Source organism: Halomonas sp. DQ26W (genome assembly GCF_003339685.1).
Classification (GTDB): Bacteria; Pseudomonadota; Gammaproteobacteria; order Pseudomonadales; family Halomonadaceae; genus Halomonas.
The window spans coordinates 1-57,671 of sequence record NZ_QPKI01000008.1 but is presented as its reverse complement, the minus strand read 5'-3'; the positions used below and the strand labels follow the sequence as shown (position 1 = coordinate 57,671).

At 62.3% G+C, this 57,671-nt stretch carries 50 protein-coding genes and 1 other RNA gene (1 of these 51 running past the window's edge); 29 read left to right on the top strand and 22 right to left on the bottom strand.

Translation table 11 applies throughout. From position 1 onward, the window contains the following. On the top strand, nt 1–491 hold the end of the coding sequence (locus DU490_RS06100) for an MFS transporter (RefSeq protein ID WP_114573445.1). The gene continues 748 nt to the left of window position 1, outside the view; only the last 491 of its 1,239 coding nucleotides appear in the window; the start codon falls outside the window, past its left edge; its stop codon occupies nt 489–491. A gap of 93 nt (nt 492–584) precedes the next feature. Beyond that, entirely contained in the window at nt 585–1,769 is a 1,185-nt protein-coding gene (locus tag DU490_RS06095; RefSeq protein WP_114573444.1) for an acetyl-CoA C-acetyltransferase, read from the top strand. A gap of 36 nt (nt 1,770–1,805) precedes the next feature. Here DU490_RS06095 and DU490_RS06090 read toward each other — a convergent pair whose 3' ends face one another. Beyond that, on the bottom strand, nt 1,806–2,249 hold the full coding sequence (locus DU490_RS06090; RefSeq protein ID WP_114573443.1) for a hypothetical protein: 444 nt from the start codon (nt 2,247–2,249) through the stop codon (nt 1,806–1,808). Nucleotides 2,250–2,420: 171 nt separating this feature from the next. Between DU490_RS06090 and DU490_RS06085 the strand changes: the two genes are divergently transcribed. From DU490_RS06085 to DU490_RS06060, 6 genes are all read left to right on the top strand, one after another. Then, nucleotides 2,421–3,470, top strand: coding sequence for a 4Fe-4S dicluster domain-containing protein (locus tag DU490_RS06085; protein ID WP_114573442.1), 1,050 nt, complete (start codon nt 2,421–2,423; stop codon nt 3,468–3,470). A gap of 87 nt (nt 3,471–3,557) precedes the next feature. Beyond that, nucleotides 3,558–6,038: a molybdopterin-dependent oxidoreductase gene (locus tag DU490_RS06080; protein ID WP_114573441.1), complete on the top strand. Its 2,481-nt coding sequence runs from the start codon at nt 3,558–3,560 to the stop codon at nt 6,036–6,038. A 34-nt stretch (nt 6,039–6,072) separates the two neighbouring features. After that, nucleotides 6,073–6,834, top strand: a complete 762-nt coding sequence (locus DU490_RS06075; RefSeq protein WP_220270458.1) for a 4Fe-4S dicluster domain-containing protein — start codon at nt 6,073–6,075, stop codon at nt 6,832–6,834. Between the two features lie 8 nt (nt 6,835–6,842). Continuing rightward, on the top strand, nt 6,843–8,099 hold the full coding sequence (nrfD, locus tag DU490_RS06070; RefSeq protein ID WP_220270457.1) for an NrfD/PsrC family molybdoenzyme membrane anchor subunit: 1,257 nt from the start codon (nt 6,843–6,845) through the stop codon (nt 8,097–8,099). A 68-nt stretch (nt 8,100–8,167) separates the two neighbouring features. After that, complete coding sequence (locus DU490_RS06065; RefSeq protein ID WP_114573439.1) at nt 8,168–9,091, top strand: molecular chaperone; 924 nt, start codon at nt 8,168–8,170, stop codon at nt 9,089–9,091. Between the two features lie 20 nt (nt 9,092–9,111). Beyond that, nucleotides 9,112–9,600, top strand: a complete 489-nt coding sequence (locus DU490_RS06060) for a peptidylprolyl isomerase (protein ID WP_181869980.1) — start codon at nt 9,112–9,114, stop codon at nt 9,598–9,600. 22 nt (nt 9,601–9,622) lie between these two features. On the opposite strand, the gene DU490_RS06055 is transcribed toward DU490_RS06060, so the two are convergent. Further along, entirely contained in the window at nt 9,623–9,976 is a 354-nt protein-coding gene (locus DU490_RS06055; RefSeq protein ID WP_114573437.1) for a metalloregulator ArsR/SmtB family transcription factor, read from the bottom strand. 372 nt (nt 9,977–10,348) lie between these two features. Here DU490_RS06055 and tal point away from each other — a divergent pair, with 372 nt between their 5' ends. Beyond that, a complete protein-coding gene (tal, locus tag DU490_RS06050; protein ID WP_114573436.1) occupies nt 10,349–11,287 on the top strand; it encodes a transaldolase in 939 nt (312 codons plus the stop codon). Between the two features lie 55 nt (nt 11,288–11,342). On the opposite strand, the gene DU490_RS06045 is transcribed toward tal, so the two are convergent. The 9 genes from DU490_RS06045 to DU490_RS06005 form a co-directional block, all read right to left on the bottom strand. Further along, on the bottom strand, nt 11,343–11,852 hold the full coding sequence (locus tag DU490_RS06045; RefSeq protein ID WP_114573435.1) for an STAS domain-containing protein: 510 nt from the start codon (nt 11,850–11,852) through the stop codon (nt 11,343–11,345). Then, complete coding sequence (locus tag DU490_RS06040; protein WP_114573434.1) at nt 11,842–13,044, bottom strand: PP2C family protein-serine/threonine phosphatase; 1,203 nt, start codon at nt 13,042–13,044, stop codon at nt 11,842–11,844. Before DU490_RS06040 ends, DU490_RS06045 begins: the two co-directional genes overlap by 11 nt. 10 nt (nt 13,045–13,054) lie before the next feature. After that, complete coding sequence (locus DU490_RS06035; protein WP_114573433.1) at nt 13,055–13,834, bottom strand: VacJ family lipoprotein; 780 nt, start codon at nt 13,832–13,834, stop codon at nt 13,055–13,057. 39 nt (nt 13,835–13,873) lie between these two features. Then, nucleotides 13,874–14,995, bottom strand: a complete 1,122-nt coding sequence (locus DU490_RS06030; RefSeq protein WP_114573432.1) for a beta-ketoacyl-ACP synthase III — start codon at nt 14,993–14,995, stop codon at nt 13,874–13,876. Nucleotides 14,996–15,074: 79 nt separating this feature from the next. Then, a complete protein-coding gene (gene hrpA / locus DU490_RS06025) occupies nt 15,075–19,082 on the bottom strand; it encodes an ATP-dependent RNA helicase HrpA (protein WP_404872833.1) in 4,008 nt (1,335 codons plus the stop codon). 205 nt (nt 19,083–19,287) lie between these two features. After that, nucleotides 19,288–20,982 carry an AMP-binding protein gene (locus tag DU490_RS06020; protein WP_114573430.1) on the bottom strand — a complete coding sequence of 565 codons (1,695 nt, stop codon included), beginning with the start codon at nt 20,980–20,982 and terminating at the stop codon, nt 19,288–19,290. A 234-nt stretch (nt 20,983–21,216) separates the two neighbouring features. Further along, nucleotides 21,217–22,017, bottom strand: a complete 801-nt coding sequence (locus DU490_RS06015; RefSeq protein WP_114573429.1) for a class II glutamine amidotransferase — start codon at nt 22,015–22,017, stop codon at nt 21,217–21,219. Beyond that, a complete protein-coding gene (locus DU490_RS06010) occupies nt 22,010–23,800 on the bottom strand; it encodes a vWA domain-containing protein (RefSeq protein ID WP_181869979.1) in 1,791 nt (596 codons plus the stop codon). The genes DU490_RS06015 and DU490_RS06010 overlap by 8 nt, the downstream gene beginning before the upstream one ends. Nucleotides 23,801–23,897: 97 nt before the next feature. Next, on the bottom strand, nt 23,898–24,347 hold the full coding sequence (locus tag DU490_RS06005; protein WP_114573427.1) for a hypothetical protein: 450 nt from the start codon (nt 24,345–24,347) through the stop codon (nt 23,898–23,900). A gap of 84 nt (nt 24,348–24,431) precedes the next feature. Between DU490_RS06005 and DU490_RS06000 the strand changes: the two genes are divergently transcribed. After that, the gene (locus tag DU490_RS06000; protein WP_114573426.1) at nt 24,432–26,546 is read left to right on the top strand and encodes a S9 family peptidase; all 2,115 of its coding nucleotides are present in this window, start codon (nt 24,432–24,434) and stop codon (nt 26,544–26,546) included. A 61-nt stretch (nt 26,547–26,607) separates the two neighbouring features. Here the strand turns inward: DU490_RS06000 and DU490_RS05995 are convergent, their stop codons facing one another. The 6 genes from DU490_RS05995 to dnaX all read right to left on the bottom strand — a co-directional run bounded on the left by DU490_RS05995 (nt 26,608) and on the right by dnaX (nt 31,613). Then, nucleotides 26,608–27,057, bottom strand: coding sequence for a YcgN family cysteine cluster protein (locus tag DU490_RS05995; protein WP_114573425.1), 450 nt, complete (start codon nt 27,055–27,057; stop codon nt 26,608–26,610). Nucleotides 27,058–27,258: 201 nt separating this feature from the next. Further along, nucleotides 27,259–27,570, bottom strand: coding sequence for a YcgL domain-containing protein (locus DU490_RS05990; protein ID WP_114573424.1), 312 nt, complete (start codon nt 27,568–27,570; stop codon nt 27,259–27,261). After that, on the bottom strand, nt 27,567–28,697 hold the full coding sequence (rnd, locus tag DU490_RS05985) for a ribonuclease D (protein WP_114573423.1): 1,131 nt from the start codon (nt 28,695–28,697) through the stop codon (nt 27,567–27,569). The genes DU490_RS05990 and rnd overlap by 4 nt, the downstream gene beginning before the upstream one ends. 28 nt (nt 28,698–28,725) lie before the next feature. Next, nucleotides 28,726–29,334, bottom strand: coding sequence for a recombination mediator RecR (gene recR / locus DU490_RS05980; protein ID WP_114573422.1), 609 nt, complete (start codon nt 29,332–29,334; stop codon nt 28,726–28,728). Nucleotides 29,335–29,337: 3 nt separating this feature from the next. After that, nucleotides 29,338–29,664 (bottom strand): YbaB/EbfC family nucleoid-associated protein, encoded by a 327-nt coding sequence (locus tag DU490_RS05975; protein WP_114480003.1) that lies wholly within the window; start codon nt 29,662–29,664, stop codon nt 29,338–29,340. A 38-nt stretch (nt 29,665–29,702) separates the two neighbouring features. Beyond that, on the bottom strand, nt 29,703–31,613 hold the full coding sequence (gene dnaX, locus DU490_RS05970) for a DNA polymerase III subunit gamma/tau (protein ID WP_114573421.1): 1,911 nt from the start codon (nt 31,611–31,613) through the stop codon (nt 29,703–29,705). Between the two features lie 254 nt (nt 31,614–31,867). On the opposite strand from dnaX, the gene DU490_RS05965 reads away from it, so the two are divergent. After that, entirely contained in the window at nt 31,868–33,154 is a 1,287-nt protein-coding gene (locus tag DU490_RS05965) for an FAD-binding oxidoreductase (protein ID WP_114573420.1), read from the top strand. 192 nt (nt 33,155–33,346) lie between these two features. Further along, nucleotides 33,347–34,558, top strand: coding sequence for an iron-containing alcohol dehydrogenase (locus DU490_RS05960; protein ID WP_114573419.1), 1,212 nt, complete (start codon nt 33,347–33,349; stop codon nt 34,556–34,558). A 160-nt stretch (nt 34,559–34,718) separates the two neighbouring features. On the opposite strand, the gene DU490_RS05955 is transcribed toward DU490_RS05960, so the two are convergent. Next, complete coding sequence (locus DU490_RS05955) at nt 34,719–35,759, bottom strand: histone deacetylase family protein (RefSeq protein WP_114573418.1); 1,041 nt, start codon at nt 35,757–35,759, stop codon at nt 34,719–34,721. Nucleotides 35,760–35,861: 102 nt separating this feature from the next. Further along, the gene (locus DU490_RS05950) at nt 35,862–36,782 is read right to left on the bottom strand and encodes a LysR family transcriptional regulator (RefSeq protein ID WP_114573417.1); all 921 of its coding nucleotides are present in this window, start codon (nt 36,780–36,782) and stop codon (nt 35,862–35,864) included. Nucleotides 36,783–36,893: 111 nt separating this feature from the next. Between DU490_RS05950 and DU490_RS05945 the strand changes: the two genes are divergently transcribed. The 9 genes from DU490_RS05945 to DU490_RS05905 all read left to right on the top strand — a co-directional run bounded on the left by DU490_RS05945 (nt 36,894) and on the right by DU490_RS05905 (nt 45,298). Next, a complete protein-coding gene (locus tag DU490_RS05945; RefSeq protein ID WP_114573416.1) occupies nt 36,894–38,246 on the top strand; it encodes an aspartate aminotransferase family protein in 1,353 nt (450 codons plus the stop codon). Between the two features lie 24 nt (nt 38,247–38,270). Beyond that, nucleotides 38,271–38,972, top strand: coding sequence for a CoA transferase subunit A (locus DU490_RS05940; RefSeq protein ID WP_114573415.1), 702 nt, complete (start codon nt 38,271–38,273; stop codon nt 38,970–38,972). Beyond that, the gene (locus DU490_RS05935) at nt 38,962–39,615 is read left to right on the top strand and encodes a 3-oxoacid CoA-transferase subunit B (RefSeq protein ID WP_114573414.1); all 654 of its coding nucleotides are present in this window, start codon (nt 38,962–38,964) and stop codon (nt 39,613–39,615) included. The genes DU490_RS05940 and DU490_RS05935 overlap by 11 nt, the downstream gene beginning before the upstream one ends. Continuing rightward, nucleotides 39,615–40,898 (top strand): ArgE/DapE family deacylase, encoded by a 1,284-nt coding sequence (locus DU490_RS05930; RefSeq protein ID WP_114573413.1) that lies wholly within the window; start codon nt 39,615–39,617, stop codon nt 40,896–40,898. Before DU490_RS05935 ends, DU490_RS05930 begins: the two co-directional genes overlap by 1 nt. After that, entirely contained in the window at nt 40,895–42,085 is a 1,191-nt protein-coding gene (locus DU490_RS05925; protein WP_114573412.1) for an acetyl-CoA C-acyltransferase, read from the top strand. Before DU490_RS05930 ends, DU490_RS05925 begins: the two co-directional genes overlap by 4 nt. 179 nt (nt 42,086–42,264) lie before the next feature. Continuing rightward, the gene (locus tag DU490_RS05920; protein WP_258801367.1) at nt 42,265–43,068 is read left to right on the top strand and encodes a transporter substrate-binding domain-containing protein; all 804 of its coding nucleotides are present in this window, start codon (nt 42,265–42,267) and stop codon (nt 43,066–43,068) included. 73 nt (nt 43,069–43,141) lie between these two features. After that, entirely contained in the window at nt 43,142–43,798 is a 657-nt protein-coding gene (locus DU490_RS05915; RefSeq protein ID WP_114573411.1) for an amino acid ABC transporter permease, read from the top strand. 36 nt (nt 43,799–43,834) lie between these two features. Then, a complete protein-coding gene (locus DU490_RS05910) occupies nt 43,835–44,488 on the top strand; it encodes an amino acid ABC transporter permease (protein ID WP_114573410.1) in 654 nt (217 codons plus the stop codon). Nucleotides 44,489–44,524: 36 nt separating this feature from the next. After that, nucleotides 44,525–45,298: an amino acid ABC transporter ATP-binding protein gene (locus tag DU490_RS05905; RefSeq protein WP_114573409.1), complete on the top strand. Its 774-nt coding sequence runs from the start codon at nt 44,525–44,527 to the stop codon at nt 45,296–45,298. 395 nt (nt 45,299–45,693) lie between these two features. Here DU490_RS05905 and DU490_RS05900 read toward each other — a convergent pair whose 3' ends face one another. After that, nucleotides 45,694–45,999, bottom strand: coding sequence for a hypothetical protein (locus tag DU490_RS05900; protein WP_114573499.1), 306 nt, complete (start codon nt 45,997–45,999; stop codon nt 45,694–45,696). 231 nt (nt 46,000–46,230) lie between these two features. Next, an RNA gene (gene ffs / locus DU490_RS05895) (signal recognition particle sRNA small type) lies at nt 46,231–46,327 on the bottom strand. Between the two features lie 228 nt (nt 46,328–46,555). Between ffs and DU490_RS05890 the strand changes: the two genes are divergently transcribed. The 3 genes from DU490_RS05890 to DU490_RS05880 all read left to right on the top strand — a co-directional run bounded on the left by DU490_RS05890 (nt 46,556) and on the right by DU490_RS05880 (nt 50,707). After that, a complete protein-coding gene (locus DU490_RS05890; RefSeq protein ID WP_114573408.1) occupies nt 46,556–47,779 on the top strand; it encodes a carboxylate--amine ligase in 1,224 nt (407 codons plus the stop codon). A 72-nt stretch (nt 47,780–47,851) separates the two neighbouring features. After that, the gene (locus DU490_RS05885) at nt 47,852–49,876 is read left to right on the top strand and encodes a hypothetical protein (protein ID WP_114573407.1); all 2,025 of its coding nucleotides are present in this window, start codon (nt 47,852–47,854) and stop codon (nt 49,874–49,876) included. A gap of 57 nt (nt 49,877–49,933) precedes the next feature. Further along, a complete protein-coding gene (locus DU490_RS05880; RefSeq protein ID WP_114573406.1) occupies nt 49,934–50,707 on the top strand; it encodes a TlyA family RNA methyltransferase in 774 nt (257 codons plus the stop codon). 16 nt (nt 50,708–50,723) lie between these two features. Here the strand turns inward: DU490_RS05880 and mscK are convergent, their stop codons facing one another. Beyond that, complete coding sequence (gene mscK, locus DU490_RS05875; protein ID WP_114573498.1) at nt 50,724–54,062, bottom strand: mechanosensitive channel MscK; 3,339 nt, start codon at nt 54,060–54,062, stop codon at nt 50,724–50,726. Nucleotides 54,063–54,292: 230 nt separating this feature from the next. On the opposite strand from mscK, the gene DU490_RS05870 reads away from it, so the two are divergent. The 5 genes from DU490_RS05870 to DU490_RS05850 all read left to right on the top strand — a co-directional run bounded on the left by DU490_RS05870 (nt 54,293) and on the right by DU490_RS05850 (nt 56,986). Next, nucleotides 54,293–55,306, top strand: coding sequence for a phospholipase A (locus DU490_RS05870; protein WP_114573405.1), 1,014 nt, complete (start codon nt 54,293–54,295; stop codon nt 55,304–55,306). A 97-nt stretch (nt 55,307–55,403) separates the two neighbouring features. Further along, nucleotides 55,404–55,736, top strand: a complete 333-nt coding sequence (locus DU490_RS05865; RefSeq protein WP_114573404.1) for a YqjD family protein — start codon at nt 55,404–55,406, stop codon at nt 55,734–55,736. Further along, on the top strand, nt 55,736–56,137 hold the full coding sequence (locus DU490_RS05860) for a phage holin family protein (protein ID WP_114573403.1): 402 nt from the start codon (nt 55,736–55,738) through the stop codon (nt 56,135–56,137). The genes DU490_RS05865 and DU490_RS05860 overlap by 1 nt, the downstream gene beginning before the upstream one ends. Continuing rightward, the gene (locus DU490_RS05855; RefSeq protein ID WP_181869978.1) at nt 56,118–56,435 is read left to right on the top strand and encodes a YqjK family protein; all 318 of its coding nucleotides are present in this window, start codon (nt 56,118–56,120) and stop codon (nt 56,433–56,435) included. The genes DU490_RS05860 and DU490_RS05855 overlap by 20 nt, the downstream gene beginning before the upstream one ends. Nucleotides 56,436–56,527: 92 nt before the next feature. Beyond that, a complete protein-coding gene (locus DU490_RS05850; RefSeq protein WP_114573401.1) occupies nt 56,528–56,986 on the top strand; it encodes a CopD family protein in 459 nt (152 codons plus the stop codon). Nucleotides 56,987–57,671: the final 685 nt, after the last annotated feature.

Genomic DNA, 57,671 nt, shown 5'->3' with positions numbered 1-57,671 from the left:
TGGTGGCCTGGCTCTCCTTCGGCATCATTGCGATAGGCCTGTTGGGATGTGTCGTGGGCGGCCTGCTGAGCCGGCGCCTCGGCAGTCTGTGGGTGGCGCGGTGGACACTGACGGCCTCAGGTACGATCTGCCTGATCTATCCGCTGTTGGCCTGGGCGCCGCCGGAAGTTCTACTTGCCCTGCTAGCTTTCTGGGGGCTGACGGTGATTGCCGATTCGCCGCAGTTCTCCGCACTGGCCGCCGCCACAGCACCGCGCGAGCGCGTCGGCTCGACCCTGGCGGTGATGAATGCGGTGGGTTTTGCCTTGACCATTCCCGCCATCTCTCTAACCACTACTCTATGGAGCCTGCAGGAAACCTGGGTGGTGTGGTGGTTGCTACCGGGACCGGTCATCGGTCTCTGGGTAATGCGCGGCCTTGTCAACGTAGTAGATAACCTGCCCACTGCTCCAAGCGGAGGCCACTCACGACCCAGAGTCATCAGGGACTGAGAAGGAACAAGGCAAGTGCTGCAAGGCTGTGCTATACCAAAAAATCCGCGGCCCTTTCGGTCGTGCCCACTTGTCGACACGAGGAGCATGCTCATGGCATCACGCGACGTCGTTATCTGCCATCCCGTACGCACCGCCATCGGCACCTATGGCGGCAGCCTCAAGGACACCCCGGCACCCGATCTGGGCGCGCGGGTCATTCAGGAAACCCTTTTACGATCCGGCCTCGCCGCCGACAAGGTGCAGTCGCTGGTCATGGGCCACGTCATCCAGGCGGGCTGTCGCATGAACTCCGCCCGCCAGGCCGGCATCACTGGCGGGCTACCGGTGGAGGTGCCGGCGCTCACCATCAACCGGGTGTGCGGCTCCGGTGCCCAGGCGGTAGCCAGCGCCGCCATGGAGATCTGGAGCGGCATGGCCGACTGCGCCATCGCCGGCGGCATGGAGAACATGGACCGCGCGCCCTACGTGCTGCCCCAGGGTCGCTGGGGCGCGCGCATGGGTGATGTGACCATGCACGACACAATGCTGCTCGACGGCCTCAACGACGCCTTCAGTGGCAAGCACTCCGGCTGGCACACAGAGGACCTCGTCAGCCGCTACAACATCTCCCGCGATGACCAGGACGCCTGGGCGCTGCGCTCCCAGCTGAACTTCTCGAAGGCCCAGGAGGCCGGCCACTTCGACGCCGAGATTGCCGGCGTGGAGCTTACCAGCCGCAAGGGCACCACGACCTTTGCCCGCGACGAGCACAACCGCGGCGATACCACCGCGGAATCCCTGGCCAGGCTCAAGCCCGCCTTTCGCAAAGAGGGCACCATCACGGCAGGCAATGCGCCAGGGCTGAACAGCGGCGCGGCGGCGATGATCGTGGCCGAGCGTAACTGGGCTGAAAAGCAGGGACTCAAGCCCATGGCTCGCTTGGTGGCCTTCGGCGTCGGTGCCGTGGAGCCCGACTTCTTCGGCATCGGCCCGGTGCCGGCAGTCAAGCAGGCGCTGGAGCGCGCCGGCTGGTCGGTGGGCGACCTGGACCGGGTGGAGATCAACGAGGCCTTCGCCGCCATCGCCCTGGCCTGCCAGCGCGAGCTCAGCCTCCCGGAAGATATCGTCAACATGGAGGGCGGCGCCATCGCCCACGGCCACCCCATCGGCGCCAGCGGCGCGGTGCTGACCACCCGCCTGCTGCATGCCATGCAGCGCAACGGGGAACGCCGCGGCATCGTCACCCTGTGCATCGGTGGCGGCCAGGGCATCGCCCTGGCGCTGGAAATCCTCTGAATCGGCGCCTGATCGTTTGATGGACCGGCTGCGTGTTTAGGGAGCCGGCCCGCTGCCCTCCGACCCAAATGCCTCGCTGAGCGAACCTTGGTAGCGCCAGCCCTCGGGGAGCCTGAGTTCGTGAGACTGGCTGCCGGCGAGCCGGCAAATCGCCACGCTGGGCGGTGTGCCGCCAATACCAATGTTCACCGTCTCGAAGGTCAGCCAGTCGCAGGGGGTGATCAGACCACGCTTCTGGTCAGCGAAGCCGATATCCTCGACGTTGCCCTCCCAGTCGAAGTGCAGCCCTAGTTCGACCAGCCGTTCCACCAGGCTCCTGACAGCGGCTGGATCCACCAGGCTGATACTGACCAGTTCATCGTCGGAGCAGACGCCCGTTTCGGGCAGGCACGTGCGCAGTGCGTCCCAACCACCCGTTATCCGTTCTTCAACTGCCTCCGCCCGCAGAATCACTGCCGTCGCCTCCACCAGTACCGCCATGCGCCTCTCCCGTATTACTTCAAAGAAATTTGATCCAAGGCAAGCCTGCTCATCTGCCGGCTAACACTTTGGGCTAATGGGTGTGGCAAAACGTCCCAGCCTCTGCCAAGCTGCCGCTTATACATATGTGAATACGCATATAACTATAACAAAGCTTCTGGCAAGACCACCATGCCACAGACTCCCAGCTCCTCGCACAGTACGCCCAACACACTTCGGCCCTCGCTTCCCGGCATCGGCTGGCTGCCGTCTCGCTGCCTGCAGGCGCCTCCTCACCCGTTGGCCTGTGCGCGCTGCATCGACGCCTGCCCGACCGAGGCCCTCGCCTTTCATGAGGACGACGACGGCGTTTCTCTACTGGCGAACGACGCCTGTCACGGCTGCGCCCAATGTGTCCCGGCTTGCCCCACCGAGGCGCTGGTGGGTACCGAGATCGACGCCCTGGTGGCGGGCCAGGCAGAAGGCGAGCCGCTGCACCTGGGCTGCCACCGCGCCCGACACGAGCTCGGCATGATCCGCCTGCACTGCCTGCGCTCCCTTGGACCAGATCAGCTCGCCTGGCTCAGAGTACGGGCGATGCCCGGTCAGTTGGAGCTGCGCCTGCCTGATGCCTGCCAGGGCTGCCTGGCGGGTCCACCAGCTGAACGCGATAGGTGGCTCGAGGCCGCCAACCTGCTTTCCCTTGTCAAAACCACACTAGCTACAGCCAACTACCAAAGCCCCTCTAACGCCGTGAGCCGTCGTGCCCTGCTACTGGGTCGCGCCAAGCCACAACTGCCAATCATCGACGCAGACGACAGCGTCCCGAAGGCGCGCCGGCTACAGCGTCACATGGCCGCCGGCCCACAGCTGGATAACCTCGCTAGCCCCCCATTGCCTGGCCTGACCCTGGATCCAGATGCCTGCCAGGGCCACAGCGTCTGCTCCCGGGCCTGCCCCACTACGGCCCTGCAAGAGACGCCCAACGGCGAGCTGATATTCAACGCTCTGGATTGCCTCGATTGCGGTCACTGTCTGACAGCCTGTCCGGAGGGTGCGCTTCAGGCTGGCGAAGCTTGGCAACCGGTACCCGTGACGCTGCGCCAGGCCGAAAAGGCCGACTGCTTCGAATGCGGGCGCCCTTTCACGCTGAAAGACAGCACAACCGCTGACAAGAGCTGTACTGCCTGCCGGCGAGAGAAAGCGCTGATGCAGGAGAGCTTCCATGACCTCTTTGGATAATCCACCCCGCCGAGGGGCCGGTGCCATCCATTGATGGCGATAAGTAGCAACAAGTGAACGACAAGACGTGACCCCGAGGGAGACACCATGAAACTGTTTCAGACCTTGCTAGATCGGCGCCGCTTCCTGCAATCGTCGGCGGTGGTTGGCGCCACTGCAGGCGCCGCAGGCGTCACCGGGCTGACCGGGCTTGCCCAAGCGCCCCAGGCCCGCGCCCAGACACCGCGTGGCGAAACGGTCGTCACCAAGAGTATCTGTGCCCAGTGCCCGGCGCGCTGTGGCATCGATGTCTACACCACCGACGGGCGCGTGCACGCCATCTACGGCGATACCGGGAACCCCATCGCCAACGGCAAGCTCTGCCCAAAGGGGCACCTGGGCAGCTACTTCCTTTACGACCCGGACCGCTTCAAGGGGCCCATGCGCCGCACTAACCCCAACAAGGGACGCGACGAGGATCCCGGCTTTGTGCCCATCTCATGGGACGAGGCGCTGGACATGGTCGCCGAGCGGCTCAACGGGCTGCGTGATCGGGGGGAATCCCATCGCTTTGCGCATTTCTATGGGCGCGGCTGGGGGGCCTCCGATGCCGGTCTGTACGGCGATTTCGGCAAGCTCTACGGCACCCCGAATTCCGCCATCGGCCATGCTTCCATGTGTGCCGAGGGCTCCAAGCGCGCCAAGCGCGCTACCGATGGCAACGACTCCTACAATTCCTACGATTACCGCAACACCAACTACCTGCTGATCATGGGGGCGAGTTTTCTCGAAGCTTTCCGCCCCTACAACAACGTGATGCAGATGTGGGGCCATATGCGCAGCAAGAGCCCTAAGACCCGCGTCACCTGCGTCGATGTGCGCATGAACCCCACCATGGCGGCCGCCGACCGGGCGCTCTACATAAAGCCGGGCACCGACGGCGCCTTTGCCCTGGCGGTAGCCCATGTGATTCTCACCGAGGGTCTGTGGGACAAGGAGTTTGTCGGCGACTTCTACCAGGCTTCGGGTCGTTTCATCAGCGGCGAGACTATACCCGTGGACTCGTTCGAGGAGAATTGGGTCCACGGCTTGACCGAGTGGTGGAACCAGGAGCTCAAGAATCGCACCCCGGAGTGGGCCGAGGAGATCACCAGCATCCCCGCCCGCCACATTCGTCAGACCGCCATCGAGTTCGGCTCCACCCGCCCCGCCGTGGCGCTGTTCGAGCGCGGCCCCACCGGCCACACCAACGGCACCTATAACGGCATGGCCATTCACGCCCTTAACGCCCTGGTGGGCTCGCTGTTTGCCAAGGGCGGACTCGGCTACCAGATGGGCGTGCCCTACGGTGCTCTGCCGGTCAACGCCGACGACTACCTCGACGACTATGCCCGCGACGGCGCCTGGAAGGATCAGCCGCGCATCGACATGGCCCGCACCGAGCGCTGGCCAATGACCAGCCACATGATGCAGGAGACAGGCCCCAACCATCTGGCGGGCGACCCCTACAAACTCGATACCGCAATGTTCTTCTACACCAATCCGATCTGGACTGCACCGGATCCCAAGGTGTGGGAAGAGGCCTTCAAGGATGTCTTCGTCATCGACACCTCGCCGTTCCCCGGCGAGACCGCCATGTACGCCGACCTGATCCTGCCGGATTCTACCTACCTGGAGCGGCTTCAGGACTCGCCGACCTACCCCTTCGAGGGCTGGCCTATGACCGCCCTGCGCGTGCCAGCGGTCGAGCCGATATACGACACTCGTCACTTCGGCGACATTCTGATCGGGATCGGCAAGCGCCTCAACGGTCCGGCAGGCGAGTACTACCGGGAACTTGACAGCGTCGAGAACGTGTTGCGTCACCGCGCCGCTGGCTTCGCGGAGAATCCCGGCGACAATGGCGTCAACGACTTCGAGAGCTGGAAGGAGAAAGGCGTCTGGTACAAGAAGCCCTATCACTGGCGGCTAGAGCGCGGACGCTTCTATGAGTGGGGCGGCCTCGACTACAACCTGCAGATGAGCCCCGAGGAGGTCAAGGCCAAGCTGTTCAAGACCCCCTCCGGCAAGTTCGAGTTCAAGTCCGGCTTCCTGGAAGAGCATGCCGCCTACATCGAACGGGAAATGGGCATTCCCGCCGAGCGCGTGGGCCTGATCCAGTGGGTCGAGCCGCAGCATAGCGGCGGCAACGGCGACCTCTACTTCGTGACCCCCAAGACCCCGCTGCATGCCGAGGGGCGCGGCGCCAACGTTCCACATAACATCGCCATCCACCAGCCCATCGTCGGTGGCCGCGACACCGTCTACCTGGAGGTGCATCCGCGCACCGCCCAGGAGCGCGGCATCCGCAACGGCGACCGGGTCAGGATCACCTCAGATCTCGGCAGCATAGAGGCCGAATGCCGCTTCGTGGCAGGCCACCGACCCGACACCCTGGTACTGCCCTTCGAATTCGGCCACTGGGCCCAGGGACGCTGGGCCAAGGGCCGCGGTCCGGGGCACTCCGGTGAGGTGACGGCCAATGTGTCCGACCCGATTTCCGGCCTGGCCAGCTACTACACCGGCAAGGTCAAGCTTGAACGCGCCTGATCCACGGACACAGCATTCTTGAGGAGTCATCACAATGGCAAAATGGGGAATGGTCATCGACCTGGACAAGTGCACGGGCTGCCAGGCCTGTACCACGGCCTGTTCGATGGAAAACAACACCCTGCCAGGCGAGAGCTGGCAGGACGTACTCTTCTACCATGAGGGGGAGTACCCCAGCGCACAGATGAAGTGGCTGCCGCGGCCCTGCATGCAGTGCGAAAACCCATCCTGCGTACACGTCTGCCCGACCCGGGCCACCTACAAGGATCCGGATGCCGGCGGCATCGTCTTTGTCGACTGGAACAAATGCATCGGCTGCAAGTACTGCATGATCGCCTGCCCCTACGGCGTGCGCTTCTATGCCGACGAGAAACCGCTGATCGAACCCGACATCCGCGAGGCTTACCCGAGCGAGAACGGGCAGCTGTGGAGCCCGCCCTACCAGAACCCGGATGAGGATTGGCAGCGGGGCATCGGCATTCAGCCCCCTGGCGTTGTATCGAAATGCACCTTCTGCTACCACAAGGTCAAGCATGCGCCCGAGGGCGTGGCCGACCTCGACGAGGACAATCCCGAGGTCAAGGAGTACGTGCCGGCCTGTGTTCGCACCTGCGCCCCCAAGGCGCGCTACTTCGGCGACCTGGACAACCCAGAAAGCCAGGTCAACCAATTGATCGGCGACCGGCATGGCGTGCGCCTGAAGGATCACACCGGCAACAGGCCGCAGGTCTACTACCTTGGCGCCGGCGCCGGCGTGCCCGCCTTCACTCCTGCCGACAGGGAGCATGACGCATGAACATGTCCATGAAAGACAGAAAAACCAGAACTCAGGCCAACGTCCTGCAGGGGCCGCTGGGCTGGGGGCTGCTGGTGGCGTCTGGAATCGTGCTGCTGGCTAGCCTGGCCTTCGCCCTTATACAGCTCATGGTCAACGGCCATACCTCGTTCAATACCGGCTCGACCCTTCCCTGGGGCCAGCCCATTGCCACTTACCTCTACTTCGCCCTGGCATCGTCGGGGTTGGGTCTGATCGCCTCGTTGCCACTGGTGTTCGGTTTCAAGCAGTACTATCCGGTTGCCAAGCGCTGCATCTTCCTGGCCTTCATCGTGCTGATCTCGGGGATGGCGGTACTGGCCCTGGAGCTTGGCAACGTGTTCCGCATGCTGTGGGCCATCCCGCTGAACCTGCAGGTGCAGTCGGCGATGTTCTGGATGGGCGTGTTCTACGCCCTGGACCTGCTGTTCCTGCTGTGGAAGTTCAGCAAACTGCAGGGCGGCGAATGGGATAGCAAGACCGCCAAGCAGGTGGGCATCGCATCCTTCATCGGCGTGCTGCTGGCCAGCGGTAACCTGGCACTGATCTTTGGGATGATGAGCATGCGGCCCTTCTGGTTCGATGCCCTGCTGCCGATCTACTTCTACTTCACCGGCGTGACCAGCGGCGTGGCCGCACTAGTCTTCTTTATCTACCTGGCCCACGGCTTTCAACGAGAGCGCATGCCGCCCGCACTAAAGGCACTTCTTACAGGTGCATTGCCCAAGCTGTTCGCTGCGCTGATCGGTGGAACCCTGCTGTTCATTACAGTGCGCGCCATCACCGGGCTCTACAGCAACAACCCGGAAATCAACCTGGTGTGGACCGACTACCTGTTCGCCTCGCCGCTCTATAACGCCTCCCTGCTACTGGGCCTGCTGCTACCCTTCGTGGTGATGCTCAGTGCCTCGCTGCGCAACAGCGTGGGCGTGCAGGTACTGGTCGCCTGCCTGGTGTTCCTGGGGCTTTTCGCCGAGCGCTTCTACTTCGTGGTAGGCGGCCAGGTGGTCCCGATGTTCCGGGGCACCTGGGAGCCAGGCTTGATCAGCTACACGCCTTCTACCACCGAGTGGTCGCTGACCTTTATCGGTATCTCGCTATGCTTCGTGCTCTACCTGCTCGGGGAAAAGTTCCTGAACCTCGGGGACATGCCGCGGCATATGGCTGAAGCTCCGGCCGGCGCTCCGGCGGCCGGCGCTCCGGCGGCCGGCGCTCCGGCGGCCGGCGCCCAGGCGAACACCGCCTGAACCACTCCCAGTCGAATCCTCAAGGAGAAGGGACGGCCTGTCAGTCGACAGGCCGTCCCGTCAGCAAGATGACACAATATCCAGAATTCCCCGATCTGCTGTCGGCTGCCGAGTTCAGCCTCTGCCTCTCCCGGGCCTTCCTCGCCCCCCAGACGGGCGTGACCCTGGCGGAGCTACAGGGTCCGCTGCTCGAGGACCTTCGCAGCCTGGCCGAGACGCTGCCGACGCTCAGTACCGAGCGCCTCGAAGCGCTCTCCCAGGCGCTGGCGGCACTGACCGATACGCAGCAGTTGATCCTGGGCTATAGCCGCCTGTTCCTGATGCCGCCCGCACCGGCTCCCCTTAACCTGGGAACCTATCTGGATGGCGCCATCATGGGCCAGAGTACCCAGTCGATTCTTGCCCTCTACCGTCGCCATGGTCTCGAGCAAGATGCCGCTTTCCGTGACCTGCCTGACCATCTTTCCCTCAACCTACAGTGGCTCGCCTGGGTCTACAGCGAGGCCATGGAGGCTCGCGAGGCCGCGAAAGACGCCACCCCCGCGATGACGGACGCCGCGACCATGCTGCACGACTTCACCGTGCCCGCCCTATCCGGGGTTCGCCGCAAGGTGACACAAGCGGCACAGGACGAGACCACCCTGCCCTGGCGACTGTTGGTCGAACTGATCCATGACCAGTTGACCCACGACCTGGCGCGCCTGAAGTCCGCGCTGCCCTCCCTAGCTACCCAGGCGATCAACGCCCCCGGGCAAGTGAAGGCCACGGCCGGAGCGGAGTCTTTTGAGGCGAGCGAGGCCCCACGAGAGACAATGACCTGCCGCTCCTGTGGCGAGTCCTTCGAGAGCGACCCGGTAATCGCAGAAATGCGCCAACGCCTTACCACGGCCGGCGTCAGCGCCGACCATCTGGCGGTATGCCCACGCTGCCTGGGCGGCCACGACTCATCCGCCCTGAAACCACCCGGGACAGGTCTGAAGGCGTGGCAGTGAACAACCGAGAGGATAGGCCGATGACGCAAATCGCCCCCCTGAGCGAAATTACCGCCGAGTACGTGCTGACCGACGAGGATGGCGAACGCCTGGCGGCATCGACTCCCGAGACGATGCTACGCTACGTGCACGGAACGGGCCAGATGTTGCCGGCCCTCGAGGACGCACTGGAGGGCTGCCGGGCCGGTGATACGCTCAGCGTGACGCTGACGCCGGAGCAAGCCTATGGCCCTCACCGGCCGGAACTGGTGTTCGAGGCGGTGCGCGAGAACCTGCCGCCGGGTCAGCAGATCCGCATCGGCATGACACTGTCGCCGGGCGGCCAGCGGGGCAAATTTTCGTTGAAGGTGGTGGGCCTGACCGAACGTGGCGCCATGCTGGACGGAAACCATCCACTGGCCGGCAGGACGGCGACCTGGGAGATCCGTATCCTGGAGGTCAGGCAAGACAGGCGGCCACCCGAAGGGGAGTTGGACTACCAGCCGATCCGCTGGGTGGAAGTTGAGTAGCCGTTTGGCGAAGTGGATTCCATCAGCACATGGCCAGGCGCCGATCGGGACGGTTACCCATATCCGTTAGGCGGTGCTGGAGCACAACCAAGCGCTCCGCATAACCCTTCTCAGCGGCCTGCAGCAGTTCGCCGACCCATTCCGGCATTCCTTCGGAGAGGCGATAGTAGACCCACTGACCGTCACGCCGGTCATTCAGCAGTCCACATGTCCGCAATTGGGCCAGGTGCCGCGAGACCTTAGGCTGGGACTCCTTCAGGGTATGGGTCATTTCGCAGACGCAGAGCTCCTCTTCCTTTCGGATCAACAGGGTCAGCGTCAAGCGCGTCTCGTCACCCAGACATTTTAAGAGTCGGGCGGGTTCGAGCAGGGTCAAGGGGGCCCCCTTCAAGGGTTCGCTAAAGTCTTTTCATTCTAACCCAATCCCATGTTAGCCGACAGCGCACAGCCAGGCCCGTCCACATGTCGAGCCTATGGAGGAAAGTGTCAAGCAGGCAAGGAGCGGTCGGCCAGCAGGACAGGCTTGCGCCCCAGCCCGTCGGAAAGGAGCCAGCGCCGTATTGGCTGCCACCAGCAGGGCCACGTGTTGTGGATTGAGGGTCAAGCCGGCGCCGAGCCGGTTGATGACGAACAGAGCGCTAGGCTGCTAATGATAGACCAAGTCGCCTGGCCTTGTCGCTCATCCCCCTGTTACCGCTCCAGGCCGCTTGCTAAAGTGGTCGAATACTCAACCCAGGAGCTTCAGACAATGGCAGAGGACCTGCTTTCACAACTCAAACAGATGAGTACCGTGGTTGCCGATACTGGAGATATCGACACCATCCGCCGATTCACACCGGAGGATGCCACGACCAATCCTTCACTGATCCTTCAAGCGGCACAGCAGGAAAGCCGGCGTGCCCGCCTGGCGGAGATCGCCCGCCACAGCACCGATATCGACGATGCCCTGGACGCCGTGGCAGTCGAGATCGGCAGTGAGATCAGTGCCCTGGTACCCGGCTATGTCTCGACTGAGGTCAGTGCCAGGCTCTCCTTTGATACCGACGCGACCCTGGCACGCGCGCGCTCCTTGATCGAGCGCTATGACCGTCACGGCATACCTCCCGAGCGCATCCTGATCAAGGTCGCCTCGACCTGGGAAGGCATACGCGCCGCACGTCAACTGGAGCGGGAAGGCATCCGTACCAACCTGACCCTACTCTTCAGCTTCACCCAGGCGCTGGCCTGTGCCGATGCCGGTGTCACGCTCGTCTCCCCCTTCGTCGGCCGCATCCTGGACTGGCACAAGGCGGAGTGGCCGGATGCCGACTTCAGTGGTGATAAAGACCCCGGCGTCAAATCGGTCAGGCGGATCTACGAGCATTACAAGGGGCACGGATACCGCACCATCGTCATGGGCGCAAGCTTTCGCAACATGGGCGAAATCCAGGCGCTGGCAGGCTGCGACCGCCTGACGATTTCCCCTGCTCTGCTTGGCGAGCTGTCGGAAACCCAAGGTCAGCTCGAGCGTCGCCTGGTTCCGATCGATGCCGAAACCTCGGCCCCGGAACCCCAGGATGAAGCCGAATTCCGCTGGTCGCTCAATGAAGATGCCATGGCCACCGAGAAGCTGGCCGAAGGGATTCGCAAGTTCACCGCCGATCAGCGCAAACTGGAGACGCTGCTGGCAGAATTGAGAAAGATATAGTTGCGCCGGGCATCGGAGGCCCTGGGCTGTTTATCTGCTCAGGGCTGACACCCGCTCAGGGTTGTTTCGAAGCGACTTCCTGGGCTTCCAGCATCTCGACGAGCGGCTGAAATTCCTCACGATTGTGTTCGCTCATGCGCATGAGGATACGGTGCGCCTCGAGAATTCGCTGTCGGGTTTCCTCCATGTCGGCCGGCACTTCGGGAATCTCACACAGCGTGCAGGACTCGGTGATGGGCGTCTCCACCATGGTGAAGAACTGCGAAAAGCCCATGATTTCAAGCATGCGCTGCACATCGGGATTGTTTACCACGATGGTTGGCTTGAAGGAAATCCGGTCCTTGACTGCCATGGCCACTTTGGCCAGGAATCCCAGGGCGGTGGAATCCACATTGGTTGCTTCACGCAGATCGATGATCAGCGTCTGTAGGCCAGGCGTCTGCGCAAGCTGCTGAGCCTGGCTGTCCAGCGTGGCACAAAGCGTAAGACGTACGTCGCCGCAAAGCTTGAGAACGAAGACGCCGGAGTCGAACGCGGCCTTTACGCGGCCCTCATTAGTGATCATCGCCAAATCCGCTCAACATCATGATCGTCAAGTCATCGGGCAGCTCTTCGCCACTGTGCTCCCCTTCGGCATTGATGTCACCGGAAGCGCTCAGGGCCAGGCTGTCTCGAAGCCGTTCCAACGTAGTACAGCTTAGAACACGTTGCTCCAGTTCCCTGAGCCTCATGTCGAGCATCTCACCCGGCAGGCACTCCAGAATCCCATCTGAACACAACCATAACGTGAAGTTCGGCGGTAACCTATACCTCAAACGTGGATACTCCACGCTGGGAAACAGGCCCACCGGCATGCCTTCGCCAGGCAATTCGACCACCTTGCCATCGGCCACCAGCAGCGGCTTCGGGAGCTGAGCGCCCAACGAGTAGTACAGGCAGTGATCGACATGGTCAATCACCCCGACAAACAGGGTGGCGTGCTTACCAATCCCGGTATCGAGAAGTTCTCGGTTCAGCGCCGTCAGCCACTGCGCCGGCAGGTGATCCGGTTGTTTTCCGTCCCACTCACTTAGCCAGCGGTTGCACAGATACTTGAGCAGAACGGTGACGAATGCCGAAGAGGCACCATGACCCGACACATCGGCGAAATAGAACAGCGTGTAGCGATCATCGTAGCGCTGAAAATCGAGGAAATCACCCGATAGGTAGAGCGACGGCACCAGCCAGTAATCGCAGGTGACCCCACCCAGGGTCTGGGGGTGCGGTGGCAGCAGCTTGCGCTGAATCTGCCCCCCCGCCTGCTGGTCAAGGCGCAACAGCGCCAGGTGGGTCTCCAGGCTCTCGTTGAGTTCTTCAAGGTGCTCGTTCAGCTGGGCCAGGTGTGCTCGATCGCGACTACGCTCGTCCTCTAGGCGGTGCAGTTCGATAACCTTGCGAATCATGCGCCGCAGCAGTTGACCATGACGCATGGGCTCGACGACATAGTCCACCAGGCCCACGTCCACTGCCGTCAGCAAGTCGGCATCCAGACGTGAGTCGCTCACTACCACCGTCGGCAGACGCTCGGTCAGGCTCGCCCACGCCAGGCTCGGCACCGCCCGTGCATGAGCGACGACCAGCGAAGTCTCGGAAGGGAGATCCTCAAGCCTCTCGGCGGCAAGCACCGCCAAGCCATCGCGGGCAATAGTGTCAGCCAGGGCATCACGATAATCGCCCGGTTCGTCGAGTACGCCAATCAACGGCTTGGGTGCATCCATGAATCAGGCCTCAATCGGCGAAATCAGAATCGTCGAAGTCCGCATCGTCGAAATCGAAATCGTAGTCATCGCTGGCAAAGGGATCGTCGCCCAGCTCCCCGTCACTGACTTCGAAACGCCTTCGCTGCAGGTAGGCATCGCGAATGAAGACATAGCGGTCACCACGTATCAGCTCCTCCTGATCGAGAAGTCCTGCGCGCATGTCCACTACCCGCAGAGCGGTCAGACCGTATCGCACCTTGTCATCTTCTACATAAGTGAGAGGATAAGTATAGGTGTCAAGCGGCAGACCAGCAGTATCACGTACGTTGCTCGGGCCCAGGAGAGGCAGCACCAGGTAGGGTCCTTCACCGAAACCCCAGACTCCCAGCGTCTGACCAAAATCCTCGTCGCGCCCGGTGATGTCCATATGGGTTGCAAAATCCCAGAGACCACCGATACCTACGGTGGTATTGATCAGGAAGCGCGAAGTGGCAATACCGGCATTGCCAGGCTTGCCCTGCAGCAGGCTGTTCAACACCGTACGAGGCTCACCAAGGTTGGAGAAGAAATTCCCCACTCCGGTCTGCACCGGCTGGGGCGCAACGGTGCGATAGCCACGTGAAATCGGCTTGAGGATTGCACGATCCAATGCATCGTTGAAGGTGAAAACCTGTCGATTGAACCCCTCCCAGGGATCATCCGGATGACGATCCTCGATCGGTACGTTGCTGGCACAGCCGGCCAGCATGAGCAATGTCGTCAAGGCGACCAGAGGCCGTGTGACGGAGCCGGTCCGCTTATTGGCCATCGCTTGAGTCCCCCTTCATGGTTAACCGGAGTGGCAGCATCATTGGCGACGTACCACAATGCAGCCGGCACTGTAACCGGCACCAAAGGAGCAGACCACCCCCAGCGCGCCCGATGCCAGGTCGGCATGGTGGAGATGCAAGGCAATGATGGAACCTGCCGAGCTGGTGTTGGCGTAGCGATCAAGGATGATCGGCGCCTGGGCGGCATCGGGATCGTGACCCAAAACCCGCCGCGCGATCAGGTCGTTCATGTGGCGGTTGGCTTGATGCAGCCACAGCCGGGAAAGGTCGCTGCCGGAGAGTTCGAGACTGGCCAGGTGGTCGCTGATCAGAGCCGCCACCATGGGGCAGACCTCCTTGAATACCCGCCGTCCTTCCTGCACGAAAAGCTTGTCGACCGCCTGGGGATCGCTATCGGTGACTCGATTGAGGAAGCCGGCATTGTTACGGATGGCATTCGAGAAGCGTGTGACCAAGCGTGTGCCGAGGACCTCGAAGCGCAGCTCCGCGGCTGCCAGCTCCGCATCTTCCAGCACCACGGCGGTACAGGCATCACCGAAGATGAAATGACTGTCTCGGTCACGAAAATTGAGATGCGCCGAACAGATCTCCGGGCTGACCACCAACGCGCGTTTGACATTCCCGGAGCGAATGGCACTGGTGGCCATGTCGATGGCGAACGTGGCCGACGAGCAGGCCACGTTCATGTCGAAGGCACATCCGTTAGCGCCCAGCGCCGCCTGAAGTTCAACCGCCACCGCCGGGTAGGGGCGTTCCAGGTTGGAACAGGCGACGATGACCAGCCCGATGTCGCCGGCCTCGACACCCGCGGCTGCCAGTGCCTGCCGGGCCGCCGACAGGCCCATCTCGCACTGGATCGATGGTTCGTCGTTGGCGCGCTGAGGTAGGTGCGGGCGCATGCGGTCAATATCGAGAACCCCCTTGGCATCCATTACGTAGCGGCTATGGATACCCGACGCCTTGACGATGAACTCGCTGCTCGAGTGGGCCAGCGGCACCGCATCGCCCGCCTCGATGGCAACCGCATTGCGGCTGTTTTCGGCATCGACCCAGCGGTTGAACGACGCCACCAGGGCATCATTGTCGATGGCGTGTTCCGGCGTAAAGAGGCCCGTACCGGTAATCACGACGTCAGTCATCATTTTCTCCCTCATGCGGCCGCCTGGCCGCTGGTTCGGCACCGGCACAGCGATGCCTCATGTCTCGTTTATCGGCCAGTCAGGCCCCGCCTTGACCGTGGCCCACCAGCGCCGTCCAGCGCCGCTCGAGGCGCTTGACGGAAACCGGCATCCGGGTGCCGAGTTGCTGCGCGAACAGCGATACACGCAGCTCCTCGATCCACCAGCCGAACTCGACCAGTTCCGGGTCCTCGTGCCCACCACGCCGCTGACTCTCGCGTCGGGCTGTCAAGCGTGCCTCGAAGTCCTGCACCATCTGCATGTGCATCTGATCGCGCATGCGCTCCTTCGGCGCCTTCTCCAAGCGAAGCAATGCGGCATCCATGTAGCGAGGATATTCGCAGAGCCATTCACCGGCTTTCCCCACGAAGCCCGGGTAAACAAGACGCTGCATCTGGGCCTTGATATCACTGTAAACCAGCGCCAGAGCCAGACTGAGATTACCCTTCAACGCCTTAGTCACTGCCAGGTGCCCTTCGAGTGAAGCCTTCAGCGTAGCAACCAGGGTTTCGGCCTGCGGCAGGAGCTCTGAGGCACAGCAGCTGATGCGTTTCTCCAGCTCCTCTCGGCAACGCGGCAGGGGTGAGGTGGCCAGCACCTGGGTGAATACAGCTTCCACCACATCCTCGTTGAGCTGTCGCTTGCTGCCGACCTTGGCAAACAGCAGCGCACAGGTATTGAGCCCGGACAGCCGCTCGATGGCCTTGACCTGCTCCGGCAGCCTCGCCATGGCCAGCCTCGCCACACCGGTGCGATGCGCCTGCTCGGCCTTACCCGGATGGTCGAAGAGTTCAACCCGAAAGGCATCGCCATCGGGCACCAGTGCGGGATAGGCTTCAACCCGTATGCCGGCCTGCGTGGTTACTCGCGAGGGGGGCAACGCCTCTACCGGCAAGTCCGTAACCGCCTCAGCGGCGCTGGCTTCCGCGGCCAGGGCCCTGGCCCCTTCACCGGCGGCCGCCTCGAAACGGCGCTCCAGGGTCCGGGCATCGCGTCCCTCGCCCAGTGTATTTCCCTCGTGATCGACGACCCTGAGGTTCATGATCAGGTGCGGTTCGAGCTGCTCCGTACGCCAGTCATCCGGGTGGGCCCGCACACCGGTCTTGCGGCGCAGGAACTCGCCCAAGGCTTCGGTCAGCGGAATGTCATCGGGCACCAGCGCCTCAAGGGCCGCATCCACCCAGTCGGGAATCGGCACAACCTGGCGACGCATCGACTTGGGCAGCGACTTCAGCAGTGCAATGCACTTGTCGCGCAGCAGTCCCGGCACCAGCCATTCCAGGCGTGCCAATGGCAGCTGGGGCAACATGGCAGCCGGCACCGTCAAGGTCACGCCGTCGTCAGGCGCGCCAGGCTCGAAGCGATAGCTCAACGGGTAGCGTACTCCATTCAGCACCAGTTCATCCGGGTATTGTGCCTGGGTGACCTCTTCGGCTTCACGGGCGAGCAGCGCGCCACGGTTGAACTTGAGAATGTCGGGGTCGTCGCGCTCGGCTTGGCGCCGCCAATGCTCGAACCCCTTGCCGTTGAAGATATCGGCGGGGAGGCGAGCATCGTAGAAAGCGAACAGCGTTTCTTCATCGACAAGAATATCACGCTTTCGTGCACGATCCTCGAGCCCCTCGACCTCTTCGACCAATGCGCGATTGTAGTCGAAGAAGCCCCCCCGAGTGCGGAATTCGCCTTCCACCAGAGCACGACGCAGGAACAACTCCCGTGCCTCCCCGGGGGCAATGGGGCCATAGTGAACCTTGCGACCCGAGACGATGGGCAGCCCGAACAGAGTCACCAGCTCATTGGCAACAACCTGAGCACGCTTCATTTCCCAGTGGGGGTCGCTGTAGGTGCGCTTGACCAGGTGGTCGGCCAGTGGTTCTATCCACTGCGGTTCGATTCTGGCAACCGTGCGGGCGAACAGCTTCGACGTTTCCACCAGTTCAAAGGCCATCAACCACTTGGGTGATTTCCTGGCGAGCCCCGAACCCGGGTGTATGACGAACTTGCGGTTGCGTGCGCCCAGGTATTCGCGGTTTTCGGTGAGCAGGCCTAGGTGTGACAGCAGTCCGGACAGCAGCGCCTTGTGAAGCTGTACGGCGCTCTCCCGACGCGCACTATCTCGATGGGCACTATCTCGATGGGCACTATCTCGATGGGCACTATCTCGATGGGCACTATCCCGGGCCGAGTCGCCATCGCCATCAGCGGCGGGAAGTGGTGCGGGTGGAGGCACCTCGATGTCCATGTCACGCAGCAGTTGGCGCAACTGGCGGAAGGTATCGTGCCACTCGCGTAGCCGCAGATAATTCAGGTAGTGCTCCTTGCACCAGCGCCGCAACCGGTTGCCGGAAAACTCGTTGCGGGCGGCCTCGAAGCCATTCCAGAGATTGAGCAACGCAACGAAGTCGGAGTCTGGGTCCTGCCAGCGTCGATGCGCCTGATCGGCGGCCTCACGCTTGTCCGACGGACGGTCGCGGGGGTCCTGTGCCGCCAATGCCGAAACCACGATCAGCACCTCGCGCAGCCCACCCTGCTCCGCCCCTGCCAGCACCATGCGCGCCAGGCGGGGATCGATGGGCAGCCGGCCGAGCTTACGACCCACCGGCGTCAGGCGGTTGGCATGGTCGACGGCGCCCAGCTCGAACAACAAACGAAAGCCATCCTTGATGAAACGGGTATCCGGCGGGTCGACAAAGGGGAAGTCCTCGATATCGCCCAGCTTAAGCGACAGCATTGACAGGATCACCGAGGCCAGGTTGGTGCGCCGGATCTCGGGATCAGTGAAGCCAGGGCGGGAGAGGAAGTTTTCCTCGTCATAGAGGCGAATACAGACACCTTCCGCCACCCGGCCACAGCGACCCTTGCGCTGGTCGGCACTAGCCTGGCTGATCGGCTCCACCGGGAGGCGCTGGATCTTGGACTTGTAGCTGTAGCGACTGATACGCACCAGCCCGGGATCGATGACATAGCGAATGCCCGGCACCGTCAGCGAGGTTTCGGCGACATTGGTGGCAAGTACGATGCGACGCCCGGCATGGACCGCGAAGACCCGGTTCTGCTCGGCGTTGGAAAGTCGCGCATAAAGCGGCAGGATCTCGGTGTCCTTGAGCTCGGCGCGGCGTAGCGTATCCGCTGCCTCGCGGATTTCACGCTCCCCGGGCAGGAAGATCAGGATGTCCCGGGGGCCATGGAACCAGCGCTTCTCGCGCTCGACCGCTTCGATCTCCTCCACCGCATGGAGGATGCCCTCCTGCAGCGTACGGTCGGCCTCGTCTTCGGCTTCGCGCACCAGGGGCCGATAGCGCACCTCCACCGGATAGGTGCGACCCGAGACCTCCACTACCGGCGCCGGCCTTGGCTCGCCATCCTCACCGGGCAGGGCGAAGTGCGCGGCGAAGCGCTCCACATCGATGGTCGCCGAGGTAATGATCACCTTCAGGTCGGAACGACGTGCCAGTAGCCGCTTCAAATAGCCGAGCAGAAAGTCGATATTGAGGCTGCGTTCGTGAGCCTCGTCGATGATGATCGCTTCGTAACGGGTCAAGTCCGGGTCATGGCGCGTTTCGGCCAGTAGGATACCGTCGGTCATCAGCTTGATCAGGGTGTCGTCGCCGGTTTCGTCGGTGAAACGGACCTGGTAACCCACCTGCCCGCCCAGGGGCACGGCCATCTCCTCGGCCAGCCGTGTCGCCACGGAACGTGCCGCCAGTCGGCGCGGCTGGGTATGACCGACCAGGCCACGACGCCCCAGGCCCAGCTCCAGGCAAAGCTTGGGCAGCTGGGTGGTCTTGCCGGACCCCGTCTCCCCCGCCACCACCACGACCTGGTGCTCGCGCAGGGCGGCAAGAATGTCGTCACGCCGCTCGACCACCGGCAGGGATTCGGGATAGGTCAGCGCCACCGGAATTGCCGCACGCTGGGAAACCAGTGCGGATGAGCGATCGACGGCCCGTCCGGCTTCGGCAAGCCCCCGGCCAACCGGCTTGCCCTCTTTCAGGCGCCGCGCTAGCCCATCGAGCCGACGCACGAGCCCGGCACGGTCACGCAACATGACGGCATCGAGCGCCCGATAGAGGCGGTCGAGTTCGTTGCTCTCCGGGGAGGTGGTGGCAGAACCTGGACGGGTTGCGGTGGTCACGACATCCTCAAGCAAATGGAAAAAACCTGCCCGCTCCGGGCAGGCCGGAACGGGCAGGTCATTGTAACGCTCAGCGGTGGGTCGCGCCTAATGCGACCTGGCGGCGTCCAAAGGTGGGTCAGGCCTGCTTCTGTCCCTTTTCTCCCTTCTCTCCCGGCTCTTCATCACGCAACTGGCGACGCAGCACCTTGCCGACGTTGGTCTTCGGCAACTCGTCACGGAATTCCACGAACCTGGGCACCTTGTAGGCCGTTAACTCCTTCTTGCACCAGTCACGCAGGCTCTTCTCGTCCAGGCTCTCATCCTTGGAGACCACGAACAGTTTGACCGCCTCGCCGCTGCTTTCGTCGGGCACGCCAACGGCTGCTGCCTCGACGATGCCGGGGTGCGCCGCCACCACGTCCTCGATCTCATTGGGATAGACGTTGAAACCCGATACCAGGATCATGTCCTTCTTGCGGTCAACGATCTTGATGTAGCCATCCTCCTGCAGCACGGCGATGTCACCTGTGGAGAACCAGCCGTCGTCGCTCAGCACCTTGGCGGTTTCATCGTCGAGGTTCCAATACCCCTTCATGACCTGCGGACCCTTGACACACAGCTCACCGGGCTCGCCCAGCGGCAGGTCGTTGCCGTCGACATCCACGACCTTGACCGAGGTACCGGCCACCGGCTTGCCGATGGTGCCAAGCTGAATATCATCGATCGGGTTGAAGCTGACAACAGGAGAGGTCTCGGTGAGTCCGTAACCTTCGGCAATATCGCAGCCCGTGACTTCTTTCCAGCGCTCTGCCGAGGCCTTGGTCAACGCCATGCCGCCGGAAATGGTCAGGTGCAGGTGGGAGAAGTCGAGATTACGGAAGTCGTCACGATTGCACAGGGCGTTGAACAGGGTGTTCAGGCCAATGAAGGCCGTGAATTTGATGCTCTTGAGCTCCTTGACGAAGTTGTCCAGGTCCCGGGGATTGGTGATCAGGATCGAGTGATTGCCGGTTTTCATCAGAAACAGGCAGTTCACGGTAAAGGTATAGATGTGGTAGACCGGCAGCGGCGCAATCACCACCTCCTTGCCTTCGTCCAGGCCCGGGCCGATGGCCGCATCCGCCTGGAGCATGTTGGCCACCAGGTTGCAATGGGTCAGCATGGTGCCCTTGGGCATGCCGGTAGTGCCGCCGGTGTACTGAAGTGCGGCGATATCGTCCAGTTCGCGCTCGACCTCACGATGATCGCGCGAAGCACCATCATTCAGCGCCTTGCGGAACGATACCGCCATGGGCAGCGAGTAGGACGGCACCATCTTCTTGACATACTTGACCACGGCATTGATCAGGAACCGCTTGGGAAAACCGTGCAGGTCACCAAGCTCGGTAACCAGAACGTGCTCGATATCGGTACGATCGATCACCTTCTCGAGCTTGTCAGCCATGTTGGCGAGAATGAGAATTGCCTTGGCGCCGGAATCCTTGAACTGGTGGGCCATCTCGCGTTCGGTATAGAGCGGGTTGGTATTGACCACCACCAGACCGGCACGCATGGCACCGAAAACCGCTACGGGAAACTGAAGGACATTGGGCAGTTGGATGGCAATGCGATCGCCAGGCTGCAGCCCGGTTTCATGTTGTAGCCAGGCCGCAAAGTTTCCAGAGAGCTTGTCCAGTTCGGCGAAGGTGAGGGCCTGACCCATGCAAGTGAAGGCCGGGTTATCGGCGAACCGTTTCACCGCCTCATGAAAGACATCCATGAGCGACCGGTAATTTTCCATCCCCTTCAGCTCGGGTCCAGTCAGAATCTGGGCATTGGCGTGCTCACTCATCAGTCTCATCTCCGCAGCATCGTCGACGTCGGTCGCTCACCATCGAGCATCAACCATTTTTATTGTGACAGGCCGCTAAGATATACCAGGCGCCACACAACTGTAAAACAGACGATTGAAACAGACGTTCATCCCCATGCCATCTGTCCCTTTGGCAAGCTGCTGTATCCAAAGCTGGGCAAAAAAAGTCAAAAAGGCAAGTGGGGTGTTCGACGCTGATCCCCGGCCTTGCCGTTAATCGACCACGCCATCGGGGCCGAAGCGGGCCTCGATCCTGCCATGGCGCCAGACAAGCAGCTCCCCCGGCTGCATTCGCACCCACTCCTCGTTGCAGGTCAGTGGCTCGGTGGCCACTACCGATACGATGTCGTCGGTAGTGGTGTGCTCGGCAAAGTTCACCGTCAGTTCGGCATCGGAGAGCTCGGCCTTGCCGAAGGGGGCCCGTCGAGTGATATGGGCAAGCTTGGTGGAGCAATAGGTATAAAGATACTCGCCGTCCGATAACAGCAGGTTGAAGACGCCCAAACTGCGCAGCCGCTCACATAGCTCATGCAGCCAATGCCAAAGCGCCGCTGACTCGCCCTGCGGCGGGGCGAAGGGAAAACGGTGGCGCAATTCGGCCAACATCCAGCAGAAGGCATGCTCGCTATCGGTATCGCCCACCGGGCGATAGAAGCTCAGTGGCTGAGCCTGCCAGCCCTCGAGCTGGCCATTATGCGCATAGCACCAGGTACGCCCCCACATTTCCCGGGTAAATGGGTGAGTGTTGGCCAGGCGCACTTCTCCCACATTTGCCTGGCGAATATGGCTGATAGCGATGTGCGATTTAATCGGGTAATCGGTGATCAGCCGGGCGATCGGCGAGCGAACCGAGGGGTGCGGGTCGCGAAAGTCGCGGTAACCTCCTGCTTCGTAGAATGCTATTCCCCAACCATCCCGATGCGGTCCGGTACCGCCACCGCGGTGCAGAAAGCCGGTAAAGCTAAAACAGATATCCGTGGGCACATTGGCACTCATACCCAATAATTCACACATGCGGCTCCTCCCGTCGCTTCGTCGTGACACGTCGCCGCCGCATGCGCCGCTGCCTACGCCGCCAGACCAGGCCCAGCAACAACAGCGCAACGACCAGCAACGCCAGCCCCCAGATACGCGGGTCGTGCCTGCCAGCCTCGAGCTTTCGCTCAACCACGGGCCGCCAATCGTTCCATCGGCTCTGGGCCAGCCGAGGGAATCGCTCCATCAGGGTGACGAGTCGATCCATGTTGCCAGGCTGGGAGGCAGAGGAAGTCGATTCACGCACCGGATCCAGCTCTTCATGAAAGCGCTCGATACCCAGCATTGTTGGAGCGGCGGCTTGATCGATCGTGATTTCGCCTTGCGGGAACAGCAACAGCCTGGGCAGCCGCAGCTCACGTGTTTCACCGTCGAGTGTCACCTCTGCGCGCAACAGCAATGGCTGGCTGAGCCCCCGATCCAACGCCGGCAACCCGATCATCCAGTGCCGGGTCGTCTGCGGTTCGGCGTCCAGTCGCTCGCCCTGCAACTGCCCGTGGAGCCGCGTATTGTCGTGATCCAGAAAGGGGTGTTCGGCCGTCAACACGACACGGTCATTTTCCTCCTCATGACGCGCCACGATAGCCGGCAAGACGTTGACCGCCTGAATCCGCTGGCGCCTGAAGCCCTGCCCCTCCGCTCGAATCACCAATTGGGCCGTTCCAGTCAGCGCAGGTGCCGGCAAGGTACCGGTGAAGCGCTCGTCCTGCCGCTCGAGCACCACCGCCGACTGGGTCGAGCCCGTGTCGTCGTGCAATAGCGCGCTCATCTCCAGATGAGCCGGCAACGCATCCTGGCTTACCATTTCGCCCTCATCAGTCAGCCAGGCTTCGAGTGGCACGTCGAAACCCAGATAGAACGTACCGGGGACTCCACTGGTCTGCAGGCTCAGCGCGGAGGCGATGGTAATCCGACTATCCTTGTCCACTCCCCCTTCGAGGCGCCACTGCCCCGGCATGGGGCTCGGAACCTGCACCAGGTCATAGCGGGACTCGCTTCTCCAGGTGGCACCCTCGGGGGGAGAGTCCACCGTGAATCGGCTGCCATCCGGTGCGATCAGCACCGGAGGCGACCTTTCGCGACCGTCAGTCTCACCCGCCCCCTCGTGAAACAGCAGGGCAGTGAAACCATCGAGGCCAGGCTCGACAAGAAATTGATCGTCGGTCAGAGGGAGGCGATCACTAGGGAAGATGCGATCGAAGACATTAAGGAAAGCACCCAGCAGGGCATCCGGGCTCTCGACCGGGGCAGACAGCCCGCCAGTCTGCTGAGACAGGCGTTCGACCAGATCCAGGTCGGCCTCGCCGGAGAAGGCGACAGCATGAATCGCAACTTCCTCGACGGCCAGGCGGGGGCCAACGGACTCCAGCAATGTCCGACGGGAGACATCGTCGATACCCGGTTTGGCACCGTACCTTGGAGGAAGGTCGATCACCCCATCGGTCAGCAGCACCAGATGCCGAGTGCCGTTGGCCTCTGGTGCCGAGGCATCACGAATGGCGGACTCGATGTCGGTGAACTGCTGGTACTCCACCAGTTCGGGCGCCAGCGCCATCGCCTGCTCTCGCCACTCGGGATTGACCGGCCCCGGAGGCAGGGGATTCTCGACACGCTCACCGAAGGTCCAGACACCGGCTCTCGCCCCGCTGGGCAGCAAGGCCACAAGTAGCTCCAGGGCTTCCGCCGCCAACTGCTCGGGGTCGTTGTGGTACATGCTGCCGGAAACGTCGATGATCACTCTGACGTCCGGCCGCTCATCCATTGGGGCCGCATGAAGGCTACCCGACAGCAACACTGAACACAGCAACACTGCCAGCCAAAGCCAACTCTTTTGCAACACCCTCCCCATTGGGGGCTCCCTAGCCGATCATCGGCTCACGGCGCTCGCGCGGCTCGCGGGATTGTCCACCGTCGCGGCCATCACGCCCTTTGTTATCGTCATCGTCGGTTTGCGTATCATCATTCGCCGGGCGCAACATCCACCACTGCAGCAGCCCAACGGCGATTCCCAGCCCTGCGCCGGCCGCCACCAGCAGAGCGGAAGACATCATGGCCGCGGCATTGCGCTCGAGAAGGGCGACGGTAGCCACAACCACGGCCGGTGCCAATCCGGTGTAGAATTCACCTTCTTCCACCAGCGGCAAGCGGAAGCGAGTGGGCACCCAGAGTATGCCGGCCACTGCCCAGACAAGAGGTAGCCGCAACAGGCGCGGCAGGAAAGCCAGTCCCAGATAGCCGGTGACGAGTATCACCAGCGACAAACCCAGATAGGTCAGCCATAGTAGGGACATCGAATCGGTCGTCAGCATCGATACCTCATTCAGCGCTACGGTCGGCCACGAGTCGGACCGCACAGGATTAAATTCGCTATAGAGTATGGTACACGCGACCCAATGAAAGCACAGCCACCCCGTAACACCAGCAATGCGCCGTCAACCGATGGGCACCGCTTTTCCCCCGTCACCCGTTTTCGCCGCGCCGATGAGCCCGAGTGGCACTGGCTTGAGAATCGTGACGACCCGGACGTCAACGCCTTCCTCGAAGCGGCTAACCGGGAATCCCGTGCCTGGATGAGTCCTCTCGACGGCCTGGTGGAGCGCCTCTACCATGGTCATCTGGCACGACGGGAACTCGCCGTTCATGGCCTGCCAACGGCACTGGATCACTACACCTACTGGAGCGAGACGGCGGTCGATGCCGACTATCCCGTCTGGTGGCGTCATCCCAATGGCCGCGAGCAGGAAGCCAGCCCGTTTCTCGACCTGCATGCCCGGGCCGAACAGCAGCGCTTTCTCGAACTCGGCGACATGGCATTGTCACCAGACGAGCACTGGCTGGCCTGGACCGAGGATATCAGTGGCGATGAGCGCTACGCACTCTATATCAAACACCTGCCTTGCGGCGAGCCGGTTGCCCTGCTCGACGACATCGCCTCGGAGCTGAGTTGGGCAGAAGATAACCGTACGCTGCTTTTTACACGGTTCGATGCGACCCAGCGGCCGGACAGCATCTGGCGATTGCCCCTTATCCTGGAAGCGGACAACATTCCCCGGGCGGATGACCCGATATGCATGTTGCAGGAGTCAGACCCCGAGTTCTGGGTCGGTCTGGGCAAGACACGCTCACGCGAGTGGCTGGTACTGGATAGCGCTTCCAAGGACACCAGCGAATGTTATCTGGTCCCCGCCAGGGATCCTGCCGCCATCCCCCGCTGCTTCCGGCCACGGGAAAGAGGCGTGGAGTACGGCGTTGAGCATCGCCCCGGGCACTTCTATGTCCTTCATAATCGCGATGCTCCACACTTCCGCCTGGACAGGGTGGACGAAGCCCGGCTTGATAACGCCTGGCAACCCTTGGTGGCGCACCGCGAGGGTGCCACGCTGGAAGGCGTAGATGCCTTTGCCTGGGGCCTTATATTGACCGAGCGCGACCACCACGAAGCGCAGGTCCATGTGCGTGTCATCGAACTCGATCCACACCATGGCGTCACCCGTGATACCCGGCTGCCGCTGCCCGAATCCCCTTGCAGCCTGATGCTGGGCGACATGCCGCACTTCGCCAGCCGCCGCTTACGCCTGCGTGAAGAGTCTTTTGTCATGCCGGTGCGCTGGCTGGAACATGATCTGGACAACGGTGAACGACGGGTACTGAAGACCCAGACGATTCATGGCGACCTGCAGCCCGACGACCTTTCCTGTCAACGACTCTGGGCCACGGCTCACGATGGCGAACGCATTCCCGTTTCGGTAGTGATGCGTGCCGATCTCGCCGGTCATCCGCTGCCCACCCTGCTCTATGGCTATGGTGCCTACGGCGAGGTGCTCGACCCCTGGTTCTCGGTGGCCCGCCTCGAACTGCTAAGCCGCGGTGTGGCCTTCGCCGTTGCTCACGTTCGTGGCGGCGGTGACCGTGGCGAGCCCTGGTATCTTGCCGGCAAGATGGAGCACAAGGAAAACAGCTTCCGGGACTTCCTGGCGGCACGCAACACCTTGGTCGAAAAGGGATTCAGCGACGGGGAACGCATAGCGGCCTACGGTGCCAGTGCAGGCGGCCTGCTGGTCGGGGCCAGCCTCAACCTGGCCCCTGAAGCGTTCTGCGCTGCCGTTCTCGATGTTCCCTTCGTCGATGTCCTGCGCACCATGGAGAACCCAGATCTGCCACTGACCACGGCCGAATACACGGAGTGGGGCAACCCTGAAACCCCGGACATGCGCCGGCATATTCGCAGCTACTCCCCTCTCGACAACCTCTCGGCCCTGCCCTATCCGGCTCTATTCCTTCAGGGTAGCTGGCACGATACCCGGGTGCCCTACTGGGAGCCCGCCAAGCTCTACGCGCGAGTCACCGAGCTCGGCTCGGCCCGCGGGCCGGTGCTGCTTCGAACAGACATGGATGCCGGGCATGGCGGTGCCTCTGGCAGGTTCAAGGCCTGGCACGACAATGCCCGTCAAGATGCCTTCATCCTCTGGGCACTGGGGCTTGCAGCCAGCAGCGCCGCTGCTGGCTGAAACGCAGCAAGCCCGGCTTGCCGCCGGGCCCGCTGGCTTTCAGACCTGTCTCGACAGGCGGTCAGCCATCAATCGGCAGTATGGCGATAATATAATCTTCCAACTGCTCGTCCGGCACATCCCGATGCGAGATGGCAAAGCTACGCACGCTGACGCCCTTGCGGTGGACTCGCTCCGGATCTCCGGAGATGAGTGGATGCCAGGCCGCGAGCTTGCGCCCCTCCGCCACGCGTCGATAGGCACAGGACCTGGGCAACCAGCGGAATTCGTCGATGCGCTCGGGTGTCAACCGCGTACAGTCCGGCACCCGGGCTTGGCGATTGGCATAGTCGCTGCAACGGCAGCTATGGATATCGAGCAGCTCACAGGCCACGCCCAGAACGGCCAGGTCACCGGTGTCGTCGTCCTGGAACTTGAGCAGGCAGCACTGGCCGCAGCCGTCGCACAGCGCCTCCCACTCTTCCGCGGCGAGCTCCTCGAGCGGATATTGCTCCCAGAATCGTTCACGCATATCAATACCAACAAATTGGCGAACGGGATGAAGCGCAAGGCGCCCGAAACGCAGAACCGAGCAAAGCGACAAACATCCGCAGGATGGCTCCGAAGGAGCGAGAAGCCGAAGGCTTCGAGTCATCCGGAGCATATGGGGTATATGTGAGGATTCCGAGGATTCGGGCAACATAGCGATTCGCCCGTGCAGCAATTTGTTCCATCAATAGCGCGCCTCGGTGGGGGTCCGGTAAAGATCCATCTGATACTCCTCCTTGGCGGGCGGCATCTGAAAATAGTATCCCTTGTCACGAATTCCCGCCATGACATCACTCGCCTTGGCACGAGCCAACGGCTTGTCCATCGTCAGGATGAGCGTCATGGTCGAGATCGGCTTGCCAAAGCGCTCGAGCAAGGCCTCGGGCACCTCCTTCAGTCCCTGGCGCTTGTCCACGTAAAGATACATCTCCTCCTTGCGCGGACTCTTGAATATCTCGCACAGCAGCTTGTCGCCTTTCATACGGTCATCGGTCATGATTCATTCACCTCGGAAAGCGCGTTTTCGAGAGCCTCGGCAAGGCACTCGCCCCGCCATCCAACCGGCAAGGGCAGTTTCTCGCCCTTCAGGTCGGCGGTCACCATCGCCTCGAGCTCTCGGCGGCGCAGTAACACCTCCGGTGCCAGGCCGAGCCGTCCGGCCACCTCGTTGACAACCCGCTTGAGCGCCTTGAGTCGTCGCTTGAAGGCCGGGTCCATGGGCCAAGGCAGTGCGGGGGGCAAGGCCTCAGCCTCGGTGCCCCTGGCCTGCTTCACCAGTGCCAGCAACGTGTCGCCGTCGCGCTTGATCATCCCCGGCTTGATGTCTTCAACCTCGGCGAGCTGATATCGATTCTCCGGCATGCGTTCGGCAGTACCATAGAGGACCCGATCATTCACCAGCCACCCCCGGGGCAAGTTGCGGCGCCGTGCTTCGCCCTCCCGCCATATCGTCAACAGACGGTAGGCTTCCATCTGACACGGAGAGAGCCGCCACAGATAGCGGTGACGCAGATACCACTGCCCGTCCGACCCCTCACTGCGCAGCGCCTGGGCCACCAGCTCGCTGCAATCCGCCTCCAGCCAGCCCATGCGATCCAGGCGCTCGAGGGCATCGCGCTGGTGCTCCCAGACCTTGAGCAGAAAGACCACGTCCAGGGCAGCATAGAGGCGCTGGGATTCACTCAGCGGACGTACCAGCCAATCGGAGCGCGTTTCGTCCTTGGGCAACACTTCACCAGTCCAGTGCTCGACCAGCCGCTGATAACCCATGGCCGCATCCTCCCCGAGCAGAGATTGGGCGATCTGGGTATCGACCAACGGCGCCACCGCACCGCCTGCCCAATGAGCCAGTACCTCCAGATCCTCGCTGCTGGCGTGCAACAGTTTGAGCGGCCCTTCACCCAGCAGACGGCGGAACGCATCGGTGCAATCCACGGCCAGGGGATCGATCAACCAGGCCGGCCCCCCGGCAGAGAATTGAATGAGCGCCGGTACCGGATGAAAGGTCTTCTCGCGGAAGAACTCGGTATCCAGGGCGATTACCGAGGCATCTGCTACTTCGGCACAAGCAGCGTCAAGGGCATCGGGCGTATCGATCCAGCGAATCTCGGGGGTCAAGGACATGCAGTCATCCGGCAATAAGAGAAGTGAATCAGTCGCCGCGAAACGGTAGACGACCATTGAACGCGCGGCTGAGCGTGCCACCGTCGACATATTCAAGCTCGCCACCCATGGGCACACCATAGGCGAGCCGTGACAGCGTCACCCCATGCCAAGAGCCCAACTGAGCGGCAATGTAGTGGGCCGTTGCCTCACCCTCCACGGTAGGGTTGGTCGCCAGGATGACCTCCATCACCCCGCCTTCTGCCACACGCGCTTCGAGCTGGTCCAGCCCGATATCTTCCGGGCCGATGCCATCGAGCGGCGACAAGTGGCCGTGGAGCACGAAATAGCGCCCCTTGTAGCCGCCGGCCTCTTCGAAGGCCAACTGGTCGGCCGGAGACTCCACCACGCAGAGCAGGGCGTCATCGCGCCGTCCGCTGGAACAGATGGTGCAGATATCTTCTTCGGTGAGAGTACGACAGCGACGGCAGTAGCCGACATCTTCCAGTGCCCGTTCCAGCATCGCGGCAAGGCGGCGACCGCCATCCCGATCACGTTCGAGCAGATGCATGGCCATGCGCTGCGCGGTCTTGGGACCCACGCCGGGCAAGACACGCAGCGACTCCATCAGCCTCTCAACGAGGGGAGAAAAACTCATCGCTCAGAAAGGCATCTTGAAGCCCGGCGGGAGATTAAGCCCCGCCGTCGCTTCCTCCATTTTCTCACGGGAGCTGGCTTCCACCTTGCGCACGGCATCGTTCACTGCAGCGGCCAGCAGGTCTTCGAGCAACTCCTTGTCCTCCTCCATGACGCTCTGATCAATATCGACCTTGCTCACGTCGTGGCGACCGTTCATGGTCACCTTGATCATGCCGGCACCGGCTTCGCCGGTCACCTCGGCCTTGGCGACCTCTTCCTGGACACGCTGCATCTTTTCCTGCATCTCCTGGGCCTGTTTCATCAGGTTGCCCATTCCACCTTTCATCATGGTCGTTCCTCTCATTTGGCTAAAAGCGACTGTCGGTATCAGGCCCGCGGCGATGTCTCTGCCGGCTTGACGCTGGAGGTAATCAGGCGTGCGCCGAATGCCTCCTGCAACTGGCGCACGTGCGGATCCTTCTCGAGGGCCTCGACCGCCACGGCATGACGCTCTGCGGCAATGCGATCGGCCCGCTGCCGAGGCGTCTCCACCGCCTCCGGCAATGGCCCCGAATCGATGGTCAACTGACGCGTCACACCGATGCCAGCCAGGGCTTCCTGCACACGCCGGACATGGATCTCGGCATTCATGGCGTCCTGGGACGGGGCCAGCCGAAGCACCAGACGGCTGCCATTGTCGGATTCGACCACGCAATGTGCCGCCAGGTTGCGTGTCAGGCCGCCCAAACCCAGGGAATCAAAACGCTCCAGCCAGTCTGCATGGGTGAAGTCCGCGGAATCGTCATCGGCGTTGTCTCCTGTTACCGGCAGCGCGGCCGGGGCAGAAGACGGCATCGCCACATCCGCTTCCAAGACTGAATCCGCCTCGGGAGCTGTCCCGGAAGCTGTCTCGGATGCTGTTTCAAGGACACTATCCGGACTGGAGACCGTTGGTGCTTCGGGTGACGTTTCCGGCAACGGCTCCCAGGGGGGTGGCGCTTCGTCCCGACCCTGTGACATGGGCGACTCACCCATCGGTTCAGGATCCGACGGACGATAGGCGTGCGATCCTGCGGCGGCAGGAGGCTCGCCGGGCGAATGAGAATCGCCTGGAGCACCGTGCCCGGAAGCCGATGGCGGGGCTGGCCCGGCCTCCCCTCGCAGGGGCAGCGGGGTCTTTGCCGGCTGAGGCACGCCCTGGGGACGAAAGGCCAGCATGCGCAGCAATGTCATCTCCAGGCCGGTTCGCAGGTCGGGGGCGTGAGCCATGTCGCCGCGCCCCTGGATACCGATCTGGTAGTAGAGCTGGATGTCCTCGGGCGTAAAGCGTGCGGCCAGTGCCAATAGCTGATCGCGGTCGCCATGCCCGTTATCCAGTGCGCCGGGCACCATCTGGGCCACCGCCAGGCGATGCAGGACACCGGTGACATCGTCGAGCACAGCCGCGAAGTCAGGCCCCTGTTCGGCCAGTTGGGACACTTCATCCAGCACACGAGCCGCATCGACCTCGGCCAGCGCCTCGACCAGTGCCACCACATGGCGGTGGTCCAGGGTTCCGAGCATGGCGGCCACATCGGCGTGGCAGACCTGCCCCTGGCCAAAGGCAATGGCCTGGTCAGTCAGGCTCATGGCGTCGCGCATGGAGCCATCGGCCGCCTTGCCCAACAGCCATAGCGCACCCTCCTCGAAGCCGACCTGCTCCGCCTCCAGCACCTTGCCCAGATGCTCGACGATGCGCTCGGGCGGCATGTTCTTGAGAGTGAATTGAAGGCAGCGCGACAGAACCGTGGGCGGCAACTTCTGCGGATCGGTGGTGGCGAGCAGGAACTTGACGTGAGGGGGCGGCTCTTCGAGGGTCTTGAGCAGGGCATTGAAGCTGCTAGTGGAGAGCATGTGCACCTCGTCGATGAGGTACACCTTGTAGCGCCCCTGGGTCGGCGCGTACTGCACGTTGTCGAGCAGTTCGCGGGTATCTTCCACCTTGGTACGCGAGGCGGCATCCACCTCGATCAGGTCGACGAAGCGCCCTTCGTCGATGGCCCGGCAGCTATCGCACTCGCCACAGGGTGTGGAGGTGACGCCGTCATCGCCGTAGCCTTTGGCTGTACAGTTGAGGCACTTGGCAAGTATTCTTGCCAGTGTTGTCTTGCCGACCCCACGGGTGCCGGTGAAAAGGTAGGCATGGTGCAGGCGCCCTTGATCGAGGGCGTTGACCAGCGCACGCTGGACATGCTCCTGCCCGACCAATTCATGGAACGTGCGAGGCCGCCACTTGCGGGCCAGAACCTGATAGCTCATGCAGCGCGAAATCCTTGCAGCTGGGCTGGCTGGCAGCCGATCATAATGTGCCTGCTCCGTCACGAGTACCGTCCCCGAACGTGCCGACCACGAAAGCAAACCACCATTCTACCGGCTGAGGCCTGGGGCGCAAAGGTCGACCCTATTGCGGTAAATAGCCTCGCGGACCTGGCCCCGCTCACGGGCTCGTCCGGGATAAGATTGTGCTAGCATATTGTTGAGTATTTTCGACACTTACTGCTACTGGAGCCTTCATGCCCAGCCCTCGCTGCGACTCCTACTACTCCGCGTCGATCCACCAGGAATCGGACTACCCCCGACTTCAGGGCGAGTTGGAGGTCGATGTCGCCATCGTCGGTGGCGGCTTCACCGGGGTGGCCACGGCAGTGGAGTTGGCCGAATGCGGTTATCGTGTGGCGATCGTCGAGGCCAACAAGGTCGGCTGGGGCGCCAGCGGTCGCAACGGCGGCCAGGTGACAGGCAGCCTCTCCGGCGAGGCTGCCATGCGCAAGCAGATGTACCGCACCCTGGGTGAAGCCGCCGCTGACTTCGTCTGGGACCTGCGCTGGCGCGGCCAGCGCATCATCCGTGAAAGGGTCGAGCAGTATGGCATCGCCTGCGACCTGAAGCAGGGACATCTACAGGCGGCCTGGAAGCCGCCTCACATGCCGGCACTGCAGGCCGACTTAGAGGCCTGCCAGGCCCGCGGCATGGGCGAGCACGTGGAGCTGCTCGATGCGCGGAAGGTCCGCGAGGTAGTGCGCACAGAGGTCTACCACGGTGGGCTGCTCAATCGCTACAACCTGCACCTGCATCCCCTGAACCTCTGCCTGGGCGAGGCCCGTGTCGCCGAGTCGCTGGGCGCGCAGATCTTCGAACACTCGCCGGTGGTACGTATCGACCACGGCCCCTCACCCGCCGTGGTGACCGAGAACGGCTGCGTCCACGCCGACCGCGTACTGCTGGCGGGCAACGCCTATCACCACCTGGAGCGACGCAGCCTTGGCGGCCGACTGTTTCCGGCCTCGCTGGGCATCGTCACCACCGCCCCGCTGGGGGGGCTGGCCGAGGCCATCAACCCCCATGACCTGGCCGTGTACGACTGTCGATTCGTGCTCGACTACTATCGTCTCACCGCGGACGGCCGGCTGCTGTTCGGCGGCGGTGCCAACTACTCAGGCAAGGATTACACCGACATCGCCGCCGAGCTGCGCCCGCGGTTGGAAGCCACCTTCCCTCAGCTCAAGGGCACGCCGATCGACTTCGCCTGGCAGGGCATGGCCGGCATCGTGGTCAATCGCATCCCCATGCTGGGTCGGCTTTCCGACACCGTCTACTACGCCCAGGGCTACTCGGGGCATGGCGTAGCGACCTCGCATATCGTCGGTGAGATCATGGCCAAGGCGATATCCGGCCACATGGAGGAGTTCGACACCTTCGCCGCCTGTCGCCATGTCAAGGTGCCGTTCGGCGATGCGCTGGGAAATCCGTTGCTGGCCGCGGGGATGTGGTATTACCAGTTGCTGGAGCGCTGGCGCTAGGGAAACACTGTACAAATGCCTGCGCGAGCGAATCACTGCGTTGCGCGGTGCTCGGAATCCTCACATATACCCCATATGCTCCGGTTCCTGTGCTCCGTGCGCCTTGTGCTTCATCTCGCTCGTCGATTTGTTCAGCGTTTCGCCGCTGCTTATAGTGGGCTTCGCCCCAATAACGAGAATCGTGAGCCTGCCATGTCCGCATCCTTTCCCGAGCGCATCGACGCCTTCCGTATCGCCCGCCTTCCGGATATCCAGTTCGGTGCAGGTAGCATCACGCGCTTGCCGGGGCTAATCGCCGAACAGGGCAATCGCGTACTGGTGATGACCGGCAAGCGCTCCTTTGTCACTTCGCACCACTGGAGCGAACTGGTCGCCGCCCTCGAGACGCAGGGCGCCGCCTGGCATCACGTCACCATCGAGGGTGAGCCTTCGCCGCAGCGGGTGGATGCCATCGTAGGCGAGCATCGGGAGAACGACATCGACGTGGTGGTCGCAATCGGCGGCGGCAGCGTGCTGGATGCCGCCAAGGCGGTGGCTGGCCTGCTGCGCCCCGGCAATTCGGTGATGGATCATCTCGAGGGAGTGGGCAGCGGCCTGCCCTATCGCGGCCCGGCGGTACCGATGATCGCCGTGCCGACCACCGCCGGCACCGGTAGCGAGGCGACCAGGAACGCTGTACTCAGCGTGCAGGGCGCAGACGGTTTCAAGAAGTCGTTTCGCGATGAGCAACTGGTCCCCGCCGTGGCGCTGGTCGACCCCGTTCTGCTGGCAGGCTGTCCCAAGACGCAGATCGCCGCCAACGGCATGGACGCCTTTACGCAGCTGCTCGAATCCTATGTCTCGCTCAATGCCAGCCCCGCCACCGATGCCCTTGCCTGGTCCGGCATGCAGGCATTCTGCCGCGGCTTCTGGCCTACCTGGGAGATGAATCATCCCGATGCGGACCAAGGCTACGGCAAGATTGCCTACGCCTCGCTGATGTCGGGCGTGACCCTGGCCCAGGCGGGCCTGGGCTCGGTACACGGCCTGGCTTCCCCGCTGGGCGCCTTCTTCCCGATTCCCCATGGCACGGTGTGCGGCACCCTGGTCGCCGAGGCCACGGCGGTCAATATTACGGCGTTGCACCAGCGCAATCCGAGTCGTCCGGCGCTGCCCAAGTACGCCGAGGTCGGCCGCCTGGTCACCGGCGAGCGCAAGCTAAGCGACAGCGACGCCGGCGATGCTCTTGTCGCCACGCTGCGCGAATGGACCCAGCGACTCGACATGCCGAGGCTCAGCGTCTACGGCATGGGCCACGGCGATATCGAACGGGTGGTCGCCGGAGCCCGGGGCGGCAGCATGAAGACCAACCCGCTGGTACTTACCGACAACGAGTTGGGTACGCTGCTGGAAACCCGTCTCTAGGAGACTGTCGGACTTAACGCTGATCTACTGCGAATCTCGGGCTTTCGGTCAATTTCATTCGATCTGATTCGTTAAATAGCGGGCTATTCGCCTCATCAGATCGATAAACTTGTCTCGAAATCCAAATCTCTCGTGACGATCGGCCAAATCCGACAGGCTCCTAGCCGGACTCAGGCGCTTCGAAACCGCTCAGCACATTGACCACGTTGATACCGATCTCCTCCACGGCATAGCCGCCCTCGAGAAGGAAGACGGTGGGCAGCCCAAGCGAAGCCAGGCGTCGCCCGATGGCCGAGTAGTCCTCGCTTCTAAGCTTGAAGCTGCTGATCGGGTCACGCTCGAAGGTATCCACCCCAAGCGACACGACGAGCAGCTCGGCACCTGAGTGACGAATGCGCGCAAGGCCCTCATCGAGGGCGACCGACCACCGGCCATAGTCGGTGCCGGGCAGCATGGGATAGTTGAGGTTGAAGCCTTCACCGGGGCCGCTGCCGGTCTCCTCGGCATGCCCCAGGTAGTAGGGAAAGCAGTGGAAAGGGTCACCATGCAGCGAAACGACGATAACGTCGTCGCGGGCGTAGAAGATCTCTTGCGTACCATTCCCATGGTGAAAGTCGATATCCAGCACCGCCACCCGCGAATGGCCATGCTTCAGGGCCTGATCGGCGACAATCGCCGCATTGTTGAAGAAGCAGTAGCCACCGAACTGATCCGACGACGCATGATGACCCGGCGGCCGGCACAGGCCGAAGCTCGGCTCGCCGGTCTTTAGGGTATGGCCCAGTGCCGACAGGGCAATGTCCTTGCTGATGTCGGCGGCTTCGAAGGTGTTGGCACAGATCGACGTCTCACCGGTCTGTGCGTAATAGCCTAGACGCCCCTCGATGTGCTCGGGAATTCGCGCGCCGGGCATCGAACGGGATGGCCAGATGTTGGGAATCGCCTCGCCAGCCATGCCGACGGCCTTCCACTCCTCCCAGCAGCTGGCCAGGAACTCGACGTAGCCGGCGTCGTGCACCGCCAACACCGGCTCGAGACCGTAACGTGTCGGTGACTGAACTTCACCAAGCCCGGTCGCACGTACCCGGTTGAGCACGAGATCGACCCGCTCAGGGCACTCGAAGGGCGCTACGAGAAGCCCCTCGTTGAGCTCGGTCATGGCACGACGCAGCTTGGTCGCCTCGCTATGGAACGTGATCATGGCGACGCCTCCTCGGGTTGGTCCGCTGACCATGCCATGCCACGGGTGAGGTGCCAACCCAGGCCCACCAACGCCAAGGCCCACACCCCATGGTGAGCCTCGCTAAGTCATGGACTCACCGTAGCTATCGAGCAGCGCCCTGCCCCGCTCGCGCAGGAAATCGAGTATCCTGGCCTGCTTCCAGTCGTCGCGAAAAACCAACCCGAAACTGAAAGCCATCGCCGGCGAAAAAGGCCGCATCACCACACCGTCACGGGAAGCAAGCTGATCCTGGGCGGTAACCGGATTTATCACCGTGATACCGACATGGTTGGCCACCAGGGCGGTGATGGTACCGATATTGGCCTCAGTCTTGCCGGCGATCTGCACCCCATGCTGGCCGGTCAGCTCCAGCAGTGGGTTGGTGCTGATGCTCGGCTGGTTGCTGATCACCAGATGCTGGTCTCGCAGGTCCTGCACGTCGACGCGCTCCTGCTCCGCCAGCGGATGTTGCTCCGGCACCAGGCAGACTGCCTCGGTAGTGAACCACGGCTCTACACGCAGCACCCGCGAGGTGATGGGCAGGGTGACGAAGCCGATGTCGGCATGGCTCGACTCCACTGCAAGCTGTACCTCATGGCTCGACATCATGTCCAGGCTGACGCTGAACTGCCGGTTCTCCTCCAGCAGTGCGGCCACCAGCCGTGGCACAAAGCCGAACGACAGCCCAGGTACCGCGGCGATACGCAGCCGTGAGGTACCGAACTCCTTGAGCGCCAGCACGCTGTGGCGCAGCTCCTCGATATTGCCCATCAGGCGCAGGATCTCGTCGTAGAGCTCTCGCGCCTCTGGCGTGGCCACCAGGCGGTTCTTTTCCCGAAGGAACAGCTGAATACCCAGATTTTCCTCCAGCTGTGCCAGCGAGCGGCTGACACCCGATTGGGTGATACCCAAGGTGCGCGCCGCCTGGGAGGCAGTACCCGCCTCGAACAGCGTCTTGAAGATCGCCAGCGCCTTGAGCGAGTGGATGTTGACATCTGCCATGACTAAAACTCATTAAATTCGGTAAAAAGATCATATATTGAAATAGTCGCCCATCACTACCTAGACTGCAGACAACCGTTCACAAACACATAATGACAACCGGACGCTGCAATGGACTCATCTCCACTCTTCTACCAGGCTGGCCCCGCCCTGCCCGAGATAAGCCACGCCAAGGGCGTCTACCTGTGGGACGAGACCGGCCGTCAATACCTCGACGGCTGCTCCGGTGCGATCTCCTGCAACCTCGGCCACGGTCGTGACGATATTCGCAATGCCATGCTTGACCAGCTCGACCGCGTGGCCTTCACCTATCGCACCCAGTTTGAAAACGCCCCTGCTGTTGCCCTGGCCAGGGCTCTGGTCAGATTGACACAACAGCAGCTTGAAAAGGTGTTCTTTGTCTCCAGCGGCTCGGAGGCGGTGGAGTCAGCGCTGAAGCTGGCGCGGCAGTACTTCGTCGCAATCAATGAGCCGCAGCGCCGCCGCTTCGTCTCCCTGCGCCCTTCCTATCACGGCAGCACCCTCGGCGCGCTGGGCGTGACCGGCTATCAGCCCCTGGAAGCCCCCTTCACTGACATCACCATCGGTTCGCTCAAGGTGCCGGGGCCGGACTTCTACCGCCACCGGGACGCCGACAACGACACCCATGTCGAACGGATCCTGACCGAGACCCGCGCCGCCATGGAGGCCGCCGGCCCGGATACCATCGCCGCCTTCGTGCTGGAACCGGTGGGCGGCGCCAGCACCGGTGCGCGCATGCTCAACCGAGCCTACCTCGAGGGTATCCGCGCGCTGTGCGACGAGTTCGGATGCCTGCTGATCCTCGACGAGGTGCTCACCGGTGTCGGACGCACCGGCACCTGGTTCGCCTATCAGCACTATGGGGTGACACCCGACCTGCTGGCCACCGCCAAGGGGCTTGGCGCCGGCTATTACCCGGTGGGGGCGGTGCTCGCCCGTACCGACATCGTCGAGGCGGTCATGGCCTCGGGCGGCTTCCAGCACGGCCACACCTACGCTGGCAACCCGCTGGCCTGCGCCACCGGCTTGGCAGTACTCGAGGCCATGCAGCGCGAAGACGTGCTCAGCAACGTGGCCGCTCGCGGCCTTGAGTTGGAGGCTGGGCTCAAGGCGCTCAAGGCTCGTTTCCCCTGGGTCGGCAACGTGCGCGGCCTGGGGCTGCTGTGGGGCGTGGAACTGGTTGCCGACTCCACAAGCAAGGCGCCCTTCCCCGCCGAGCAGAACCGCTTCGCCCGAATCACGGCGCTGGCGAAAGAGGAGGGCCTGCTAATCTATCCGCGGCGCACTCTCGACGGTGTGGCCGGTGACCATTTCCTGGTCACCCCGCCACTGACCATTGATGCCGCAGATACTGCCGAGCTTCTCGAACGGCTCGAGCGCGCCATGCTGCGCTTCGACCGCGAGGTGAACGCATCGGCGAACGCGAACGCGCTGACACCCTGACCGCCAGATGGAAAAGGCCATTTCATGACGCTTCTCAACCAGAAAGTTCGCCCTATCGAGGAGGCCGTTGCCGCCATCCCCAATGGCGCCTCGATCATGATTGGCGGCTTCGGCTCGCCGGGCACGCCCTTCGCCCTGATCGACGAACTGCTGGCCCAGGGCCAGCATGACCTCACCCTGATCAAGAACGATGCCAACGAGCCGGGCATCGGCATCGGCAAGCTGATCGAGGCCGGCCGCGTCAGCCGGCTGATCACCTCGCACATCGGCCTCAACCGAATCGCCATTGCCGCCATGAACCGCGGCGAACTTCACGTGGTGATGCATCCCCAGGGGCTGCTGGCGGAAAAGATCCGCAGCGCCGGCGCCGGCCATCATGGGTTTCTCACCGACATTGGCCAGGGCACCGAGATCGCCGCCGGCCGCCGCGAGATCGAGATGGACGGGCGCACCTGGGGTATCGAGCCGGCGCTCTACGCCGACTTCGCCCTGGTTCACGCCGAACGCGCTGACCGCTACGGCAACCTGATCTACCGCGCCACCGCCAGCAACTTCAACCCATTGATGGCGATGGCCGCCGATACCGTCATCGCTCAGGCCTACCGGGTCGACGAACCTGGCAGCCTGGTGCCCGAGTCGATCCATACCCCCTGCGCCTTCGTCAGCCAAGTAGTAGAAGTCGATCCCGCCACCAGCGAACAGGGGAGGCGCGCCCATGTCGGCTGATCAGCAACGCATTCTCGCCCGGGCCGCCGACGAGATCATCCCGGGTCAGATCGTCAATCTGGGCATCGGCCTGCCCACACAACTTTTCCACTACCTGCCGGAAGAAATGGAAGTACTGGTGCATTCTGAAAATGGCGTACTGGGCTGTCGCCCGCGAGCCGAGGACGAGGAGCCCGACTACGACATGATCGACTCCGGTGGCGCCTATATCGCCACCCGTCCCGGCGCCAGCGTGTTCGACAGCGCCATGTCCTTCGCCATGATTCGTCGCAGCCGGGTCGACCTCACCTTCATGGGCGCCTTCGAGGTCGATGAGCTGGGCAATCTCGCCAACTGGAAGATACCCGGCAAGTTCTCGCCGGGCATCGGCGGGGCCATGGAACTGGCCCAGAAGGTCAAGCGCCTGGTGATCCTGTGCTCGCACAACGACAAGCACGGCAATCCCAAGATCCTCGAGCGCTGCCGTTTGCCGCTGACCGCCGAGCGCTGCGTGTCGCGCATCATTACCGACAAGGCGGTGATGGACGTGACCCCTGAGGGACTCGCCGTGGTGGATATCGCCGACGGGCTCAGCGTCGCCGAACTGTACGAAGCCACCGAAGCCCGCCTGATCGTCGATGAATTTCGACTGGGGAGGTTCTGATGCTCACCGCCACCGAGAAGCGCATCGTCGCGCACTGCGAAGCGCTGATGGACGACACCCTGGCGCTGACCCGTGACCTGGTACGCGGCTACAGCGTACTGGGCCAGGAACACGCCGTACTTGCGACCATGGAGCACTGGTTCGAGCGCCTCAACATGCCCGCCACCCGGGTACCGCTAGACGCCCCCGGCTTCTCCGAGCATCCCCACCGTGCCCCCACCGAGTGGGCCAGCGAAGGACGCTACAACCTGGTGGCACAGCTTAACGCCGGTGCCCCAGGGCCGCACCTGGTCTTCAACGGCCACCTCGATGTGGTCCCTGCCGAGCCCACCGACATGTGGACCCAACCGCCCTGTGAACCTTGGGAGAAGGACGGCTGGCTATACGGGCGTGGCGCCGGTGACATGAAGGCCGGTATCGCCGCCATGAGCATGGCCGTCAAGGCGGTGCGCGAGGCCGGGGTGGCCATCGACTTTCCATTGACCCTGCAGACGGTGATCGAAGAGGAGTGCACCGGCAACGGTGCCCTGGCCTGCCTGCATCAGGGCTATAGCGGCGATTTCGTGCTGATTCCCGAGCCTTTCGGCAGCCAGATCTACGCCGGCCAGGTCGGCGTGCTGTGGTTTCGCATGCGCCTAGACGGCGTGCCGGCCCACGTGCTCGATACCCGCGCCGGACGCAATGCCATCGAGACCCTGGTCGAGTACCTGCCTGCCTTCAAGGCGCTGGAGGCCGAGATCAACGGGCTACCGCGCCAGGCGCCCTACGACACGCTCGATAGCCCCTTCAATCTCAGCATCGGCAAGATCGAGGGCGGCAACTGGGCCTCCAGCGTACCGGCACACGCCATCCTTGAAGGCCGTGTCGGCTTCCCGCCGGGCATGACGCCCGATGATGTCATGAACCGCGTGCGGCGGTGCATCGAAGCGCGTCACGGCGAGTTTGCCGATGGCAGTCCGATGCCACGGGTGGAATTCCATGGTTTCCGCTCCGAGGGCTTTCTGGTCGATCTCGAGACACCTGGCATCGCGCTGCTCTCGCGCTGCCATCAGGACCTGCTCGGCGACCCGCCGAAGACTTACCTCTCCACCTGCACCACCGACCTGCGCGCCTTCCACGTCAGCGGCGAGATCAATGGCACCTGCTACGGCCCGGTGGCCCAGCGTATACACGGCGTCGACGAGTGCGTAGAGATCGACTCTATCCGCCATGTGCTCACCACCTACGCGCTGTTCATTCACCGCTGGGCACAGCTGGCCGAAGCTGGAGGAAACGTTTCATGAAAGATGTCTATCTGGTCGACTATGCACGCAGCGCCTTCACCCGCGCCCACCCACGCAAGCCTGAGGTGGACGGCTGGGCCGAGATGCGCGGCGATGCCCTGCTCGCCCAGGTTATCGACGGCCTGCTTGCCCGAACCGGCCTCGACCCTCATGCGGTGGAGGACTTGAGCGTCGGCTGCGCGCTGCCGGTCAAGGAGCAGTGGAGCTTCGGCGGTCGCTACCCGCTGTGGCTGTCGCAGTACCTGGGGCCGCAGGGCCAAGCGTGCGCTACCCGCCAGATCGACCAGCAGTGCGGCTCAGGGCTTGCCGCCCTGCGCAGTGCCGCCCGGGAGATCCAGGCCGGCGCCGTGGAGGTGGCCATGGCCGGGGGTTACGAGAATATGAGCCGGGTGCCTATGGGCCCTGCCCTGTTCAAGGAGGGCACGCTGACCTCACCTGAGGCACTGAAAGGCGCCGACTGGCTCGAACTCGACGTGGCGCTGAACATGGGCATAACTGCCGAGCGACTGGCCCAGGCAGCCGGTATCGAACGCGGCGACATGGACGCATTCGCCTTCGACTCACATCGCCGCGCCGCACGCGCCGACGCCCAGGGCCGCTTCGATGGCGAACGCCTGGCGCTGACCACTCCTGCGGGAGATACCGTCGAACGCGATGCCAACATCCGCCCCGATACCAGTCTCGAGCGGCTTGCCGGGCTCGACCCAGTTTTCCTCGAAGGTGGCCGGGTCACGGCCGGCAACAGCTCGCCACTGACCTCCGGTGCCGCCGGGGCGCTGGTGATGTCAGCCGCCGCCCTCGACCACCACGGCGCCAAGCCGATGGCACGCATCGTCGCCATTGCCGACGTGGGTGTGGCACCGGAACGCATGGGTGCCGGTGCAGCGGCAGCAGCCGAGCAGGCACTGGCACGCGCGGGGCTCGCCGCGTCACAGATCGATGTCTGGGAGATCAACGAGGCGTTTGCCGCCATTCCGCTGCATGCCATGCGCACGCTCGAACTCGACCCTGCCCGGGTCAACGTCTGGGGCGGCGCCCTGGCACTGGGCCACCCTCTGGGGGCCAGCGGCATACGCCTGACTGGCACCCTGGCGAGAATTCTCGCTCACCGCGGCGGCCGCTACGGCTGCGCCACCGTCTGCGTGGGCGGTGGACAAGGGATTGCCGCCATTCTCGAGCGGATGTGACGCCGCAGGTTATGCTTGATAAGCATCAAACATGCAAGTGTACCAATACAACAGGAGGTAATAAGGCTCGGATCCGCTTCCACAGCATGGAGCATCAACGAAGCATGTCGCGGCGCTGATCGTGTCGCAAATCCATAGAAAGACACTTATAAATAATCAAACATCGAGAAGGAATCGTCATGACAAATCATAAAAAGCCTTTCCATCGTCCCCTCATCGGTGCCATGGCAATACTCGGCATCATTTCACTGGCAAGTTTGCCGGCCCAGGCGAGAGACTTGCCCGAGATTCAAGCTGACGTCTTTCAGGTGGCCAATTCCGGTGCCTATCCCCCGTTCAGCTATGTCGATACGGCCGGAAACCTGGTCGGCTTCGATGTGGATATCGCCGAGGCCCTGGCCGACAGGATGGGGGTCGAGGTCAATATCCAGACTTCTCCGTGGAATGGCATCGTCGCTGCCCTGGCCGGTGGCCGCTTCGATGCCTGCATCTGCAGCATGAGCGTCACCGAAGAGCGCCAACAGGCCGTCGACTTCACCGACAGCTATTACAGCTCGGGACTCTCCATCTGGGTTCAGGAGGACTCCGACGATCTGACCAGCATCGATGACTTCGAAGGTAAGCGAGTGGGTTCCACCCTGGGTGAAACAGGCAATCAGTGGGCCACCGAGAATAGCGAAGGGAGATGGCGCAACCAGACCTTCCAGGGTTTGCCCGACATGCTCAACGGGCTCACCACGGGTCGAATCGACGTCATGATCGCCGATGATATTCCCGTATACGTGGCGCTCAATGACCAGGATCTCGCCATCAAGGAGGTTAATGTCGGCGAACTGCCCAGCTGGCCTGCCGCCATTGCCATTCAGAAGAACAAGCCAGAACTCAAGGAAGCCCTCAATATCGCACTGGCAGAGATCAAGGAAGATGGTACCTATCAGGAAATCGTCGACAAGTGGATCGGCGTAGGGGTCCAGTTCGACTAGATGATCCCGAAGCAGCAGGGCGCGAGCCCTGCTGACCTCACCCTCACATCACAACAACTGAGTAAAGGGGCTCATGGACATCACTCTGATGATCGAAATATCGCCGCTGCTGGTAAAAGCGGCCTGGGTAACCATCGATATATCGGTTCGTGCCCTATTCTTCGGTTTCTTCATCGCCTCCGCACTTGTGGCAATGCGAAGCTCACGAATTCTCCCCGTTCGCTGGCTGGCGCGCGCCTACATTAGCGTCGTTCGCGGCACCCCCTATTTCGTCCAACTGCTGCTGGTCTTCTATGGCGGGCCCGCCATCGGTCTGCGCCTGGACCCTTTCACCTGTGGCGTGGTAGTCGGCGCATTCAACATCGGCGCCTACATGAGCGAGGCCATTCGTGGTGCCATCGAATCCGTCGACAGCGGTCAGAACGAGGCGTCACGGTCGTTGGGATTTGGACGCTTCGCGACGCTTCAGCACATTGTTCTTCCTCAGGCGGCCGGCCTGATGATTCGCTCTATCGGAGTGCTTGCCATCATTCTGGTAAAGAACTCCTCGCTGGTGTCCATCATCTCGGTGGTCGAACTGACCTATCAGGCTCAGCGCCTGATCGGCTCCACCTACAAGCCCTTGGAAGTCTTCATGCTGAGCGCACTGATGTACATCGTCATCATCTATGCAGTCATGGGCATCGTTGAGTTCTTCTACCGTCGCGCCGTGCGATACACCTATTTATAGAACCGCTTGGCAATAGAACAAACAGGGTAAGCCATCATGGAATTCGACTTTAGCCCCGTAATCACCTACTTTCCAACCCTTATAAAGGGTATAGGCGCTACGCTTCTTATTGGCCTGGTGGTCGCCATCATGTCGATTATCGGCGGCCAGATCGTCGCTGTGATAACCCTCTATACGAGGAAAGTCGTGAACTGGCCGCTGCGCTTCTTTATCTGGCTATTCATGACGACGCCGCTGCTTCTCCAGCTTTATTTCCTGTACTTTGGTCTTGGCCAATGGATATTGATACCCGCCATCATGGTAGGAGTTCTGGGGCTCGGTTTCCACTATATGGCCTACAACGCCGATATCTTCATCGCCACCATCAAGTCTGTCTCAAATGGCCAGTATGAAGCCTCGCGATCGTTGGGTTTTGGTCACCTGGCTACTATCTTCTATATCATTCTTCCACAGGCTCTCTATCGCGCAATCCCCCAGCTCGGCAACAACATGATCATCATGGTCAAGGACATCTCGGTGCTCTCCGCCATCGGCATCGCAGAGCTGGTCTATCTCTCACAGTATGCCATCAGCGTGACGTTTCGACCGTTTGAGTTCTACATCACGATCGCTGTCATCTACTACCTGATCAACATACTGATGGAAATCGGCCAATCCTGGGTAGAGCGCCGCGCTGCCTATCGCCGCTAACAAGGACCTCACATGACACAAGCGACAGACACTCCAATGGTCGAGCTCAAGGGAGTCAAGAAACGATTCGGCGACCTTGAGGTTCTCAAGGGCATCGACCTCAAGGTCGACCGTGGCAAGATCATATCTATCATCGGCCCGTCAGGATCGGGAAAAAGCACGCTGCTACGATCCATCAACAACCTGGAAGTGATCGACGAAGGCAGCATCCTGCTGGATGGCGTACAGGTCAACCGGCCTGACTTGAAGGGCTTCGCCTTCGAGCGGCACATCAACCATATACGCCAGAACATGGGCATGGTGTTCCAGCACTTCAATCTGTTCCCCCACCTTTCGACGCTGGATAACGTGACGCTGGCGCCAAGAAAACTGAAGAGGATGGATGCGAAAAGTGCCCGGCAGCTGGGCATGGAACTACTCGAGCGCGTGGGGCTGGTGGACAAGGCCGCGGTCTACCCCAGCGCCCTTTCGGGAGGCCAGAAGCAGCGTGTCGCCATCGCTCGCGCCCTGGCCATGCGTCCCAAGGTCATGCTCTTCGACGAAGCCACCTCAGCCCTGGACCCCGAGCTGGTGGAGGAGGTAAACCAGGTCATGAAGAGCCTCGCCGAAGAGCACATGACCATGCTCATCGTCACCCACGAGATGGGCTTCGCGCGTGACGTGTCCGACTGGGCCATGTTCATGGACGGCGGCGTAGTGGTGGAAGAAAACACCCCAGACCACTTGTTCTCCCACCCTGACGAGGAGCGCACCCGCAACTTTCTGCGTAAGCACCTGGGGACCCAGGCTCAGACGCAAGAACAGCCTTGAATAAGCACTGGGGAGCCTTCATCGATCCTCAAGGAGAAAAATTTGGTTCATCGCATTTTGGCGTGAACCTGCTCTGCATAGGCTGCATCGCGGAAGGTCGCATCGGCGATAGCGACGCAGGCGCTCCTTGCTGGAGCGCTGGTTCCCATCGCGACTGGCGCCGATAGGCGCCCGGCGGAGGCTGCCGCGCTGGCAATAACCGCGACCATCGGTAACGCCGCCGGGAGTCCTTCGGCCTCCAGTCGTGATCTGAAGATACTCCTACAGCGCGGCCATGACTTCCCTTGCCATTTCACGCCAAAGTGTGAAGATCCAAAAATTTTGCCCGGAAGAAGTGGCAGGAACACAGAGGGTAGCCACTGGCCTCCCCCTCGTATATCCCGTCATTGCTCAACTCAAGCGTAGTCGGAGGCACCCGAACCGAACATGTCGAAGAGCAGCTCGCGGCCCAGTGAGGTGAGTACGAACCTGCCGGACTCGTTATAGGACGCGGCTTCGCTGCACTCCAGCACCTGCTGGCAAGTGGCCCACTCGCCGGAGGCCTGGCTGAGTTGCTGGATGGCACTGCGGTCAAGGCCCCGGTGGGGAACGCTGACCGTCTCCAGAACGTGACCCTGGCGGTACAGGAGCGCGGCCATATTGGAAATGCACTGGCGCAGGCTGCGTTGGATGCAGGCTGCTGCGGAAATTTCTTCGATCATGGTAACCATTGCTCCTCTCGCAAGAGTTTGCTGCAATGCATTATACCAATGAAAACGAACTGCGACCATAGTCTATTACGACGAACGTCGTGGTGCTAGTACGAGTGGGGCAAGCAAGAGGTAGCAGACACCACTATTACAGGTACAGGTACAGGTACAGGCCTTCGAGCAGCGAGTTTCTTAGGAAGCGGGTGAAACAGAGATTCCAGGGGGCATTCAAAATGGAGGCAGCCCCGACAGCCACATCCCGGCACACGCGACCACCACTACCGTTGCTCCCTTCCGGGCCTGGCGGGGTTTGCGGTTTAGCGTTGCGGGAGGACCGACGGGGCCACCACTGCACGACGTCTGCTTGGTACACTAGGCTGAAGAAAAGGGCCCAGCTGGCATTGCCGAACTCGGCGTGGCATCAATGGCTTGCCGAGTGCGGGTGCACTATACCAGCGGGCAGGCGGACCAGCAAGAGCGGGCTCGCGGCATACGGGCTGGCCATGCCAAGCGTTGACATTTCGTGTAGGGTAAACAGGAAAACACGACACCGTTCAGGAGGCGTATTATGCAAAAGGACACTAACAAGGGTTATATCGCACTACTCGGCTGGAGCCTCAACGCAATCGAGGCCGCCGAGAACTTCGATCGACGCTACGTGGTGGTGGCCCCCGACTGGGCGGAAGAGTATTGCCAGAAACATGACATCCCCTATGTGCCCTGGAATTTCGAGCGTCTCAACGACCGCTCCATGGAGATCGCCGAAACGCTGCAGGAGATGGGCGTCGATGTAGCCATCCCCCTGTTTGAGGAAACCGTCGAATGGGCCGGTGCCATCAATTCCGTGCTCATGGACAAACCGCGCATCTACGGCCAGTCGCTGCTGCTGCGTGACAAGGCGCTTATGAAGCGCCGCGCCCAGCTCGGCGGTATCCGCGTGGGTATTTTTGAGGAAGCCCATGACAAGGGCGATGTCATCCGCTTTCTCAAGCGGGTCAACCAGACTCTGCTCAAGCTCGACGGCGACCCCAACGACCCCATCCACCTCAAGGCCTTCGACAAGGCCGGCTGTCTGGGTCACCGGGTGATCCGCACACCGGACGAAGTCGATTCCATCCCCGATGAGGAGTTCCCGGTTCTGATGGAGTCGCACCTGGACGGCTGGGAATTCGCCGTCGAGGCCTGGATCCACAACGGCAAGATCGCCTTTCTCAATATCTCCGAATACGTGACCCTGGGCTACTCGGTGTTTGTACCGGCCTCGCCGGAACTCGAGAGTTACCGCCCGCAAATCACCGCTCAAATCGAGAAGCTTATTAAGGCCTTCGATATCGAGTTCGGCCTGATCCACCCCGAGTACTTCGTTACCAGCGATGGCGAGATGTACTTCGGCGAGGTCGCCTATCGCCCGCCCGGGTTCAAGGTATTCGAGCTGCTGGAGCGGGTCTACGGCTTCAATGCCTACCAGGCCAGCATCCTGGTCTTCGACCCCAAGACCACGCCGGATGAGATCAAGTCCTTCTTTCCCAAAGAGGTTGTCGATGCCAACGGCTACGCAGGCTGCTTCGGCGTGTATCCGCGACGCCGTGTGGTCAGCCGCCTGGAGATTCCCGAAGAGGTCGAGGACGATCCCTACTTCGAGTCTCACGAGCTGACGTCGCCCATGGAGGAGACCGTCACCAAGCGCACTGCCTTCGGCACACATTGGGGGCTGATCTACTTCAAGGGTGACGAAGCCGAACGCATGAAGGATCTGCTCAAGAATATGGAAGAACTTGATTTCTATGTCTGATCAAGGCGTCATGTACACAATGACAGCCTGACAAGAGGAGTCGGCGTGACAACGCACCGACACACGCAAGAGATGAGCGGTATACCCGCAGGCGACGACAAGCTTCGTGGCCTGCTTGCGAAGCTCGATGAGGCGACCACCCTGCTCGCGCAAGCGCGCGAGTTCACCAAGCCGATGAAGCTGCCACGCGTGCTGGATACCGCACGCCGGGTACTGCTTCAGGAGGGTGGTGCCGCCGCAGTTGAGGCCCGCTCCAAGGCACTGGAGGAAGCTGGCATCTTCGCCGGCTCCGACTGGGAAACACCGCAGTACCTGGTACCCTCCCTGACAACCCATGCCCTCAAGAGCGCCGATCCCAATATGGTGGTGATCGAATCGCTGAGCGAACTGCGCCTGGTCGCGGTCGCCAAGGGCGAATACCTGCATCCGCTGATATCCGAGGAACAGGCGCATCACTACCTGACGCAGGTGCTGGCGCTCAACCTGTGGCTGCTGTTCAGTACACCGAGTGAAGCCGAGCGCGAGACGCAGGGCAGGCTGGCCCAGATACCGCGCCACCTGTTCCGTCACCTGGCCGACCGAATCGGCTATGAACACATCATCGACAAACTGATCGAGGAGATCTGGCGGATGCTCCAGCAGCGCCCGATCCAGGTCGATTCGGTCAAGCAGATGATCACCCAGATCGCCATCTGTCAGGCCAACCCCGCCATTGACCTGGGTATCAGCGGACAGGGTGCCGACCGCCTGGTCAGTTCGCTGTTTGGCCCAACCCAGGCGTGTCGCGAGGACCCGGGGGTCGAGATTTACCGCGAACGGCTCTCCAGCATGGACAACTCGGCCCTGCAGAGCGAAGCCACCGGTTTCGCCCGCGCCATGCACGATACCGGCCTGGCATCGGCCTACCATCCGGTACTGATACGCCATTTGCTCGATCACGGCGATCATTTGGTGGCTGAAGCCCTCGGCCTCTCCTCGACCGGTCGGGACTGTCTGCTCTGCTACCGCGAATTGGTGCATGCACTGATCCGCTGCGCCGTGCACCCTGCCACCCCCCAGGCGGTCTACGGCCTGGCGCTGATGCTGGAGCGCGGCATCCTCTATCAGCCCCCCGTGGCACCGGCCATGTGGCGCCAGTTGGGTCTCTCCCTTTCCGAGTGGTCCAAGTCTCGAATCGAGCTGGCCTATGGCGACGTCGTGTCGCCACGAGCAAGACTGCTGGAGGGAGTACTCTGCATGCTGGGGCTGCCGCTGGGTGTCGGTCAAGGCAACAACCCCACCTGCCAATCGGCACGGGCACTTTCCATGTGGGCCTACAACGACCCAGACTATATGCTGCAAATGGTCGCCTGGGCAGCCCGTGACGACGAGATCATCATGCACTTCGAAGGCATGCCGCTCTCGTCCATGGCCAGCCTGGAAGGGGTCGCCAAGGAGCTGCCGGTCGATCTCGACCCTGTCTCCCTGCTGGTGGTACCACACCTGGATCGCATCTATGCCGAGATGGGCCGCCGCTGCATTGGTCGCGAAGGGGATCCCCACCGCTGGGTCAATCCCGAATTCCACGGCTGGTGGTCCGGCCGAGGCTTTCGCATCAACGTCGATGTGGCAACGGGCCAGCTGCAAGACCTGGATGCCTTCCTGCGTCACTTCTTTGCCAGCTACCACCCCTACTACAACGGCAACCAGCCGCTGATCCACCCGCAGCCGGCCGGTATCGCCGTGACCGACAGCGCTGCCCGCTTCATCGGCTGGCACGCGATTACGGTCCTGCGCGTGACCTTGGATCCCAGCGATGTCATGCGGATCTATTTCTACAATCCCAACAACGACAGCGGCCAGGATTGGGGCGATGGGATCAAAGTCAGCACCGCCGGCAATGGCGAACGCTTCGGCGAGGCCTCGCTGCCCTTCGAACAGTTCGCCTCCCGCCTCTATATCTTCCATTACGACCCGCTCGAACGCGGCGAGCTGAACAGAATTACCCAGGAGGAGCTCGACCAGGTAATTGGCTACATTCACCGCAGCTGGGGGGCTGACCGCATCCCGCCGACGGCACTGCAGGCCGACGAGGGGCCGCCGCTCCAGCAGCCGTAATGCCCGCCCAGCTTCTTGCCACCCCACCTTTGCCACACCTGCTCGCCGGAGTCGCCCATGCCCCGCCTCGACCAGCTACTCGTCAGCCAGGGCCTCGCCCGTTCGCGCACACGGGCTCAGCGCCTGATTCGCAACGGTCGTGTCAGCGTTGCCAGCAGCGGCCGCGTGCTCGACAAGCCGAGCGAGAAGCTCGCCGAAGACTGCCGCCTCAAGGTCACGGAAGACCCGGAGGAGCGCTATGTATCACGGGCAGGACTCAAGCTCGAGGCATTGATCGAGGCTCTGGGGCTCGATCTCGAGGGCAAGCTGATACTGGACGTGGGCCAGTCCACCGGCGGCTTCACCGATTGCGCGTTGCGCTACGGTGCCCGCCATGTGGTGGGCGTGGAGGTAGGCCACGGTCAGCTGGACCCCGAACTGCGTGGCGAACCACGGGTCACCTGCCTGGAGGGTCTCAATGCCCGGACCATGGCCGATGAACCGCGGCTCCAGGCGGCCCTTGCCGGCCAGGGCAGCGAGGGACCCGACATCGCGGTGATGGATGTTTCCTTCATTTCACAAACGCTGATCCTGCCGCAGCTCTCCCGCCTGCTGCACCCCGGCGGGGAACTGCTCAGCCTGGTCAAGCCGCAGTTCGAGCTCGGACCGGGGGGCGTCGACAGCCGAGGTATCGTGAAGGACCCATCAAGCTACCTCGCCGTGGAAACGAGGCTTCGCCATGGCTGCCGTGAGAGCGGTTTTCACATCCTCCACTGGCAGGAGAGCCCGCTGCTAGGCGGCGACGGCAACCGGGAGTTCCTGTTGCACGCCGTGCGTGTAGAAACGAACTAGCCAGGCACAAGCACACCTAACGCCCGCCATCCCCACCGCCATCACTGTCGCCGGCGCTTATATCGCCGGGGTCGCCATGGGCTCCGGGAGCGGGATGGACAGGAACGACTCCCTGACTGCCCGGCGCGCTCGCCACCTTCTTGCTGGCGCCATCGGGCCGATGCAGCCATACCTCAAGCTGATTGAAGGCGATATCTACCTCGTGCTCGGCAAACAGCTCCCCAACCCGACAGTTGATCTCGTCAGTGGCATAGAGGCGATCCCCCAAGGCGTTGACGAAGACACGGAGCTCGAAATTCAGCGTACTGTCGCCATAGTTTATGAAGAAGACCTGGGGCTCGGGCTCGGCCAGCACCCTTGGGTTCTCATCAGCCGCCTCGCGCAACAGGCGATGAACCAGACGATGATCCGAGCCGTAGGACACGCCGAAATTGAGCACCACCCGTGTGATCGTATCCGACAACGACCAGTTGATCAGTTGGTCGGTGACGAACGTCTTGTTGGGAATGATGATTTCCTTGCGATCGAAATCGGTCACCGTGGTGGCCCGTATGCGAATTTTGCTCACCGTGCCGGTGAGATTGCCAAGCGTGATGGTGTCACCAATGCGCACCGGGCGCTCGAAGAGAATGATCAAACCCGAGACGAAGTTGGCGAAGATCTCCTGCAGGCCGAAGCCCAGGCCCACCCCCAATGCCGCCACCAGCCACTGCAGCTGGCTCCAGGCCACGCCAAGAGTGGCCAGCGAGATGATGAGGCCGGTGCCGACAATGGTATAGGAAAGCAGCGAGGTAATGGCATAGGAGCTACCCTGCTTCAGCTCCAGCCGCGACAGCACCATTACCTCCAGCAGACCTGGCAGGTTGCGCGCCATCATCAGCGTGAGACCGAAGACCAGGAGTGCCGTGAAGATATCGGCGACCGAGAGGGCACTGGTGACCAGGTCCGCCCCCACGCCACCGGACGCCTCCCAGATGGCCACCCGCTCCAGGTAGCCCAGGACCGTCAGCAGGTCCGACCAGACCAGGTAGAGCAGCAGCGCAAAGCCGATCAACAGGATCAGCTTGGAGAGACGCAGCGACTGCTGGTTGATCTGCTCCATGTCCAGCGGCGGCTCGTCCACCACCTCCAGTCCTCCTTCGGCTCCTTCCTGAACCTGCGCTCGACGGCGAGTCAGCGCCCGTTTGAAGGCAAGCCGCCGAGCCGCCACCGCCAGCCCGCGCTCCACCGTGGCTTCTGCCAGGATCCACAGGGCCAGCAGGTAGAGCGTGATCACGAAGCGCCCCACCAGGCTCAGCGCCGTGTACTCGTAGCCAGATGTGATCAGGACGATGAGTGCCAGCGGGACGGCGGCCAACATCAGCCCCAATATCAGGCGAAACAGTTTGACTCCGAAGAACGGTGTATGGGCCATGATCAGGCGCGCCAGCAGAACGCTCATGGCCAGTAGGCCGCCGAGCAGCAGCGTCAGCGCCAGGGGGCGTGTGGTGAGGCTGATCTCACCATCCCGCGCCAGGGTGGAAATCAACAGTGTCGGCACCAGCGCCAGGCCCAGCCAACGCAGCAGCTCACGCAGTCGGGCGACATACCCCGCCGACCAGTAGAAGTGCTTGTTTGCCACGCCGTCACGCACCAGCAATCGCCGCGACCAGGCGATGAACGCCCAGGCCAGGGCAAGGTGCCAGAAGGCCAGCCCCAGCCCCGAGGCGATCCCCTGGCCATCGGCGACCAACGCCGCGCCGATGCCACCCAGGGCCAGAGGGCCGGGCAGCGCCAGCAAAACATTGAGCGCTACCGCCAAAGGCGTATGGCCCTGGGAATCGCTGCGCAGCCTACCTATCTGCTCATGCAGTGCCGCCAGCCTGCTCCGGATACGCCGCCGTGACCACAGCAACGCCAGCGACAATAGCAGGAAAGGCAATCCGACCAGTGCATTGGCTTCGGGAATCCGCCAATTATTCGGCAGCGCCTCGCGCCACTCACCCACCTGCCACTCCAGTATCAGGTTCGCCGGCAGCTGCCGAAACCAGGCAAGGCCCAGCGGCCGGGTATCGGCGATCCAGAACAGCTGCTCGTCAATGGTGGCACGCAACTCCTTCGATGTTACCAACAGCTGCTGCTGGCTGAGCTGGAACTCGATGGCCGAACTCAACAGGTGGCCATAGCTCTGCTCAAGCTGATCCACCAGCTCACGACGCGACTGGTAAAGGTGCTGTAACGACTCGATCAGCGCCGGCGTCACTTCCACTCCCGCCTCCTCCAGGCGCTGGTTGGCAAGGCGCTCGCCCTGGCGCAGCGCGTCGCGCTGCCGCACGAGATCGAACTGACGCAAGCGTAGGTCGGCGATTTCATCCTGAAGGTCGCGCCGCGCATCCACCTGGGGTAGCGATCGACGCTGTTCACGCAGAATACGCGACAACAGCAGGCTGCCGCGGATCGCATCGATCTGCTCATTGAGGCTACGCTGCAACTGGCGTACATGGTCGAGCTGGCTGCGCAGTGCCAGGCTTTCTCGCACCAGACCGTTGATACGATCATTGGCCCGCAGCAGCTCCAGACTGAGCTCGCGATTGACCTGCTGCGCCCGCTCCAGGACCGGATGGCCGGCCTCGAGCAGCGGATCGTCCCGGGCGGCATCGGCAATGGCCTGCTCAGACGCGAGCCGCCGCTTTCGGTCGATGACGCTCTGCAACATGGCCAGCTCAGCTTCCTGTCGGGCCACCTGCTGCGTCAGCAGGTCACGCTGCTGCTGAGCCAGCTCACGTAGACGGGTATTGCTGCCCAACAGGCGCTGCTGCAGCCGCAGGGAGCGCTCGGCCAGGTGCCGCTCGACCAGGCGTTGCCATAGCTGCGGCGCATCTTCAGTCAAACCCTGCCCCTCCAACGCATCCAGTGCGCGCCGAGAGCGCTCGGCGGCCTGCATCGCCTCGGCAATGGCCTGCTGCGCCCGCTCGGGAAGCGTCTGCGCAGAGAGCAACTGGGTATTGACCTCGGCCAGCCGGTCCTGCAGTTGCTGCAACTCGAACACCGCCTCCTGTTGGCGATATTCGAGCTCATCCAGGGGTTGGTCATCCAGATCAATAGCCAAACGATCACGAGCGGCCTCCTCCTCCTGCAAGAGCTCCCGCTCGAGGCGCATCAACTCGCCGGGAGCCTGCTCGAGACGCCGCTCCAGGTCCACGAGACGCTCCCCGACCCCCGCCAACTGCTCCAACGCTTGCAAGGTTGCCTCCAAGGCCTCGATAGCGCGCTGATCGGCTTCGCTGACGACTTCCCCTTCCGCGGGGCGAAGTTCGTCCAGGCGTGCCTCTACCGCCTCTCTCTCGGGCAAGGCCTCATCGGCCAATAGCGCCATGCCCGGCAGCCACAGCGAGCCAACCAGCAGACAGAGCGCCAGGAGAGTGGAACGGATGGCACCGGCAGAAACAGAGATGGCGTACACGATGTCCTCTATTGACAGGAGCCCATGGCCCGGCACGATTTTCGGCCTACCGAGCGAACTTGGCAATGATTGTTGTCATCTGTTGACTTGCGTCGCCGTCATGGTAGAAACGGAACTCAAATGCCTCGCTTCGAGTTTCCGTCATGACCATTCGTTCCATCCTGTTTGCCGGTGCCAGCCTGCTAGGCGTGCTGCCACTCGTTTCCCTGGCCCAAAGCGACACCCAGAGAGAGGCCATTGAAAGCCGTATAGAGGCCCTGTCCATCGAACTGGAAAACCTGCAGCAGCAACTGGAAATCCTCCCCGATGCCCCCGGGGAAACGGAGATCCTGGATGATACGGTGCAGGAAGAAATGGCTCAGCGACGCCTGCTGGAGCGTGAATCGACCCGCAATCCTTTCGCCATCACCACCCATCGGCGCAACTATCTCTTGCCGCTGAGCTACACCACCCACCCCAACCACCCGGCTTTCAGTAGCATCTCGACCGATAACGGCCCCAATGATCTCGAGGTCAAGTTCCAGTTCAGCGCCAAGGTCAATATCCTCGAAGACCTGTTCGGCAACACCGGCGACCTCTACTTCGCCTACACCCAGCGCAGCTGGTGGCAGGCCTACAATACCGATGCCTCCTCTCCCTTCCGGGAAACCAACTATGAACCGGAAATATTCCTCGACCTGGACACCAACTGGCGGTTGCTCGGCTGGACCAATACCCGTAACCGATTCGCCCTCAACCACCTCTCCAACGGGCGCGCCGCACCGCTGTCACGCAGTTGGAACCGTGCCTACCTGGAGAGCATCTTTCAGCGCGAAGACTGGGTGGTCGCCATCGCACCACACTGGCGCTTCCCGGAAGCCCTGAGCAAGGATGATAACCCCGACATCGATCGCTACGTGGGCTATGGCGATGTCACCGTCGCACGGCGGATCAACGGCGACCAGGAAGCCAGCCTGATGCTTCGAGGCAATCCCAGCGCGGGTAACATGGGTTCACAATTCGACTATTCCTGGCCCTTATTCGGCAACATTCGCGGGCATGTCCAGTACTACTACGGCTATGGGGAGAGCATGATCGATTACGACCATCGCAACCATCGCCTGAGCGCGGGCTTCAGTCTCAATCCGATGTTTTCCGGCAGCGGCAGTGTCCGTTGACGCCAACCTTGCGCGCCTACGACAGCATGACGGACATTGAAGTCACTGCAACGAATGCTATGCTGAGCCTGTCATTCATCGTCAAAGGAAGACCGTCATGGCAACTCGCACTCCCAGTCCCGACGACACCACCCGGCAACTCAAGGAAGATCTGCACCACCTCACACAAACGATCGAGGATCTGGTCAGCGCTACCGCCGACGATTCCCGAAGCAACATCAAGGAACTGCGCGAGCGCGCCGAGAAACGCCTGAAGGAAACCCGGAACCGACTCGAAGCACGTGGCGAGACACTTTACGAAGAAGCACGTGACAGCGTGACTCACCAGGTCGATGCCTGCGATCGCTACGTTCACGACAACCCCTGGACCAGCGTCGGCCTGGGGGCTGTTGCCGGCATCGTCATCGGTCTGCTCATCGGGCGCCGCTGATGGAACCGAGCCAGGGACCGGCACAACGGCTGTTCAGCGCCGGCAAGCGGCTGCTTAGCAGCCTTTTTGCCGCCGGCGAGACGCGCTTGCGTCTCGTCGTACTAGAGTTAGAAGAAGAACGAGCGAGACTGTTCACCCTGCTGCTGCTCTCCGGCCTGAGCCTGCTGTTGATGCTACTGGGTCTTGGCATGCTGATGCTGTTGGTGGTGGTGTTCTTCTGGGAGACGCACCGGCTGACTGCCATCACGATCAGTGCCGCCGTGCTGCTTGGTGGCGGCATATTGCTTGCCCTGCTGGTGATGCGTTTGGCACGGCGCCACACCCTGATGAAGGACACGCTGGCCCAGTTGGCTACCGACCGTGACCTGGTGGAGAGCAATCGTGACCAACCACGCCACTGAGCGACAGCAAGCCCAGCCTCTCAGCAAGGCCGAACGCAAGGCCGTGTTGTTGGCGACCATCGAACAGCAGCGGATCGATATCCTGGTGGAATCCAGCCGCTGGCGCGAAGCCAGCCGGCCGTTCGACGTTGGCTGGCGCTCACTGATGCGCCTCAGGGGCGTCATGCTCGCCGCGGGCGGTGTGCTGATGCTGAAGGGCGCTCGGCACCCTTCTTCGCTGGTTCGTGCCGGCAAACGTATTGCAGCCGGCGTCCTGCTGCTCAATCGTGCACGCCGGCTGTTCGCTCAGGTCCGATGAGCCGCCTTCATGCTGTACTCGGCTTGCGCGCATACGCCTCAAGCTTCATACGACCTGGCCTGCACACGATGGCCTGCACACGATAGGAAGATATGACAATGGCTCTCGCCATCACCCTGCATATGCTTGCCGCGGCCATCTGGGTCGGCGGCATGTTTTTCGCCTGGATGATCCTGCGCCCGATAGCGGCGGGCCAGTTCGAACCGCCGCAGCGGCTACCGCTCTGGGTAGGCGTGTTCAAGCGCTTCTTTCCCTGGGTCTGGTTGAGCGTGATCGTGCTGCTGGGGACGGGGCTATGGATGCTGTTCGCCGTCTTCGGCATGGCCGGCGCCCGCTGGCACATCCATCTGATGCTGCTGACCGGCCTGGTGATGATGGGTATCTTTGGGCACATCTATTTCGTCCCCTATCCCCGCCTCAAGGCGGCGGTTGCAGGTCATGCCTGGCACGAAGGGGGCAAGCATCTTGCACAAATTCGCCGCTGGATAGGAATCAACCTGATTATCGGCCTTGCCACCGTGGCGATAGCCTCCGGTGGTCGCTTTCTGTGAGNGCGATAGCCTCCGGTGGTCGCTTTCTGTGAGGCCCGACACAACCGCTAGCGTTTAAGCCACCGCCTGGCGGCGCCAGTCGCGATGCGGAGCAGCGCTCCAACAGCGACCCTCTCCACCAAAGGAGAGGTAATCATCTGTTGGAGTATCTTTAAATCACGACTGGAGGCCGAAGGACTCCCGGCGGTGTTGCCGAGGTTCGCGTCCATCACCGGCGTTCCAGCCTCCGCCGAGGCGCCTGACGGCGCCAGTCGCGATGCGGAGCAGCGCTCCAACAGCGACCCTCTCCACCAAAGGAGAGGTAATCATCTGTTGGAGTATCTTTAGATTACGACTGGAGGCCGCAGGACTCCCGGCGGTGTTGCCGACGTTCGCGGCCATCACCGGCGTGCCAGCCTCCGCCGCGGCGCCTGGCGGCGCCAGTCGCGAGGCGGAGCAGCGCTCCAACAGCGACCCTCTCCACCAAAGGAGAGGTAATCATCTGTTGGAGTATCTTTAGATCACGACTGGAGGCCGAAGGACTCCCGGCGGTGTTGCCAATGCCGGCGACCACTGCCAGCGTTGCAGCCTCCGCCAAGGCGCCTGGCGGCGCCAGTCGCGATGCGGAGCAGCGCTCCAACAGCGGCCCTCTCCACCAAAGGAGAGGTAATCATCTGTTGGAGTATCTTTAGATCACGACTGGAGG

Coding starts and splice junctions, on each gene's coding strand:
- DU490_RS05955 (WP_114573418.1), bottom strand. CDS start 35,759: ATGATCACGTTCCATAGCGAGGCGACCAAGCTGCGTCGTGCCATGACC.
- DU490_RS05860 (WP_114573403.1), top strand. CDS start 55,736: ATGGAACCGAGCCAGGGACCGGCACAACGGCTGTTCAGCGCCGGCAAG.
- DU490_RS05880 (WP_114573406.1), top strand. CDS start 49,934: ATGCCCCGCCTCGACCAGCTACTCGTCAGCCAGGGCCTCGCCCGTTCG.
- dnaX (WP_114573421.1), bottom strand. CDS start 31,613: ATGAGCTATCAGGTTCTGGCCCGCAAGTGGCGGCCTCGCACGTTCCAT.
- DU490_RS05945 (WP_114573416.1), top strand. CDS start 36,894: ATGGACTCATCTCCACTCTTCTACCAGGCTGGCCCCGCCCTGCCCGAG.
- DU490_RS06065 (WP_114573439.1), top strand. CDS start 8,168: ATGACACAATATCCAGAATTCCCCGATCTGCTGTCGGCTGCCGAGTTC.
- DU490_RS06035 (WP_114573433.1), bottom strand. CDS start 13,834: ATGGCCAATAAGCGGACCGGCTCCGTCACACGGCCTCTGGTCGCCTTG.
- rnd (WP_114573423.1), bottom strand. CDS start 28,697: ATGTCCTTGACCCCCGAGATTCGCTGGATCGATACGCCCGATGCCCTT.
- DU490_RS05915 (WP_114573411.1), top strand. CDS start 43,142: ATGGACATCACTCTGATGATCGAAATATCGCCGCTGCTGGTAAAAGCG.
- hrpA (WP_404872833.1), bottom strand. CDS start 19,082: ATGTTGCGTGACCGTGCCGGGCTCGTGCGTCGGCTCGATGGGCTAGCG.
- DU490_RS06085 (WP_114573442.1), top strand. CDS start 2,421: ATGCCACAGACTCCCAGCTCCTCGCACAGTACGCCCAACACACTTCGG.
- DU490_RS05940 (WP_114573415.1), top strand. CDS start 38,271: ATGACGCTTCTCAACCAGAAAGTTCGCCCTATCGAGGAGGCCGTTGCC.
- DU490_RS05930 (WP_114573413.1), top strand. CDS start 39,615: ATGCTCACCGCCACCGAGAAGCGCATCGTCGCGCACTGCGAAGCGCTG.
- nrfD (WP_220270457.1), top strand. CDS start 6,843: ATGAAAGACAGAAAAACCAGAACTCAGGCCAACGTCCTGCAGGGGCCG.
- DU490_RS06010 (WP_181869979.1), bottom strand. CDS start 23,800: ATGGATGAGCGGCCGGACGTCAGAGTGATCATCGACGTTTCCGGCAGC.
- DU490_RS06020 (WP_114573430.1), bottom strand. CDS start 20,982: ATGAGTGAGCACGCCAATGCCCAGATTCTGACTGGACCCGAGCTGAAG.
- DU490_RS05920 (WP_258801367.1), top strand. CDS start 42,265: ATGACAAATCATAAAAAGCCTTTCCATCGTCCCCTCATCGGTGCCATG.
- DU490_RS06090 (WP_114573443.1), bottom strand. CDS start 2,249: ATGGCGGTACTGGTGGAGGCGACGGCAGTGATTCTGCGGGCGGAGGCA.
- DU490_RS05965 (WP_114573420.1), top strand. CDS start 31,868: ATGCCCAGCCCTCGCTGCGACTCCTACTACTCCGCGTCGATCCACCAG.
- DU490_RS06005 (WP_114573427.1), bottom strand. CDS start 24,347: ATGCTGACGACCGATTCGATGTCCCTACTATGGCTGACCTATCTGGGT.
- DU490_RS06095 (WP_114573444.1), top strand. CDS start 585: ATGGCATCACGCGACGTCGTTATCTGCCATCCCGTACGCACCGCCATC.
- DU490_RS06045 (WP_114573435.1), bottom strand. CDS start 11,852: ATGATCACTAATGAGGGCCGCGTAAAGGCCGCGTTCGACTCCGGCGTC.
- DU490_RS05975 (WP_114480003.1), bottom strand. CDS start 29,664: ATGATGAAAGGTGGAATGGGCAACCTGATGAAACAGGCCCAGGAGATG.
- DU490_RS05995 (WP_114573425.1), bottom strand. CDS start 27,057: ATGCGTGAACGATTCTGGGAGCAATATCCGCTCGAGGAGCTCGCCGCG.
- DU490_RS06030 (WP_114573432.1), bottom strand. CDS start 14,995: ATGACTGACGTCGTGATTACCGGTACGGGCCTCTTTACGCCGGAACAC.
- DU490_RS05990 (WP_114573424.1), bottom strand. CDS start 27,570: ATGACCGATGACCGTATGAAAGGCGACAAGCTGCTGTGCGAGATATTC.
- DU490_RS05890 (WP_114573408.1), top strand. CDS start 46,556: ATGCAAAAGGACACTAACAAGGGTTATATCGCACTACTCGGCTGGAGC.
- DU490_RS05870 (WP_114573405.1), top strand. CDS start 54,293: ATGACCATTCGTTCCATCCTGTTTGCCGGTGCCAGCCTGCTAGGCGTG.
- DU490_RS05950 (WP_114573417.1), bottom strand. CDS start 36,782: ATGGCAGATGTCAACATCCACTCGCTCAAGGCGCTGGCGATCTTCAAG.
- DU490_RS05900 (WP_114573499.1), bottom strand. CDS start 45,999: ATGATCGAAGAAATTTCCGCAGCAGCCTGCATCCAACGCAGCCTGCGC.
- DU490_RS06060 (WP_181869980.1), top strand. CDS start 9,112: ATGACGCAAATCGCCCCCCTGAGCGAAATTACCGCCGAGTACGTGCTG.
- DU490_RS05850 (WP_114573401.1), top strand. CDS start 56,528: ATGACAATGGCTCTCGCCATCACCCTGCATATGCTTGCCGCGGCCATC.
- DU490_RS05935 (WP_114573414.1), top strand. CDS start 38,962: ATGTCGGCTGATCAGCAACGCATTCTCGCCCGGGCCGCCGACGAGATC.
- DU490_RS06000 (WP_114573426.1), top strand. CDS start 24,432: ATGAAAGCACAGCCACCCCGTAACACCAGCAATGCGCCGTCAACCGAT.
- mscK (WP_114573498.1), bottom strand. CDS start 54,062: ATGGCGCTATTGGCCGATGAGGCCTTGCCCGAGAGAGAGGCGGTAGAG.
- DU490_RS05910 (WP_114573410.1), top strand. CDS start 43,835: ATGGAATTCGACTTTAGCCCCGTAATCACCTACTTTCCAACCCTTATA.
- DU490_RS05960 (WP_114573419.1), top strand. CDS start 33,347: ATGTCCGCATCCTTTCCCGAGCGCATCGACGCCTTCCGTATCGCCCGC.
- tal (WP_114573436.1), top strand. CDS start 10,349: ATGGCAGAGGACCTGCTTTCACAACTCAAACAGATGAGTACCGTGGTT.
- DU490_RS05885 (WP_114573407.1), top strand. CDS start 47,852: ATGAGCGGTATACCCGCAGGCGACGACAAGCTTCGTGGCCTGCTTGCG.
- DU490_RS06040 (WP_114573434.1), bottom strand. CDS start 13,044: ATGGATGCACCCAAGCCGTTGATTGGCGTACTCGACGAACCGGGCGAT.
- DU490_RS06075 (WP_220270458.1), top strand. CDS start 6,073: ATGGCAAAATGGGGAATGGTCATCGACCTGGACAAGTGCACGGGCTGC.
- DU490_RS05925 (WP_114573412.1), top strand. CDS start 40,895: ATGAAAGATGTCTATCTGGTCGACTATGCACGCAGCGCCTTCACCCGC.
- recR (WP_114573422.1), bottom strand. CDS start 29,334: ATGAGTTTTTCTCCCCTCGTTGAGAGGCTGATGGAGTCGCTGCGTGTC.
- DU490_RS05905 (WP_114573409.1), top strand. CDS start 44,525: ATGGTCGAGCTCAAGGGAGTCAAGAAACGATTCGGCGACCTTGAGGTT.
- DU490_RS06080 (WP_114573441.1), top strand. CDS start 3,558: ATGAAACTGTTTCAGACCTTGCTAGATCGGCGCCGCTTCCTGCAATCG.
- DU490_RS06015 (WP_114573429.1), bottom strand. CDS start 22,017: ATGTGTGAATTATTGGGTATGAGTGCCAATGTGCCCACGGATATCTGT.
- DU490_RS05865 (WP_114573404.1), top strand. CDS start 55,404: ATGGCAACTCGCACTCCCAGTCCCGACGACACCACCCGGCAACTCAAG.